Origin of the sequence: Streptomyces sp. SPB162 (assembly GCF_029504575.1) — a bacterium.
In the GTDB taxonomy this organism is placed as follows: Bacteria; Actinomycetota; Actinomycetes; order Streptomycetales; family Streptomycetaceae; genus Actinacidiphila.
In genome coordinates, this window is the sequence record NZ_JAQFII010000001.1 from 2,288,195 (window position 1) to 2,345,022 (window position 56,828).

The 56,828-nt window shown below is 71.6% G+C and carries 51 protein-coding genes, 1 tRNA gene and 1 pseudogene (2 of these 53 running past the window's edge); 30 read left to right on the plus strand and 23 right to left on the minus strand.

The genetic code is table 11. The features are described 5' to 3' along the window. Window positions 1-899 carry the 3' portion of an LLM class F420-dependent oxidoreductase gene (locus tag M2266_RS10535; RefSeq protein ID WP_277437944.1) on the plus strand. 112 nt of this gene lie to the left of the window's left edge, so the window shows 899 of its 1,011 coding nt (coding positions 113-1,011); its start codon lies off the left edge, out of view; it ends in the stop codon at window positions 897-899. Between the two features lie 31 nt (window positions 900-930). Here M2266_RS10535 and M2266_RS10540 read toward each other — a convergent pair whose 3' ends face one another. Beyond that, window positions 931-1,476 carry a hypothetical protein gene (locus M2266_RS10540; RefSeq protein WP_277437945.1) on the minus strand — a complete coding sequence of 182 codons (546 nt, stop codon included), beginning with the start codon at window positions 1,474-1,476 and terminating at the stop codon, window positions 931-933. A 106-nt stretch (window positions 1,477-1,582) separates the two neighbouring features. Then, on the minus strand, window positions 1,583-2,362 hold the full coding sequence (locus M2266_RS10545) for a maleylpyruvate isomerase family mycothiol-dependent enzyme (protein WP_277437946.1): 780 nt from the start codon (window positions 2,360-2,362) through the stop codon (window positions 1,583-1,585). A gap of 84 nt (window positions 2,363-2,446) precedes the next feature. Between M2266_RS10545 and M2266_RS10550 the strand changes: the two genes are divergently transcribed. Next, a complete protein-coding gene (locus M2266_RS10550) occupies window positions 2,447-2,734 on the plus strand; it encodes a hypothetical protein (RefSeq protein ID WP_277437947.1) in 288 nt (95 codons plus the stop codon). Window positions 2,735-3,117: 383 nt separating this feature from the next. Here M2266_RS10550 and M2266_RS10555 read toward each other — a convergent pair whose 3' ends face one another. From M2266_RS10555 to M2266_RS10565, 3 genes are read right to left on the minus strand one after another with little or no spacing between them, the layout of a single operon-like run. Beyond that, the gene (locus tag M2266_RS10555) at window positions 3,118-4,227 is read right to left on the minus strand and encodes a prenyltransferase/squalene oxidase repeat-containing protein (RefSeq protein ID WP_277437948.1); all 1,110 of its coding nucleotides are present in this window, start codon (window positions 4,225-4,227) and stop codon (window positions 3,118-3,120) included. Continuing rightward, entirely contained in the window at window positions 4,224-4,967 is a 744-nt protein-coding gene (locus M2266_RS10560) for a class I SAM-dependent methyltransferase (protein ID WP_269273791.1), read from the minus strand. Before M2266_RS10560 ends, M2266_RS10555 begins: the two co-directional genes overlap by 4 nt. Next, window positions 4,961-6,250: a glycosyltransferase family 4 protein gene (locus M2266_RS10565; RefSeq protein WP_277441150.1), complete on the minus strand. Its 1,290-nt coding sequence runs from the start codon at window positions 6,248-6,250 to the stop codon at window positions 4,961-4,963. Before M2266_RS10565 ends, M2266_RS10560 begins: the two co-directional genes overlap by 7 nt. Window positions 6,251-6,484: 234 nt before the next feature. On the opposite strand from M2266_RS10565, the gene M2266_RS10570 reads away from it, so the two are divergent. Both M2266_RS10570 and M2266_RS10575 read left to right on the plus strand, forming a co-directional pair. Then, entirely contained in the window at window positions 6,485-7,108 is a 624-nt protein-coding gene (locus tag M2266_RS10570; RefSeq protein ID WP_277437949.1) for a TetR family transcriptional regulator, read from the plus strand. A gap of 628 nt (window positions 7,109-7,736) precedes the next feature. Then, window positions 7,737-7,901 (plus strand): annotated as a pseudogene (locus M2266_RS10575) (helix-turn-helix transcriptional regulator); the annotation flags it as partial. Here M2266_RS10575 and M2266_RS10580 read toward each other — a convergent pair. The 6 genes from M2266_RS10580 to M2266_RS10605 all read right to left on the minus strand — a co-directional run bounded on the left by M2266_RS10580 (window position 7,827) and on the right by M2266_RS10605 (window position 16,313). Further along, window positions 7,827-9,728, minus strand: a complete 1,902-nt coding sequence (locus M2266_RS10580) for an ABC transporter ATP-binding protein (protein WP_277437950.1) — start codon at window positions 9,726-9,728, stop codon at window positions 7,827-7,829. The pseudogene M2266_RS10575 and the gene M2266_RS10580 overlap by 75 nt on opposite strands. Next, the gene (locus M2266_RS10585; protein ID WP_277437951.1) at window positions 9,725-11,533 is read right to left on the minus strand and encodes an ABC transporter ATP-binding protein; all 1,809 of its coding nucleotides are present in this window, start codon (window positions 11,531-11,533) and stop codon (window positions 9,725-9,727) included. Before M2266_RS10585 ends, M2266_RS10580 begins: the two co-directional genes overlap by 4 nt. Before the next feature lie 103 nt (window positions 11,534-11,636). Continuing rightward, the gene (locus tag M2266_RS10590) at window positions 11,637-11,774 is read right to left on the minus strand and encodes a SapB/AmfS family lanthipeptide (protein WP_277437952.1); all 138 of its coding nucleotides are present in this window, start codon (window positions 11,772-11,774) and stop codon (window positions 11,637-11,639) included. 16 nt (window positions 11,775-11,790) lie between these two features. Then, window positions 11,791-14,415, minus strand: coding sequence for a class III lanthionine synthetase LanKC (gene lanKC, locus M2266_RS10595; RefSeq protein ID WP_277437953.1), 2,625 nt, complete (start codon window positions 14,413-14,415; stop codon window positions 11,791-11,793). Window positions 14,416-14,580: 165 nt separating this feature from the next. Further along, on the minus strand, window positions 14,581-14,814 hold the full coding sequence (locus M2266_RS10600; RefSeq protein ID WP_277437954.1) for a ferredoxin: 234 nt from the start codon (window positions 14,812-14,814) through the stop codon (window positions 14,581-14,583). Further along, a complete protein-coding gene (locus M2266_RS10605; RefSeq protein WP_277437955.1) occupies window positions 14,814-16,313 on the minus strand; it encodes an aldehyde dehydrogenase in 1,500 nt (499 codons plus the stop codon). The genes M2266_RS10600 and M2266_RS10605 overlap by 1 nt, the downstream gene beginning before the upstream one ends. Window positions 16,314-16,415: 102 nt before the next feature. On the opposite strand from M2266_RS10605, the gene M2266_RS10610 reads away from it, so the two are divergent. The 6 genes from M2266_RS10610 (at window position 16,416) to M2266_RS10635 (ending at window position 23,073) form a co-directional block, all read left to right on the plus strand. Then, a complete protein-coding gene (locus M2266_RS10610; RefSeq protein WP_277437956.1) occupies window positions 16,416-17,432 on the plus strand; it encodes an MBL fold metallo-hydrolase in 1,017 nt (338 codons plus the stop codon). A gap of 185 nt (window positions 17,433-17,617) precedes the next feature. Beyond that, entirely contained in the window at window positions 17,618-18,823 is a 1,206-nt protein-coding gene (locus tag M2266_RS10615; protein ID WP_277437957.1) for a prenyltransferase/squalene oxidase repeat-containing protein, read from the plus strand. Continuing rightward, on the plus strand, window positions 18,823-19,509 hold the full coding sequence (locus tag M2266_RS10620) for an SCO2322 family protein (protein WP_277437958.1): 687 nt from the start codon (window positions 18,823-18,825) through the stop codon (window positions 19,507-19,509). Before M2266_RS10615 ends, M2266_RS10620 begins: the two co-directional genes overlap by 1 nt. Beyond that, window positions 19,506-20,642, plus strand: a complete 1,137-nt coding sequence (locus tag M2266_RS10625; protein WP_277437959.1) for a CbiQ family ECF transporter T component — start codon at window positions 19,506-19,508, stop codon at window positions 20,640-20,642. Before M2266_RS10620 ends, M2266_RS10625 begins: the two co-directional genes overlap by 4 nt. After that, the gene (locus M2266_RS10630; RefSeq protein WP_277437960.1) at window positions 20,639-22,252 is read left to right on the plus strand and encodes an ABC transporter ATP-binding protein; all 1,614 of its coding nucleotides are present in this window, start codon (window positions 20,639-20,641) and stop codon (window positions 22,250-22,252) included. Before M2266_RS10625 ends, M2266_RS10630 begins: the two co-directional genes overlap by 4 nt. Beyond that, window positions 22,249-23,073 (plus strand): ECF transporter S component, encoded by an 825-nt coding sequence (locus tag M2266_RS10635; RefSeq protein ID WP_277437961.1) that lies wholly within the window; start codon window positions 22,249-22,251, stop codon window positions 23,071-23,073. Before M2266_RS10630 ends, M2266_RS10635 begins: the two co-directional genes overlap by 4 nt. A gap of 41 nt (window positions 23,074-23,114) precedes the next feature. Here the strand turns inward: M2266_RS10635 and M2266_RS10640 are convergent, their stop codons facing one another. Next, complete coding sequence (locus M2266_RS10640; protein ID WP_277437962.1) at window positions 23,115-24,284, minus strand: steroid 3-ketoacyl-CoA thiolase; 1,170 nt, start codon at window positions 24,282-24,284, stop codon at window positions 23,115-23,117. Between the two features lie 228 nt (window positions 24,285-24,512). On the opposite strand from M2266_RS10640, the gene M2266_RS10645 reads away from it, so the two are divergent. Continuing rightward, a complete protein-coding gene (locus M2266_RS10645) occupies window positions 24,513-25,748 on the plus strand; it encodes a cytochrome P450 (protein ID WP_277437963.1) in 1,236 nt (411 codons plus the stop codon). A 42-nt stretch (window positions 25,749-25,790) separates the two neighbouring features. Further along, complete coding sequence (locus M2266_RS10650; RefSeq protein ID WP_277437964.1) at window positions 25,791-26,171, plus strand: antibiotic biosynthesis monooxygenase; 381 nt, start codon at window positions 25,791-25,793, stop codon at window positions 26,169-26,171. A 28-nt stretch (window positions 26,172-26,199) separates the two neighbouring features. Here the strand turns inward: M2266_RS10650 and M2266_RS10655 are convergent, their stop codons facing one another. The 3 genes from M2266_RS10655 to M2266_RS10665 all read right to left on the minus strand — a co-directional run bounded on the left by M2266_RS10655 (window position 26,200) and on the right by M2266_RS10665 (window position 29,945). Beyond that, a complete protein-coding gene (locus M2266_RS10655; RefSeq protein ID WP_277437965.1) occupies window positions 26,200-26,943 on the minus strand; it encodes a hypothetical protein in 744 nt (247 codons plus the stop codon). A 71-nt stretch (window positions 26,944-27,014) separates the two neighbouring features. Then, window positions 27,015-27,689 (minus strand): hypothetical protein, encoded by a 675-nt coding sequence (locus M2266_RS10660; protein ID WP_277437966.1) that lies wholly within the window; start codon window positions 27,687-27,689, stop codon window positions 27,015-27,017. A 207-nt stretch (window positions 27,690-27,896) separates the two neighbouring features. Next, complete coding sequence (locus tag M2266_RS10665; RefSeq protein ID WP_277437967.1) at window positions 27,897-29,945, minus strand: MFS transporter; 2,049 nt, start codon at window positions 29,943-29,945, stop codon at window positions 27,897-27,899. A gap of 175 nt (window positions 29,946-30,120) precedes the next feature. Between M2266_RS10665 and M2266_RS10670 the strand changes: the two genes are divergently transcribed. The 5 genes from M2266_RS10670 (at window position 30,121) to M2266_RS10690 (ending at window position 37,026) form a co-directional block, all read left to right on the plus strand. Then, window positions 30,121-30,687: a hypothetical protein gene (locus M2266_RS10670; protein WP_277437968.1), complete on the plus strand. Its 567-nt coding sequence runs from the start codon at window positions 30,121-30,123 to the stop codon at window positions 30,685-30,687. Next, a complete protein-coding gene (locus M2266_RS10675; RefSeq protein ID WP_277437969.1) occupies window positions 30,668-31,153 on the plus strand; it encodes a peptidoglycan-binding protein in 486 nt (161 codons plus the stop codon). Before M2266_RS10670 ends, M2266_RS10675 begins: the two co-directional genes overlap by 20 nt. Before the next feature lie 40 nt (window positions 31,154-31,193). After that, on the plus strand, window positions 31,194-31,754 hold the full coding sequence (locus M2266_RS10680) for a hypothetical protein (RefSeq protein WP_277441151.1): 561 nt from the start codon (window positions 31,194-31,196) through the stop codon (window positions 31,752-31,754). A 624-nt stretch (window positions 31,755-32,378) separates the two neighbouring features. Then, window positions 32,379-34,946: a matrixin family metalloprotease gene (locus tag M2266_RS10685; protein ID WP_277437970.1), complete on the plus strand. Its 2,568-nt coding sequence runs from the start codon at window positions 32,379-32,381 to the stop codon at window positions 34,944-34,946. Between the two features lie 1,417 nt (window positions 34,947-36,363). Then, on the plus strand, window positions 36,364-37,026 hold the full coding sequence (locus tag M2266_RS10690; RefSeq protein ID WP_277437971.1) for an HAD-IA family hydrolase: 663 nt from the start codon (window positions 36,364-36,366) through the stop codon (window positions 37,024-37,026). Between the two features lie 189 nt (window positions 37,027-37,215). Here M2266_RS10690 and M2266_RS10695 read toward each other — a convergent pair whose 3' ends face one another. Together M2266_RS10695 and M2266_RS10700 are read right to left on the minus strand one after the other, a co-directional pair. Next, window positions 37,216-37,797, minus strand: a complete 582-nt coding sequence (locus tag M2266_RS10695; protein WP_277437972.1) for a TMEM165/GDT1 family protein — start codon at window positions 37,795-37,797, stop codon at window positions 37,216-37,218. Window positions 37,798-38,000: 203 nt separating this feature from the next. Continuing rightward, window positions 38,001-38,753: an ABC transporter permease gene (locus M2266_RS10700; RefSeq protein ID WP_277441152.1), complete on the minus strand. Its 753-nt coding sequence runs from the start codon at window positions 38,751-38,753 to the stop codon at window positions 38,001-38,003. A 303-nt stretch (window positions 38,754-39,056) separates the two neighbouring features. On the opposite strand from M2266_RS10700, the gene M2266_RS10705 reads away from it, so the two are divergent. The 4 genes from M2266_RS10705 (at window position 39,057) to M2266_RS10720 (ending at window position 44,100) form a co-directional block, all read left to right on the plus strand. Beyond that, window positions 39,057-39,707: an HNH endonuclease family protein gene (locus M2266_RS10705; protein ID WP_277441153.1), complete on the plus strand. Its 651-nt coding sequence runs from the start codon at window positions 39,057-39,059 to the stop codon at window positions 39,705-39,707. Between the two features lie 74 nt (window positions 39,708-39,781). Further along, entirely contained in the window at window positions 39,782-41,401 is a 1,620-nt protein-coding gene (locus M2266_RS10710; protein ID WP_277437973.1) for an alkaline phosphatase D family protein, read from the plus strand. Between the two features lie 230 nt (window positions 41,402-41,631). Beyond that, window positions 41,632-42,312, plus strand: coding sequence for a VTT domain-containing protein (locus M2266_RS10715; RefSeq protein WP_277437974.1), 681 nt, complete (start codon window positions 41,632-41,634; stop codon window positions 42,310-42,312). A gap of 354 nt (window positions 42,313-42,666) precedes the next feature. Continuing rightward, a complete protein-coding gene (locus M2266_RS10720; protein ID WP_277437975.1) occupies window positions 42,667-44,100 on the plus strand; it encodes a family 2B encapsulin nanocompartment shell protein in 1,434 nt (477 codons plus the stop codon). Between the two features lie 78 nt (window positions 44,101-44,178). Here M2266_RS10720 and M2266_RS10725 read toward each other — a convergent pair whose 3' ends face one another. From M2266_RS10725 to M2266_RS10735, 3 genes are all read right to left on the minus strand, one after another. Next, window positions 44,179-44,940, minus strand: coding sequence for a DUF4239 domain-containing protein (locus M2266_RS10725; protein WP_277437976.1), 762 nt, complete (start codon window positions 44,938-44,940; stop codon window positions 44,179-44,181). 61 nt (window positions 44,941-45,001) lie between these two features. Then, complete coding sequence (locus tag M2266_RS10730; RefSeq protein WP_277437977.1) at window positions 45,002-45,733, minus strand: hypothetical protein; 732 nt, start codon at window positions 45,731-45,733, stop codon at window positions 45,002-45,004. A 190-nt stretch (window positions 45,734-45,923) separates the two neighbouring features. Then, window positions 45,924-45,995, minus strand: a tRNA-Val gene (locus M2266_RS10735). Window positions 45,996-46,185: 190 nt separating this feature from the next. Here M2266_RS10735 and M2266_RS10740 point away from each other — a divergent pair. Both M2266_RS10740 and M2266_RS10745 read left to right on the plus strand, forming a co-directional pair. Continuing rightward, window positions 46,186-47,427: a hypothetical protein gene (locus tag M2266_RS10740; RefSeq protein ID WP_277437978.1), complete on the plus strand. Its 1,242-nt coding sequence runs from the start codon at window positions 46,186-46,188 to the stop codon at window positions 47,425-47,427. Window positions 47,428-47,470: 43 nt separating this feature from the next. Next, window positions 47,471-47,686 carry a zinc ribbon domain-containing protein gene (locus M2266_RS10745; RefSeq protein WP_277437979.1) on the plus strand — a complete coding sequence of 72 codons (216 nt, stop codon included), beginning with the start codon at window positions 47,471-47,473 and terminating at the stop codon, window positions 47,684-47,686. 76 nt (window positions 47,687-47,762) lie between these two features. On the opposite strand, the gene M2266_RS10750 is transcribed toward M2266_RS10745, so the two are convergent. After that, window positions 47,763-49,706 carry a phospholipase C, phosphocholine-specific gene (locus M2266_RS10750; protein WP_277437980.1) on the minus strand — a complete coding sequence of 648 codons (1,944 nt, stop codon included), beginning with the start codon at window positions 49,704-49,706 and terminating at the stop codon, window positions 47,763-47,765. A gap of 105 nt (window positions 49,707-49,811) precedes the next feature. Then, window positions 49,812-50,540 carry a GntR family transcriptional regulator gene (locus tag M2266_RS10755; protein WP_277437981.1) on the minus strand — a complete coding sequence of 243 codons (729 nt, stop codon included), beginning with the start codon at window positions 50,538-50,540 and terminating at the stop codon, window positions 49,812-49,814. 209 nt (window positions 50,541-50,749) lie between these two features. Between M2266_RS10755 and M2266_RS10760 the strand changes: the two genes are divergently transcribed. Genes M2266_RS10760 through M2266_RS10785 form a run of 6 tightly spaced genes read left to right on the plus strand, consistent with a single transcriptional unit; the run spans window position 50,750 to window position 56,063 of the window. Next, window positions 50,750-51,913: an ABC transporter substrate-binding protein gene (locus M2266_RS10760; protein ID WP_277437982.1), complete on the plus strand. Its 1,164-nt coding sequence runs from the start codon at window positions 50,750-50,752 to the stop codon at window positions 51,911-51,913. Beyond that, entirely contained in the window at window positions 51,913-52,767 is an 855-nt protein-coding gene (locus M2266_RS10765) for an ABC transporter permease subunit (protein ID WP_277437983.1), read from the plus strand. Before M2266_RS10760 ends, M2266_RS10765 begins: the two co-directional genes overlap by 1 nt. Beyond that, window positions 52,755-53,651 carry an ABC transporter permease subunit gene (locus tag M2266_RS10770; RefSeq protein ID WP_277437984.1) on the plus strand — a complete coding sequence of 299 codons (897 nt, stop codon included), beginning with the start codon at window positions 52,755-52,757 and terminating at the stop codon, window positions 53,649-53,651. The genes M2266_RS10765 and M2266_RS10770 overlap by 13 nt, the downstream gene beginning before the upstream one ends. Continuing rightward, the gene (locus M2266_RS10775) at window positions 53,648-54,730 is read left to right on the plus strand and encodes an ABC transporter ATP-binding protein (RefSeq protein ID WP_277437985.1); all 1,083 of its coding nucleotides are present in this window, start codon (window positions 53,648-53,650) and stop codon (window positions 54,728-54,730) included. The genes M2266_RS10770 and M2266_RS10775 overlap by 4 nt, the downstream gene beginning before the upstream one ends. After that, entirely contained in the window at window positions 54,727-55,428 is a 702-nt protein-coding gene (locus M2266_RS10780) for an HAD family phosphatase (protein WP_277437986.1), read from the plus strand. The genes M2266_RS10775 and M2266_RS10780 overlap by 4 nt, the downstream gene beginning before the upstream one ends. 53 nt (window positions 55,429-55,481) lie before the next feature. Then, entirely contained in the window at window positions 55,482-56,063 is a 582-nt protein-coding gene (locus M2266_RS10785) for a DUF4383 domain-containing protein (RefSeq protein WP_277437987.1), read from the plus strand. Here M2266_RS10785 and M2266_RS10790 read toward each other — a convergent pair. Next, window positions 56,041-56,700, minus strand: a complete 660-nt coding sequence (locus tag M2266_RS10790) for an O-methyltransferase (protein WP_277437988.1) — start codon at window positions 56,698-56,700, stop codon at window positions 56,041-56,043. The two genes, M2266_RS10785 and M2266_RS10790, sit on opposite strands and share 23 nt — an antisense overlap. A gap of 52 nt (window positions 56,701-56,752) precedes the next feature. Here M2266_RS10790 and M2266_RS10795 point away from each other — a divergent pair, with 52 nt between their 5' ends. Beyond that, on the plus strand, window positions 56,753-56,828 hold the 5' end (the start) of the coding sequence (locus M2266_RS10795) for a nucleoside/nucleotide kinase family protein (RefSeq protein ID WP_277437989.1). 551 nt of this gene lie beyond the right edge of the window; only the first 76 of its 627 coding nucleotides appear in the window; its start codon is at window positions 56,753-56,755; the stop codon falls past the right edge of the window.

Genomic DNA, 56,828 nt, shown 5'->3' on the forward strand with positions numbered 1-56,828 from the left:
CCTGGGGCTCCGACGCGTTCACGCCGCTGACCTGGATCGCCGCGCACACCTCGCGGATCCTGCTGGGGACGGGCATCGCGCAGATGGCCGCCCGCTCCCCCACCGCCACCGCGATGCAGGCGCTCACCCTGGACCACCTGTCCGGCGGCCGGATGCTGCTGGGGCTCGGGCTGTCCGGACCGCAGGTGGTCGAGGGGTGGTACGGACGGCCGTTCCCGAAGAGCCCGTTGACCGCGACCCGCGAGTACGTCGACGTCCTGCGGCAGGTCTTCCGGCGGGAAGGCCCGGTGGAACTGGCGGGCCGCTTCCACAGCCATCCGTACTCCGGCGAGGACGGTACGGGGCTCGGCAGAGCGCTGAAGCCGATCACCCACCCGCTGCGGGCGGACCTGCCGATCCTGCTCGGCGCCGAGGGTCCGAAGAACATCGCCCAGACGACCCGCATCGCGGACGGCTGGATGCCGCTGTACTGGTCGCCGGCGCGCACCGACGTCTACGAGCTGTCGCTGGCCGAGGCTCCCGAGGACTTCATGGTCGCGCCCCTGGTGCGGGCGAAGGTGTGCGACGACGTGGCCGAGGGGCTGCTGCCGGTCAAGGCCATGCTCGGTTTCTACATCGGCGGGATGGGCGCGCAGACGAAGAACTTCCACGCCGACCTGATGGCCCGGATGGGGTACGCGGAGGAGGCGCGGCACATCCAGCGGCTCTTCCTGGACGGGCGAAGGGAGGAGGCGGTGCTGGCCGTTCCGGACGCGTTCGCCGACGAGATCTCGCTGGTCGGGCCGCGGGAGCGGATCGCCGAGCGGCTGCAGCTGTGGCGGGCGGGCCCGGTCACCGACCTCCTGGTGACCGCGCCCGACCCGGACACGCTGCGGGTGCTCGCCGAGCTGAACGGCTAGAGCACCAGGCCCGCAGAGACCGGATCCCGGCTCAGCCGCCGAGTTCGCTCGTGGACGGGATCTTCTCCTTCACGTCGGCGCCGGCCTGCTTCCCCGCTTCCTTGACGCCGTCGATCGTCTTCTGGAAGGAGCTGACCACGTCGTCCGTCGAATCGCCCTTCCGCAGCTTGTCGGGCAGCTCCTTGAGGGCGTCGATCCCGCTGGTCAGCGGGGCCATCAGTCGGGAGAGCGTCGGGTCGCCCTTGGCGTTGTCGGACGCCGCCTTGAGCCGGTTGTAGGCGAACGCCCCGGCCAGACCGCCCTTGACCAGCGCGAACGTCCGGCCGTCCGCACCCTTCTTGAACTTCCCCGCACGGGCCGGCTTGATGATCCACTGGTAGGTGGCGCCCGCCGCGAGCCCGGCGTTCGCGACGAAACGGGTCTTGGCGAGCTTCTGCTGCTCCACCGTGGTCGAGGGGGTCGGGCTCCCGGACACGTCGTTCTTCGCCTTGTCGTTGCACGCGGTCGTCGCGGCGAGGAGGGCGCCGGAGAGCAGCAGCGCGGTCAGCAGGCGGCGCAGGGGGATGCCATTCGGCACGGTCGGACCTCCGGGTACGGACGAGGCGCAGGACGGGGCACACGTCCTCGCAGCATCACCCGGACGGCACACCCCCGCCACTCGGGCCCCACCCGTACGGAGCGGTTCAGAACGCCGTGCGCGCCAGCCAGTGGTCCAGCAGTTCGCGGTCGCCGAGCACCTGTACGCGCTCGCTGTCCAGCGGCAGCCGCCGGTAGAAGGCGAGCAGCAGGTCGGTGAGGGGAGCCCGCAGCGCCACGTCGCCCTTGGCGTGCTCGCGCCGCCAGGTGACGGACTCCGGGCCGCGCTCGATCACCCATTCGGCGACCAGTCCGTCCGGGCTGTCGGTGGCGTGCAGGTGCAGGGTCTGCCCGTGGCCGCGCAGTTCCGCCAGTTCCGGGGTCTGCTCGACGGCGAACGGATCGGTGACGATTTCCAGCCACTCGTCGATCGCGTCCGCGGCCAGTTCGGCCGGCGCGTGGTAGTCGCTCCAGGTGGCCAGTGCGGCGTCCGCCCGGTGCACCAGGGTCTCCAGGACCATCCGGCGGGCCCAGAAGCCCGCCTGCTGCGGCCGTGCCCAGGTCCACACGGGCAGTTCGGGACCGGCCTCGCGCAGAGTGGCCGCGAACCGCTCGGCGCCCTCGGCCAGCCAGCCGTCCAGCCCCGCGCCGGAGGGGGCCTCGTAGTCCGGCACCTGGTTCTCGGGGAGGTACTTCTCCGCTCTGGTGCCGACGATGGTCTCCGCCCAGCGGTGCGCCTGCCCGACATGGGCCGCCAGTTCGTGCAGGGTCCAGCCCGGACACGTCGGCACCTTGGCGCCGGGGTCGGAACCGCGGAGTGTGTCACGCAGCCGGGCGGTCTCCTCGACGATCGCCGTGCAGTACGCCTCGTGCTCCAACCAGGCCATGCGCCGCCATCCCTCCCCCTACTTCAGACCGAAAGGATTTTCCACCAGCAGTTTCAACCAGCCTATCGGGGCAATGCGAGGGGCATGTCCAGACGCTACCGAGGCAATCCCGCAGCGGCGATCATCCTGATCGTCGCAGATGTCGCGGCCTTGATACTGATCCTGTGGATACTCATGTATCTGCTGGACGCCAACAAGGCCAATGACCTGGTCAATTGGGTCCACCATTCGGCGAATTGGCTCGCGGGCTGGTCCCTCGACCTCTTCACCATGCAATCGGACAACCTCCGCACCGTGCTGAACTACGGCCTGCCGGCCGTGGTTTACCTGGTCATCGGCCATGCCGTGGCCGGCCGCGTCAATCGGGCCTGACGCGGGCAGCCCGGAGCAGCACGCTCAAGGAGCAGCAGAACCGGCTGTGATCGCCGCCAGGGCCGAACCGGCCCTGGCGGCAGCACCGGCCGGACACGACCTGGTGCTCTGGCCGGAAAGGTTCACCGGTTCGCGACGCGCGGCGCGGCACTTCTCCCCCAGCTACCGCTGGGGGTGCCCCCAGTGGTCGGAGTCGTCCGAGTACGTCCGGTACGAGGACGATCCTCCGCCGTGCGACGCACCGCGCCGGACGCCGCGCACCAGGCAAACCCTTCCGGCCGGAGCTCTAGGCCGTGTCTGACACATCCCGCCTGGCCCGGGACGCCTGGCACGCGCGCTCTCCCCCGCCCTCCGGGCGGACGCCGGTATGTGTCAGACACGGCCTAGCAGCAGCCGGCGTCGTCCGGAGCCAGGCCGATCGGGAGCCGCTCTCCCCCGAACACCGCGGTGGTCGCCTCGTCCCCCCCGAGCGCGGCCACCGCGAGCAGTAGTGCGCCCGCCGTCCAGGACGTACGTTCCTCCGGCCAGACGGCGTCGTCGTCGAAGACGTAGCCCGTCCAGTACATCCCGTCGTCCCCGGCACGCAGGTGCTGGATGTCGGCGAGGATCTCCACGGCGCGGTCCGACTCGCCCATCGCCCACAGCGCGAGGGCAAGTTCCGCGCTCTCCCCGCCGGTGACCCAGGGCCGGTCCGAGACGCAGCGGACCCCGAGGCCCGGCACCACGAACGTCTCCCAGTGCGCCTCGATGCGCTCCTTGGCGGCCGGGCCGCGCAGCGCGGTGCCGAGCACCGGGTAGTACCAGTCCATGGAGAAGCGCCCCTTGTCGAGGAAGCGCTCGGGGTGGTGCTGCACCGCGTGGCCGAGCAGCCCGGTCGCCAGCTCCCAGTCGGGCTGCGGCTCCTCGCGGTAGTCCGCGACGGCCAGCGCGCAGCGCAGCGCCTGGTAGATCGAGGACGAGCCGGTGAGCAGCGCCTCCTCGGGGAAGCCGCCGTCGTCGTCCCGCTTCCACGCGATGTGACCGCCGGGCAGCTGGAGCGCGAGCACGAACTCCACGGCGGAGTAGAGCGTCGGCCACAGGCGCTCCAGGAACGCGTCGTCGCCCGTGGACAGGTAGTGGTGCCAGATGCCGACGGCCACGTAGGCGACGAAGTTGGTCTCGCGGGTGCGGTCGGTGGGCTCGCCGGCGGCGACAGCCGCCTCCGCGCCCGGGACGTCCGCCGCGTACGAGTACGAGGCGTACCAGGAGCCGTCGGCGTTCTGCCGGTCGGCGAGCCAGCGGTACGCGGCCTCCGCGCGGCCGTGCTCGCCCGCCGCGTCCAGCGCCATGGCCGCCTCGACGTGGTCCCACGGGTCGAGGTGCCCGCCGGTGAACCACGGTATGGCGCCGTCGGCCCGCTGGATGGCGGCGATGCCCGCCACGGTCAGCTCGGCCTGCTCCGCCGTGAGGACGCCGGGCAGGACGAGGTGTTCGGTGCGCCCCGGACTCGTCACGCGTCCACCCGAGCGTCCAGCACGGGGGTGTGCGGCTTGGTGGCGTAGGCCACGAAGCTCTTGCCGATCAGCGGGTTGAGGGCCTGCTCGGCGACCTTGGTGGCCAGCGGCTTCTTCATGATGTCCCAGACCAGGAGCTTGTGGTACAGCTTCACCGGCAGGGCCTTGTCGTTGTCGACGCCGACCGCGCACTTGATCCACCAGTACGGGGAGTGCAGCCCGTGCGCGTGGTGGGTGCCGTACGGCCGCAGGCCCGCCTCGCGCATCTTGCCGAGCAGCTCGTCGCCGCGGTAGATGCGGATGTGGCCGCCCTCGACCTCGTGGTAGGCGTCGGAGAGCGCCCAGCAGATCTTCTCGGGTCCGTAGCGCGGCACGGTGATCGCGATCCGGCCGCCGGGGCGCAGCACGCGCACCATCTCGGCGAGCACGCCCTTGTCGTCGGGGATGTGTTCCATGACCTCGGAGATGATCACGACGTCGAAACTGTCGTCGGGGAACGGCAGCTGGAGCGCGTCCCCCTCCATCGCGACGGCGGACGCGCCGGCCGGGGCCTCGCCCTCCGCCTTCATCGCCGCGAACCATTTGGCGACCTCGCGGATCTCGTCGCCGTTGCGGTCCAGGGCGACGACGTTGGCGCCGCGCCGGTAGCACTCGAAGGCGTGCCTTCCGGCGCCGCAGCCCAGGTCGAGGACCCGGTCGCCTGGGGCGAGCGGGAAACGGGAGAAGTCGACGGTCAGCACGGAGCCTCTGCTTTCGTCCGGTGGGTCGGGGCGGGGGCGGCGGACTGGGCGGCGATCGCCGCTCGGTAGTGCTCGGCGGTGCCGATGGCGGCCTGTTCCCAGGTGAAGTGGCGCAGTACGCGCTCCCGGCCGGCCGCCCCGAGGCGGCGGCGCAGGTCCGCGTCCCCGAGCAGTCGGCCCAGGGCGGTGGCGAGCGCGCCGGCGTCGCCGGGGGGCACGGCCAGACAGGTCTCGCCGTCGGTCCCGGCGACCTCGGGGATCGCGCCTCCGGTGGTGGCGACCAGCGGGGTGCCGGTGGCCATCGCCTCGGCGGCGGGCAGCGAGAAGCCTTCGTAGAGGGAGGGCACGCAGGCGACCTCGGCGCCGCGGATGAGGTCGACGAGTTCGGCGTCGGTGATGCCCTTGACGAAGTCGATGGCGCCTTCGAGGCCGAACCGGGTGATGGCCGCGGCGACCGGTCCGTCCTCGGCGCGCCGGCCGACGACGACGAGATGCGCGTCGGGACGCTCCACGCGGAGCTTGGCGAGCGCTTCGACGAGGTGGATCAGGCCCTTGAGCGGCACGTCGGCGCTGGAAGTGGTGACGATCCGGCCGGGGATCTCGCGCACCGTGGCGTCCGGTGAGAAGAGCGTGGTGTCGGCGCCGATGTGGACGACGTGGACGCGCTCCTCCGCCACCCCCAGGTCCTCCACGATCTCGGCGCGGGAGGAGCCGGAGACGGTCAGCACGGACGGCAGCCGGCGCGCGACGCGCTTCTGCATCTGCGTGAAGCCGTACCAGCGGCGTACGGACAGCCGGCGCTTCCAGTTGGGCGCGGCGGCCAGGTCGAGGCGGCGGTCGACGGTGATGGGGTGATGGATCGTGGTGACCAGCGGGGTGCCCAGGCCGAGCAGTCCGTAGCCGAGCGTCTGGTTGTCGTGGATCACGTCGAACTGGCCGCGCCGGGCCGCCAGGTGCCGCCGGGCGCGCAGCGAGAAGGTCAGCGGCTCGGGGAAGCCGCCGGTCCACATCGTGCCGACCTCGACCGCGTCGATCCAGTCGCGGTACTCGCCGAGCCGGGGATTGCGGAACGGGTCGGGCTGCCGGTACAGATCCAGGCTGGGCAGCTCGGTGAGGGTCACACCGGCACCGACGGCGTCGAGCACCGGGTAGGGCTGGGCACCGATCACCTCGACGGTGTGGCCGAGCCGGGCGAGCTCACGGGAGAGGTGGCGTACGTAGACGCCCTGGCCCCCGCAGAAGGGGTTCCCCTTGTAGGTGAGCAGCGCGATCCGTAGTGGCATGGCCTCAACGGTCACTCCCGGCCCCCTTCTCACTCACTTCCGCCGGAGCGTAACCGGTCGCGCTAATCTAGAACAAGTTTCAGACTCGAACGTCCAGAACCGAATCTACCGGCAGCGGCACGGCCCCGAATGAGGCGGACCAGGTGATTCGCACCACGACACCGGTCCTGCCATCATGCAACGCAGTGCCACGGTGACCGCGGATTACGGATGGAATGTCACGGAATGGGACATATGACAACAGAACCCAAGCCGCCGACTCCGTCGTCGCCCCTGCTGACCGAGCGTCAGGAGGCTCGCCGCCGCCGCATCCTGCACGCCAGCGCGCAGCTGGCCTGCCGCGGCGGTTTCGACGCGGTGCAGATGCGCGAGGTCGCCGAGAACTCGGGCGTCGCCCTCGGCACCCTCTACCGCTACTTCCCCTCCAAGATCCATCTGCTGGTCGCCACCATGCAGGACCAGCTCAGCCAGATGCACGAGACGCTGCGCAAGCGTCCGCCGATTACCGCCGAGCCGGCCGAACGGGTCGCCGAGACGCTGATGCGCGCCTTCCGCGCGATGCAGCGCGAGCCCCATCTGGCCGACGCCATGGTGCGCGCCCTGACGTTCGCCGACCGTTCGGTGAGCCCCGAGGTCGACACCGTCTCCCGGCTCACCACCGCGATCATCCTGGACGCGATGGGCCTGGACGGCCCGCCCACCGCCGACCAGCTCTCCGCGGTGCGGGTGATCGAGCACACCTGGCACTCGGCCCTGGTGACCTGGCTCTCCGGCCGCGCCTCCATCGCCCAGGTGAAAATAGACATGGAAACCGTATGCCGCCTGATCGACCTGACGGCGCCGGAGCGCAGCGCCTGAGGAGACGGCTCACTCGCCGTGTGCGGGAAAGCATTCGCCGACCTCTGCCGGGACCTGCCGTTGCGGGCCGGTGGAATGTGCCAATGGCACCGCCGTGCGGTCCCTGTCGCACGCACATTCCCAGCGTGCGGGGGGCACATGGGCGCAACGAATGCGCCTGCGTGCATCTCCTTGGCCGGATTAAGGGGCCATCCTCGGCCATATCGCGGGTACGAATGGGTTTGCTCACACGGTCCGGTCCACGGGTTTCTCGAAGGGGCTTAATGTGATCCGGGTTTTACTGGTACATGACACATGGCTGATGCGATCCGCGCTCGCAGCGCTGCTGAGCAGGGAACACGACATCGAAGTGGTGGCCACGCCCTGGCGCAACGCACCAAGACGCGCTCGGTCGTTACAGCCTCAAGTCTGTGTGGTCGACGTGGACTGTCCCGGCGCCAACGCCGGCGACGTCTCCCAACTGACAGAGTTACAGGACTATGCAGTCGGCCAGAAATGCGCGTTGCTCGTGCTGGCCACCGCGAGCCGTCCGGGCCTGCTGCGCCGCGCGTCGCAGGCCCGTGCGCTGGGTTTCGTCAACAAGGACGCACCGCCGGAAGAGCTGGTCCGCGGAATTCGCCGAGTCGCCATGGGGGAACGTTTCGTCGACAATTCACTCGCTTTCGATTTTCTGCAGGCGGCCGACATCCCGCTGACGCCCCGCGAGTTGAGCGTGCTGTCACTCGCCGCCGAGGGCGCGTCCATCGGCGAGATCGCCCGCGTCCTGCACCTGTGCAACGGCACCGTGCGCAACTACATGGCCGCGATCACCCGCAAGACGGGCGCCCGCAACCGGGTCGACGCGATACGAATATCCCGGGTGGCCGGTTGGCTCTGACCAGTTCCCCACCAGGTCCCGGTAGAGCGCGGACCGCTCCAGCAGCTCCTCGTGCGTGCCGCAGAGTGTGTGCGTGCCATCCATGACCAGCACCCGGTCCGCGCGCCGCGCCGAGCTGATGCGGTGCGCGATCACGATCAGCGCCCCGCCGCCCGGGCGCAGCGCGAAGGCCCGCTCCGCACGCGCCTCCGCCGCCGGGTCGAGGTAGCAGGTCGCCTCGTCGAGCAGCACCAGGGGCGCGGGCGACAGATAGGCGCGGGTCAGCGCCAGCAGCTGCCGCTCCCCCTGGGACAGGGTGCCCGGTTCCGCGACGGCGTCCAGTCCGCCCATCCGGCCGAGCAGTTCCGTCATGCCGACGGTCTCGGCCGCGGCCCGCAGCCGGCTGTCGGGGACGGGCTCAGGACCCGGGCACAGGTAGGCGAGGTTGTCCCGCACGCTTCCCGCGAAGACGTACGCCTCCTGCGGGATCAGCACCCGCATCCCCGGCAGCTCGGTGGCCGGCCGCTCCCGCAGCGGCCGGCCACCGAGCTCCACCGTGCCCCCGCCCGGGCGCAGCAGCCCCGAAATGAGTCCGGCGAGGGTCGACTTGCCGATCCCGCTCGGCCCCACGACCGCCAGATGGCAGCCGCGCGGCACCACCAGGTCCAGCTCCCGGACCACGGGCTCGGCCAGTTCCCCGTACGCGAAGGTGACGCCGCGCAACTCCACGGCGGGGGCGGCGGGCCGGGGCGCGGGCACCTCGATACGCGACGCCTCCGCGGCCCGGAGGCTCCCCGCGTCCGGCACGTCGGCCCGGGGCATGAGGCGTCCGAGGACGACGACGAACCGTGAGCCGGCCGTGCCCAGTCCCTGGGTCAGGCTCTGGAGGGCGGGCAGCAGCGACTGCGTGAGGTAGGCGAGGGCGCCGACCAGCGCACCCGCGGTCACCCCTCTGCGCAGCAGCCACGGCGCCGAGGCGAGCAGCAGGACGACGGGGAGCCGGCCGCCGACGCCCAGGGCCAGCGCGCGCAGCACTCCCCAGTGGGCCAGGACCCGGGACGCCCGGAACTCGGTGTCGATCCGCCGCTCGGCCTCCGCCGTCATCCGCTCCTCGGCGCCGCAGGCGGCGATGTCGCGCAGCCCGGCGGCCATCGCGCCCACGCTCTCGGCCACGTCCTCGTTCGCGGCGAGGAAGGCCGCCTGGCGCCGGTTCATCGGCCGCAGCGTCAGGCAGAAGAGCCCGAGCCCCACGAAGAGTGGTGGCACGACGACGAGCAGCAGGACGGGAGCCAGCGAGAGCAGCCCGATGAGGGCGCCCGCGACGGTGAACAGGAAGGACCGCGACACCATCACGAGCCCGGCGAACGTGTCACGGGCGATCTCGACCTGCTGGGTCAGCCGGGAGACGACCGCGGTGTCCGCGCCGCCGTGCGGATCGCCCACGGCGTCCGCGAGGCCCCGGGTCACCACCCGTCGCACCAGGCCGTCGCGCAGCGGTTCCACCAGGGCAGCCACCGCGCGGTAGACCCGGCCGGTGCCGAACGCACCCGCCGCCACGGCCAGCGCGGCGAGGCCCAGCCAGCCGAGACCCACCGCGGCGCGGCCCGCGAGGAACCCGTCGTCCAGGGCTCGCGCCAGGGCGAATCCGGTCAGGAACGTCTCGACGGCTTCGAGCACCGACCACCCGAGGAGGGCACCCACCACCCGCGGCCGATGCCGCAGGAAGCGGATCCCCTCGGCCCACAGGCCGGACCGTCGCTTCACGATCCCTCCTCTCCTTCCACAGCCGCACCCGGATCGGCCGGGGCGTGGAAGACCGCCCGGTACTCCGGCAGCCGCCACAGGTGGTCGTGCGGGGCGACGGCCCGGACGCGGCCGGCGTCGAGCCAGGCGACGAGGTCGGCGCGGGCGGCGGTGGAGGCGCGGTGCGCCACGATCAGCCGGGAGCGGTCGGGGGTGGGGCTCAGCAGTGCGGCCGTGACACGGAACTCGGTGACCGTGTCCAGGCTGGACGTCGCGTCGTCGAGGATCAGCAGCCGGCCCGGGTGGGCGAAGGCGCGGGCGAGCCCGAGCCGCTGCGACTCGCCACCGGAAAGGAAGGCGTCACCGCAGGGCGTGGCGTACTTCTCCGGCAGGAGCTGGATGAAGGAGTCGGCGCAGGCGGTGCCCGCGGCCTCGGTGACCGTCTCCGCTGCCGGCTCGGGGATGCCGAAGGCGATGGTGCCGCCGATGGTTCCACCCAGCAGCGCGGGGCGTTCGAAGGCGTAGCCGACGGCGCCGCGCAGTTCGTCGTGGGAGAGCGTGCGGAGCGCGACGCCGTCGAGCGCCACGGTTCCCCGGTCCGGGTCGGCGAGCCGCCCGGCGATCGCGGCCAGTACGGACTTGCCGGTGCCGGACCGTCCGACGAGGGCCACGGACGTGCCGCCGGGCACCGTCAGGTCGAGGCCGTCCAGGACGGCGCGGCCGCCGCGCACGGCGGTGATGCCGCGCAGTTCGAGCCGTCCCGTGCCGCCGGCCGGGAGGTGGTCGTGCCCGTATGCGGTGGCCGGTTCGGCGAGCACTTCGGCGAGGCGCCGGGCGGCGGTGCGGCTGCGGACCAGGCCGTTGATCTGCCCGACGGCCATCCCCAGCGCGGTGGCGAGCACGGCGTACCGCGAGGCCGCCAGCAGGTCGCCGACGCTCAGGTGCCCCTGCGCGACGCGCAGGCCGCCGACCGCGAGGACGGCGATCTGCAGCAGCGGGACGATGACGGCGGCCTGGGCGTTGGAACGGCCCTGGACCTGCCACATCCGCAGCCCTTGGCGGCGCAGTTCGGGCAGCGGCTCCAGGACGCGGGCGACCTCCCGTTCGGTGGTCGCGGCGGCGGCGATGGTGCGGGCGCCGCCGAGCGCTTCGACCAGCCGGCCGGCGATCTCGCCTTGCGCGCTCTGGTAGCGCGCGACGCTGTCGGTGGCGCGCCGGACGAAGGCCCGCAGGGTCAGGGCCAGGACCGGCAGTCCGGCGAGGAACGCGACGGCCGGCCAGGGGTCGATGAGGGCGAGTGCGACGAGCCCGCCGACCGGGGTGATCACGGTGGCGAGCAGGGTGGCGAGCGCGGCCGGGGCGGTACCGGCGTGGGCCGCGTTGCCGATGAGCCGGGCGACCAGGTCGCCGGGCGGGAAGCGGGAGGTGGCGCGCGGTCCCGTGGCCAGGACGTGGCGCAGCAGCCTGCCACGTACCCAGGCGGTGCCGCGGGCGTTGGTGACGCCGGTGATCAGCCCGTCGACGGCGTCGAGCAGGACGATCACGCAGGTGAGGGCGGTGCAGAGCAGAATCCAGTGCGTCGCCTGCGGTCCGCTGTCGCGGGCGAGCAGCAGGTCCAGGGTCCTGCCGAGGGCGGCCGGGAGGGCCAGGCCGATGACCGCGGAGGCGGTGGTGCACAGGCAGAGCGCGGTGCCGCGGGCCGCGCTGTGCCGGACCGCCGCGCGCAGCAGCCGGTCGGCCTCTGCCGCGACGGGCCCCACGGATCCGGTGGCGGCGGTGGATGTGCCGGCGGTCCCGCTGGTCTCCGTACCGGTGGAGGGCGCCATGGGGTGGAGGTCCTCACCTCGTGGGGACGGGTACGGTCCCGGGCGGTGTGAGGCCGCCCGGGACCGTTTCCGTGCTCAGTTGCCTGGTGGTGTCACCAACAGGTCAGAGGCAGAGCAGAACGCTGCCGTGGCTGTTCGTGTCGCAGAGGAGGAGGCTCGCGCTGCTGACGTCGCCGCCGCCGCCGCCACCGCCGGAGTGGCCCTTGGGGGTTTCCATGCTCTGAAGGTCGAGAAGTGCCATGGTGTGTTCCTTTCCATCATGGGGACGGGGTTGTTGTTTCGGACCCGGTGAAGGGACCGTTCTGGGGCCGCTTGAGCGGCGGGAGGAACGGGAGGGCCGCGGGCTGTGCGCCCAGTGCCGCGCCGAGCGCGAGCAGGCAGCCGGCCGTTCCGGTGTTGAGGTCCATGGAGAGCCGCATCATCTGGTCGCCAGGGAAGGCGAGATGCCCCTGGTAGGGCATGGCGTACCAGTCGAGTGCGGCGATCTGGGCGGCGAGGTGGCCGGGGGCTGCGTCCGGGGCCGTGGTGCGGGCGAGGTGCAGGACCATGCCCGCCCGTCCGTTGAACAGCCCCGGCTGCGCGTAGTAGCGCGACGTCGCGGCCGGCAGGATCCCGGCCCGCGCCCGTTCGAACTCCTCATCCGGGCGGTGCGCGAGGTAGTCGTCGAGGACCATGCCGATGCCGACGCTGCCCGCGCCCAGATAGGGCATGGTGCGGAAGCCCTCGTCGACGACCAGGGTGCCCTCACGGTCCTCGCGGCAGTTGGCGAGGTCCTGACGGAGCGCGGTCGCGGCGACGTCGAGCAGGGCGGGCGCGCCCGTCTGCTCGTACAGGCGCAGGAAGAGCAGGGCGGAACCGGTGGCGCCGCGCAACAGCCCGGTGTGGCTGCCGGGCTCGCCGCCCAGCCGGTCGGCGAGCAACTGGGCCGCTTCGACGGCCTTCTCGCGCAGCACGCTCTCGCCGGTGGTCCGGGACAGGTGCTCGAGGGCCAGGCCCACACCGGCGAGACCGCCGTACAGGTCGGGCACCAGGCGCTGCCACTTCTCGCCCAGCACGCGTTCGGTCAGGTCCAGGGCGCGCGGGGTGTGGCCGAGCCGGTCGAGGACGAACGCGGTGCCGAGCAGACCGTCGTAGAGGCCGAGCAGCGTGCCGGGCGGCGGCGGGTCGGTGCGGCGCAGCAGCCATTCCTCACCGGCTTCGTACCGGTCGGCGCCGGTCTCCGCGAGGGCGTACAGGACACCGGCGGCGCCGTGCGCCAGGCCGATGCCGCCGCCGTCGGAGAACTGGGCGACGTCGCCGGGGAAGAGCCGGTCGTCGCGCTCCGGGGTGGCCGAGGCGAGGATCGCGGCGACCATCGAGTCCCGGCCGCGCGGCCAGTCGGCCGCCCGCACGGGCACGTACGACGAGGTCCGGCCGCGGGTGGCGGGGCCGGTGCCGGTGATGGTCTCCACGGCCTGGTCCAGGAACTCCCTGGGCACCGGGAACTCCTCGGCGATCACGTCCGCCAGGTGCACGGCCTTGTCGCGGTCCACCACGAACAGCGTCGTCATCGGCAGGAACAGCGCGAGGCGCAGGCAGGCGAGCGCGTACCGGTCGACGTCGAAGCCCCTGCGGTCCGCCGGAGCGATGAAGCCGGGGTGGGCCAGGGCCTGGCGGGTGTGCTCGTCGATGTGCGCGGCGGCCTCGAAGTCCAGCAGCGAGACGGACCGTTCGTCGGGCCCGACCATGATGTTGAACATGTGCAGGTCGTTGAAGACCACGCCCCGGCTGTGGACGGCTTCGACGGCCTTCTCGACCGCCGCGTGGATGCCCAGCGCCCAGTCGGTGTAGTCGGCGACGGCCGCGGGGTCGGGGTCCTTGGAGATCAGCGGGTGGCGCTGGGCGAAGAACGAGTTGAGGGTGCGGCCCTCCAGGAAGTCCATCACCAGGAAGCGGTGGTCGCCCAGGACGAACCAGTCGCGGACCTCGGGGGCGACGCCCAGTCCCGACAGCCGTTCCAGGGCGGTCTTCTCGCGCTCCAGCCGGGCGACGGCGTCGGCCCCGTCGGCGGCCAGCCCGGCGTGCGGCCTGGCCTCCTTGAGGACGACCTTCTCACCGGTCCGCACGTCCTGGCCGGTGTAGACCCCGCCGCCGTTGGAGAAGTGCAGCGCGCTCTCGATGCGGTACGGCAGGTCGTTGGTGGTCGTGGCGTTGCGGACGTCCAGGTGCGGCTGCAGGAAGTCGGGCAGCGTCACCCATGACGGCACGTGGAAGGCCGGCTCGCGGCGGTCCGGTACGAGCACCCCGTCGGCGTCCTCGATCGCGGCGACCAGCGCACCCGATCCGTCGACGCAGTAGCGCGCGGCGAAGCCGCCGTAGCGGACGTAGAGCGGTCCCTGGTTCCAGCGCAGGTCGCTGAGGATGTACGGGCCGGCCTCACCGGCCAGTAACTCCTCCAGCTCCCGCAGGACGGTGTGCAGTTGATCCTCGTCCGACGGGTAGATGGTCACGCACTTGCCGCTGGAGGCCCGCGCCGCGTACTTGGAGTTGCGCAGGTGCAGGGCGTGCGGCCCGGGGACGAACTTGAACGGTATGCCGCGCGGGACGCAGTGGTCCCACACCTTCGCGATGGTCTTCTCGGCGTTCTCCAGACACGCGGAGACATGGATCTTCCACCCCTGCGGGGGCGATCCGGGTCTCGGCGCTCCAGCGGCGTCCACCGGCGTGAAGTGCAGCCAGTCGCCGGTGCGTCCGGTGCGCCAGCCGTCGGGGACGGGGCGCTGCGCCGGCTCGAAGAGCGGGGCGCCGGATCCTCGGTCGGACGCGGAGCCGGCGGACAAGCGGTCAGGGGTCTCGTAGAAATACCTGTCGACTAGGCAAAAGACCTCGTACCGCTTGTCCATGGCTCTCCCCCTCCGGCCGCGAGGTCTCGAGATTTTCACGTGGCCGAAACGGGGAACAGTCGCGTCCGTAACGAAACACCCGTGCAGAACGCATATGTGCGTAATGCACGGGTGTCCGAGCGCTGTGCGGAACCTGCGCTGACCTGCGGCGGGACGGTTCTGCCGCTACTCCTCCGGCGGGAAGACCGGTTCCCCGGTGACGAGCAGGGTGAGGGCGATCGCCTCCACCGGGCAGTTCTCGGCGGCCGCCAGCAGCACCTCCGAGGCGTCGGCCTCGGAGGTGACCGGATGGGACTGCCGGGCACCGTCGAGGGCGAAGCCGTCCGGGGCCGAGTTGACGCACATGCCGGAGCCGATGCAGACCGTGCGGTCCACCTCGATGTGCCAGCGGTCGCCCATCAGCCCTCCGCCCCCGCCGTACCGGACGCCCCGGTGCCGGCCGCCGGCTGGTACCCGGCCGGCAGGTGGATCATCTTGTGCTCCAGGTACTCGCCGAAGCCCTCGGGGCCGAACTCCCGTCCCAGACCGGAGTTCTTGTAGCCGCCGAACGGGCCGAGCATGTCGAGGCTGAAGGTGTTCACCGAGTAGGTGCCGGTACGGACCCGGCGGGCGATGTCGACGCCGTGCTCGACGTCGGCGGTCCAGACGCTGCCGGAGAGCCCGAACTCGGAGTCGTTGGCGATCCGCAGCGCCTCGGCCTCGTCCTCGTACGGGAGCAGGCAGATGACCGGGCCGAAGATCTCCTCGCGGGCGATCCGCATGGAGTTGGTGACGTCGCCGAAGAGCGTCGGCTCCACGTACCAGCCGGTGTCCAGGCCCGCCGGTCGGCCGCCGCCGGTCAGGACCTTGGCACCCTCCTCCTGGCCGATGCCGATGAAGTCGAACGAGCGCTGCTGCTGCCGCTTCGCGACCAACGGGCCGACCTCGGTGGCCGGGTCGAGCGGGTCGCCGACGACCAGCGCGGAGGCGGCCGCGGCGAAGCGCTCGGCGATCTCGTCATAGCGCGAGCGCGGCGCCAGGATTCGGGTCTGGGCCACGCACGCCTGGCCGTTGTTCATCCAGGCGGCCGAGGTGATGCCGGGGACGGCGGTGTCCAGGTCCGCGTCGGAGAGGATGACGGCGGCGGACTTGCCGCCCAGCTCCAGGGTGACGCGGGTGAGGTTGCGGGACGCGACCTCCATCACCCGCCGGCCTGCCGCGACCGAGCCGGTGAACGACACCTTGTCGACGCCGGGGTGCCCGACGAGGTACTCGCTGACCTCGCGCCCGGCCGGCACGATCGACAGCACGCCCTCGGGCAGCCCGGCCTCCCGGGTGATCTCGGCCAGCACGTACGCATCGAGCGGGGTCTCAGGCGACGGCTTCAACACGACCGTGCAGCCGGTGAGCAGCGCGGGGGCCAGCTTGGCGGCGGCGGTGAACTGCGGGACGTTCCACGGCACCACGGCCGCGACGACCCCGACGGGTTCGCGGCGGACCAGGATCGGGCCGAGGACGCCGGTGCGGTGCTCCTCGTAGGGGAAGTCGCGGGCGACGGTGATCGCCGCGTCCCACACCATCATCGCGCCGAGCGCCTGGGCGAGGATGCTCCAGGAGTAGGGGGAGCCGTTCTCCGAGCTGATGAGACGGCCGATCTCGTCATACCGGACGGCGATCGCGTCCTTGATGCGGGTGACGACGGCGATCCGCTCGTCGAGGCTCATCCGCGGCCACGGGCCCTCGTCGAACGCCTCGCGGGCCGCGGCGACCGCGCGGTCCACGTCCGCGCGGGAGGCGTGCGGCACCCGTCCGATGACCTGCTCGGTGTGCGGGGAGATGACCTCGATGGTCTCGCTGCCGAGCGGATCCACCAACTCCCCGCCGATGAACAGCTGTCCGTGTTCTATGAGGTCGGTCATTACTGGTGCCTCCTGCGGGTCGGCCCATACCTGACGCTGTTTCAGAACTGATACCAGTTCTAGTTATAGTGGGCAATGACTTCGTCGGCGAGAGGGGACCAGATGGTGCGCGTGACCGACCACGGCGGAGGGGTCTGGAGCATCCCGGTCCCGATCCCCGACAACCCCCTCGGCCACACGCTCGTCCACCTCCTGGACACCGACCGCGGTCCCGTGCTGATCGACACCGGCTGGGACGACCCGGACTCGTACGCCGCCCTGGAGGCCGGCCTCGTCGAGGCGGGCACCTCCGTCGCCGCGGTGCACGGTGTCCTCATCACCCACCACCACCCCGACCACCACGGGCTCTCCGCGCGGGTCCGCGAGGCCTCCGGCGCCTGGATCGCCATGCACGAGGCCGACGCGGCCGTGGTGCGCCGCACCCGGTCCGCCGCGCCGGCCCGCTGGCTGACCTACATGACGGCCAAACTCGCCGCGGCAGGCGCCCCCGAGGAGCACCTCGCCCCGCTGCGCGCCGCCCGCGAATCGGGCCGGATGTCCACCCTGCCGGGGCTGCGGCCCGCGCTCCCGGACCGCGACATCGTCCCCGGCGAGCTCGTGGACCTCGCCGGACGGCGGCTGCGCGCCATCTGGACACCCGGCCACACCCCCGGCCACGTCTGCCTGTTCCTGGAGGAGGGCCGGCGGCTGTTCTCCGGCGACCACCTGCTGCCGGGCATCTCCCCGCACATCGGGCTGTACGAGGACCCCGACGACGCCGTCGAGACCGATCCGCTCGGCGACTACCTCGCCTCGCTGGAGCGCATCGGCCGGCTCGACCCCGACGAGGTGCTGCCCGCCCACCAGTACGCGTTCAAGGACGCCGCGGGCCGGGTGCGGGAGCTGCTCGACCACCACGAGGAGCGGCTGAACGGGCTGCGGGCGCTCATCACGGACGCACCGCGCACGCCCTGGCAGCTCGCCGAGGTGATGGAGTGGAACCGTCCCTGGGAGCAGATCCCGTTCGGCTCCCGCAACATCGCCGTCTCCGAGGCCGAGGCGCATCTGCGGCGGCTGGTGAAGGCCGGCCGCGCGGAGGCCGTCCCCGGCTCCGACCCGGTCACCTACCAGGCGGTCTGACGGAACGGGCGGCCGGGGGCGGGCGGGCCGGGACCGGGAGCGGTGCCCGCAGGGCATACGATGTTCGGGACAATTCCATCCACGTCCGAGCGGGGGAAGCCGGCGCGAATCCGGCACTGCAGTGCGCGGGGTTGCAGCGGTTGCGCCCGGTTACGCAACCGCTCAGCGAAAGGCATCAAGCCCTCATGAACCTCCGTCGCAGCGCCGCCGCGCTCGCCGCCGCCACCGTGCTCGGCATGGCCGTGGTGCCCGCAGCCTCCGCCGACACCCCGCTGCCCCCCGGGCTCTACGGCACCGGGGACCCGACCTACGACGGGGTCTGGCGGCAGTCGTACGCGCTGCTGGCGCTGCACACCGCCGGGGTGACGCCGGCCGACAGCGCGGTGGCCTGGCTGACCGGCCAGCAGTGCGCGGACGGCGGCTTCCCCTCGTACCGGGCCGACACCGCGAAGGCCTGCGACGCCAAGACGGAGGACACCAACGCGACGGGCATCGCCGTACAGGCGCTCAGCGCGGTGGGCGGCAAGGACGCGGTGGTGAAGAAGGCCACCGACTGGCTGACGTCGGTGCGCAACAAGGACGGCGGCTGGTCGTACAACCCCGGCGGCGCCTCGGATCCGGACTCCACCGGTGTCGTGATCGGCGCGCTGGTGGCCGTCAAGCAGGACGTGCAGGCGTCGCAGGACAGCCTCAAGGCGTTCCAGTTCGGCTGCGACGCCAAACCCGCCGACCGCGGCGCCTTCGGCTACCCGATGAACGGCAAGCTCTCCGTGAGCGCCAAGGCCACCGCCGACGCGGTGCGCGGCGCCCGCGGCGCGGGCTTCGTCGTCACCGCGCCGACCGCGAACACGGCCGCGAAGGCCCCGGACTGCGCGTCGCCCGACGCCTTCAAGACGCTCGACTCGCCGGGTGCGGCCTCGGCCGGCGCCGCGTACCTGACGGCGCAGCTCACCGCCGGGGGCGGCCACCTGACCGCCGTCACCCCGGGCGCGGACAAGCCGACGCCGGACTACGGCACCACCGCGGACGCCGTGATCGCGCTGGCCGCGAACCAGCAGCTGGACACCGCGAAGACGTCGTACGCCTGGCTCGCCAAGAACTCCGCCACCTGGTCGAAGGGGAACCCCGCCGCACTGTCGCAGCTGGTCCTCGCCGCGCACGCGACGGGCAACGACCCGAAGAACGCCGGCGGCGCCAACCTCGTCCAGCAGCTCACCAACCTCGGCCCGAAGCCCGCCGCGGCGAGCGCGGGCCCGTCCGCGTCCGACAAGGCCGAGAAGAAGGACGACACGTCCGGCTCCGCCGCCACCTGGTGGATCGTCGGCGTCTTCTTCGTCGCCAGCATCGGCGTCGGCTTCCTGATCAGCGGCCGCCGGAAGAAGCAGGTCTGATGTCCCGCCTCCCGCTGCGGTCGGCCACCGTGCTGCTGGCGCTCGGCGCGCTGCTCGCCGTCTGCGCCCTGCCCGCGCAGGCCGCCTCCTACCGCTACTGGTCGTTCTGGCAGCGCTCCGGGGACGCCTGGACGTACGCGCAGACCGGGCCCGCGCTGGCGCGGCCGGCCGACGGGACCGTGGAGGGCTGGCGCTTCGCGGCCAGCGCGGAGGCGCAGGACGCGTCGAAGCCGCGTGACGTCCCCGGCGCCACCTCGTTCGGCGCGATCTGCGCAGGCACCCCGCCCAAGGGCAACACCAAGCGCGTCGCCCTCGTCCTGGACTTCGGCACCGCCGCCGACGCGGGCGGCGGCGCGCCGCCCGCGCCGCGTACCGCCTGTGCCCAGGTCCCGAGCGACGCGACGGGCGCCGATGCGCTCGCCGCCGTCGCCAAGCCGCTGCGCTACAACTCCGCCGGCATGGTGTGCGCCGTCGCGGGCTACCCGAAGACGGGCTGCGGGGAGCCGGTCGTCGGCACTTCCGGCGCCGCCAAAACCGCTGACGCGTCGAAGACGCCCGCGCCGCAGGCGTCGGGCGACTCCGGCGGCGACGGCGGGGGCCCGTCGGTCGGAGTGTTCGCGGGCATCGCCGCCGTCCTCGCCCTCGGCGGAGCGGCCTTCTGGCAGGCCCGCCGCCGGCGCGGATGAGGACCGGTATACGCCGGGAGGCCGCCGGCCGCCCCACCGCCACCCGCTCCACCGCGCTGCACGCCGGGGCGTGGTGGCTGTGGGCGCTGGGGCTGGCGACGGCGGCGTCCCGGACCACCAATCCGCTGCTGCTCCTGCTGCTGGTCGCGGTCGCGGGCTATGTGGTGGCCGCCCGCCGCACGGACGCGCCCTGGGCGAGGTCCTACGGGGCGTTCCTGAAGCTGGGGCTGGTGGTGCTCGGCATCCGGCTGGTCTTCGCGGTCCTGCTGGGCTCGCCGATCCCGGGGACGTACACGCTCTTCACGCTGCCCGAGGTCCCGCTGCCCGACTGGGCGCGGGGGGTCCGGCTGGGCGGGCGGGTGACCGCGGAGGGCCTGCTGTTCGCGCTGTACGACGGGATGAAGCTGGCCACGCTGCTGATCTGCGTGGGCGCGGCGAACGCGCTCGCCAACCCGGCCCGGCTGCTCAAGTCGCTACCGGGCGCCCTGTACGAGGCGGGGGTCGCGGTCGTCGTGGCGATGACCTTCGCCCCAAACCTCGTCACGGACGTGCAGCGGCTGCGCGCCGCCCGCCGGCTGCGCGGCCGCGACGACCGCGGGGCGCGGTCCCTGCTCCAGGTCGGGCTGCCCGTCCTGGAGGGGGCGCTGGAGCGGTCGGTGGCGCTGGCCGCCGCGATGGACGCGCGCGGCTACGGCCGCTCCGCCGAGGTGCCGGCCGCGATACGACGGACGACGGCGGCGCTGACGCTGGGCGGGCTGCTCGGCGTGTGCGCGGGGACGTACGCGCTGTTGTCCGCGTCGGGCGCCGGGTACGGCGTGCCGGTGCTGCTGCTCGGGCTGGTCTCGGCGCTGGCGGGGCTGCGGCTCGGCGGGCGGCGGTCGATCCGCAGCCGCTACCGGCCCGACCGGTGGGGCGCGCGGGCCTGGCTGGTGTCGGGCTCCGGCGTCGCGGTGGCGGCGCTGATGATCTGGGCGGCCTCGTACGATCCGGCCGCGCTGGCCCCGCCGGCGATCCCGCTCACCGCTCCCACCCTGCCGCTGTGGCCCGCGCTCTCGATCCTGATCGGGCTGCTGCCGGCGTTCGTCGCACCCCCTCCCCTTCTCCCGCCGAACCCGAAGGAGGACCGCGCGTGATCCGCTTCGAGCAGGTCTCCGTCAGGTACGACGACGCCGCCGGGCCCGCCGTCGCCGGCGTGGACCTCACCGTCCCGGAGGGTGAGCTGTGCCTGCTCGTCGGGCCGTCCGGAGTCGGTAAGTCGACTTTGCTGGGTGCGGTCTCCGGCCTGGTGCCGCACTTCACCGGCGGTGTCCTGTCCGGCCGGGTCACCGTGGCGGGTCGCGACACCCGGACGCACAAGCCGCGCGAACTCGCCGACGTCGTCGGCACGGTCGGCCAGGACCCGCTCTCGCACTTCGTCACCGACACCGTCGAGGACGAGCTCGCCTACGGCATGGAGTCGCTGGGTCTGGCACCCGCCACGATGCGCCGCCGCGTCGAGGAGACCCTCGACCTGCTGGGGCTGGCCGAGCTGCGGGACCGGCCGATCGCCACGCTCTCCGGCGGCCAGCAGCAGCGCGTCGCCATCGGCTCGGTGCTCACCGTCCATCCCAAGGTGCTGGTGCTGGACGAGCCGACGTCCGCGCTGGACCCCGGCGCGGCCGAGGAGGTGCTGGCGGTGCTGCAGCGGCTGGTACACGACCTGGGGACCACGGTCCTGATGGCCGAGCACCGGCTGGAGCGCGTCGTGCAGTACGCGGACCAGGTGATCCTGCTGCCCGCCCCCGGCGCCGCCCCGGTGCAGGGCACGCCCGCCGACATCATGGCGCTCTCCCCCGTCCACCCCCCGGTGGTCGCGCTGGGCCGCCTCGCGGGCTGGTCGCCGCTGCCGCTGTCCGTACGCGACGCGCGCCGGAAGGCCGGACCGCTGCGGGAGCGGCTGGCGGACCGTACTCCCCCGGCGGCGCCCGCCGTTCCGGCCGCCGCACCGGTGGCGCTGCTCGACCGGCTCTCCGTCCGCCGGGGCAGGACCGAGGTGCTGCGCCGGGTATCGATGACGGTCCGGCCGGGCGAGACCGTCGCGCTGATGGGCCGCAACGGCGCCGGCAAGTCGACCTTGCTCTCCACCCTCGTCGGCCTGCACCCCGCCGCGTCCGGCACGGTGACGGTCGGCGGCCTGGTCCCGTCCAGGACGAGGCCGGGCGAGCTGATCCGCCGGGTGGGCCTGGTACCGCAGGAGCCGAGGGACCTGCTGTACGCGGACACCGTGGCCGGCGAGTGCGCGGCGGCCGACCAGGACGCGCACGCCGCGCCCGGCACCTGCCGCGCGCTGGTCACCGCGCTCCTGCCGGGCGTCCAGGACGCGACCCATCCCCGTGATCTGTCCGAGGGCCAGCGGCTCGCGCTGGCGCTGGCCGTCGTGCTGGCCGCGGCTCCCCCGCTGCTGCTGCTCGACGAGCCGACCCGCGGCCTGGACTACGCCGCCAAGGGCCGGCTGATCGAGCGGCTGCGGGCACTGGCGGCGGACGGCCACGCGATCGTGCTGGCCACGCACGACGTCGAGCTGGCCGCGGAACTCGCCCACCGGGTGGTGATCCTGGCCGACGGCGAGGTGGTCGCGGACGGCCCGACCGCCGAGGTCGTGGTCTCCTCGCCCGCCTTCGCCCCGCAGGTCTCCAAGATCCTCGCGCCACTTCCCTGGCTGACCGTCCCGCAGGTCGCGTCGGCCCTGGAGGAACCGTCATGACGCTCCCCTCGCGCCCGGACCGCCAGGTGCGTCCCATCCGGCTCGGTCCGCGCTCCGTCGTCGCGCTGGCGCTGATCTCCGCGATCGGCGTCGCGCTGTTCGGCTGGCCGCTGCTCGCCGATCCCGGCACCGGGCTCGCGCACAGCAGGGACGCCCCCTGGCTCTTCGCCGCGCTGCTGCCGATGCTGATCGCCGTGGTGATCGCGACGATCGCGGACGGCGGGATGGACGCCAAGTCGATCGCGATGCTGGGGGTGCTGGCCGCCGTCGGGGCGGCGCTGCGCCCCCTGGGCGCGGGCACGGCGGGCATCGAGCCGATGTTCTTCCTGATGGTGCTGTCGGGACGGGTGCTGGGCCCCGGGTTCGGCTTCGTGCTGGGGGCCGTGTCGATGTTCGCGTCCGCGCTGCTCACCGGCGGCGTCGGCCCGTGGATGCCGTTCCAGATGCTGTCGATGGGCTGGGTCACGATGGGCGCGGGACTGCTTCCCGGCCCGCACACCCTGCGCGGGCGCGGCGAGCCGGCGATGCTCGCGGTGTACGGGGCGGTCGCGTCCGTGCTCTACGGCACGGTCATGAACCTGCAGGGATGGGCGACGATCGGCGGGATGTCGGCGAGCGTCTCCTACGTCCCGGGCGCCCCCGTGGACGAGAACCTCGGACGCTTCGCCGTCTACTGCCTGACCACGTCGCTGGGCTGGGACCTCCCCCGCGCGGTCCTGACCGCGGTCCTCACCCTCACGCTCGGCGCGACGATCCTCAAGGCACTGCGCCGCGCGACGCGGCGCGCGGCGTTCGACGTGCCGGCCGACTTCCGGCCCTGACCCCACCCCGGAGAGGGGCGGGGCCAAGGCCTCCGCGCGGGCTACAACCGCTGGATGATCGTCCCCGTGGCCAGCGCGCCGCCCGCGCACATCGTGATGAGGGCGAACTCCTTGTCCGTGCGCTCCAACTCGTGCAACGCCGTCACGATCAGCCGTGCGCCGGTCGAGCCGACCGGGTGGCCGAGGGCGATCGCGCCCCCGTTGACGTTGACCTTCTCCAGATCCTGGTCGAAGACCTGCGCCCAGGACAGCACGACGGACGCGAACGCCTCGTTGATCTCGATGACGTCGATGTCCTTCAGGGACATCCCGGCCTTGCCGAGCACGGCCCGGGTGGCGTCGACCGGCCCGTCCAGGTGGAAGTGCGGGTCGGAACCGACGAGCGCCTGGGCGACGATCCGGGCGCGCGGGCGGAGCTTGAGCGCCCGTGCCATCCGCTTGGACGCCCACATGACGGCCGCCGCACCGTCGGAGATCTGCGAGGAGTTGCCCGCGGTGTGCACGGCGGTCGGCATGACCGGCTTCAGCTTGGCCAGGCCCTCCATGGTGGTGTCCCGCAGGCCCTGGTCCCGGTCGACCAGCCGCCACATGCCCTGCCCGGCCTGCTGCTCCTCCTCGTCGGTGGGGACCTGCACCGCGAAGGTCTCCCGCTTGTACCGCTCCTCGGCCCACGCCCGGGCGGCCCGCTCCTGCGACTGGAGCCCGAGCCGGTCGACGTCCTCGCGGGTCAGCCCGCGCCGCCGGGCGATGCGCTCGGCGGCCTCGAACTGGTTGGGCAGGTCGACGTTCCACTCGTCGGGGAACGGCTTGCCCGGGCCGTGCTTCGAACCGCTGCCCAGCGGCACCCGGGACATCGCCTCCACCCCGCAGCCGATGCCGATGTCGATCACCCCGGCGGCGACCATGTTGGCGACCATGTGGTTGGCCTGTTGCGAGGAACCGCACTGACAGTCCACGGTGGTCGCGGCGGTCTCGTACGGGAGCCCCACGGCGAGCCAGGCGTTGCGCGTGGGGTTCATGGACTGCTCGCCGGCATGGGTGACGGTGCCGCCGACGACCTGTTCGACGGCGTCCGGCTGGATCCCGGTCCTGCCGAGCAGTTCGCGGTACGTCTCACCCAGCAGGTAGGCGGGGTGGAGATTGGCGAGCGCGCCTCCGCGCTTGCCGATGGGCGTGCGTACAGCTTCGACGATGACGGGTTCAGCGGCCATGAATCTCGTCCTCTCCTCGACCGGTCGGCGTCCCGGCGCCTCCGGCAGAACTAGAACGCGTACTAGTTCCGCCTGCAGTCTTATTACCCATGGAGCACAGCGCGCAAGACTCGTGCACGAGGCTCCATCGAGCCGCACGACATCCACACGGTCATTCCCCTTGCCACTTGTAGAACTGGTTACTACCTTCGAGCCATATCTGATGGACCGTCAGACATGGAGTGGCCGATGCCCTGCCCAGCGCTTCCCGAAGGCTTCGACTTCACAGACCCGGACGTGTACGAGCAGCGGGTACCGCTCCCCGAACTCGCGCAGCTGCGCCGGACCGCCCCCGTCTGGTGGAACGAACAGCCGCACAACACCGCCGGGTTCGAGGACGACGGGTACTGGGTCGTCACCCGGCACGCCGATGTCAAAGAGGTCTCGCTCAACCCCGACGTCTACTCGTCGTTCCTCAACACCGCGGTCATCCGCTTCAACGAGCACATCACCCGTGAGCAGATCGAGATGCAGCGGCTGATCATGCTCAACATGGATCCGCCGGAGCTGACCCGCGTCCGGCAGATCGTCCAGCGCGGCTTCACCCCGCGCGCCATACGCCAGATGGAACAGACGCTGCGCGACCGCGCCCACCGCATCGTCGCCGAGGCGCGCGGCCGGCGGACGGGCAACTTCGTCACCGAGGTCGCCTCGGAACTGCCGCTCCAGGCCATCGCCGAGCTGATCGGCATCCCGCAGGACGACCGCAGCAAACTGTTCGACTGGTCCAACAAGATGATCGCCTACGACGACCCCGAGCTGGCCATCACCGAGGAGGTGGGCGCCGAGTCGGCCATGGAGCTGATCTCGTACGCCATGAACCTCGCCGCCGCCCGCAAGGAGTGCCCGGTCAAGGACATCGTCAGCCAACTCGTCGCCGCCGAGGACGAGGGCAACCTCAGCACGGACGAGTTCGGCTTCTTCGTCCTCGTGCTGTCCGTCGCCGGGAACGAGACGACGCGCAACGCGATCACGCACGGCATGCACGCCTTCCTCACCCACCCCGAGCAGTGGGAGCTCTACAAGGAGACGCGCCCGAGCACCGCCGCCGAGGAGATCGTCCGCTGGGCGACCCCCGTGACGTCCTTCCAGCGCACCGCCACCCGGGACACCGTGCTGGGCGGCCAGGAGATCAAGAAGGGCCAGCGCGTCGGCATGTTCTACGCCTCCGCCAACCACGACCCCGAGGTCTTCGACCACCCCGATCGCTTCGACATCACCCGCGACCCCAATCTGCACCTGGGGTTCGGCGGCGGCGGCCCGCACTACTGCATGGGCAAGAACCTGGCGATCATGGAGATCGACCTCATGTTCAACGCCATCGCCGACGCGATGCCCGACATCAAGCTGACCGGCGACCCCCGCCGGCTGCGCTCGGCCTGGATCAACGGCGTCAAGGAGATGCGGGTCAGCTACGAGGGCTGAACGGACCGGGACCGGACGGGGCGAGTAGGGCAGGATGAGGCCATGAGCATCGTCAAGATCAATGCCCTGACCGTGTCACCGGAGATGCGCGAGACGCTGGAGAAGCGGTTCGCGGCGCGCGCCGGCTCCGTTGAGAACTCCGACGGCTTCGAGTGGTTCGAACTGCTGCGCCCGGTCGACGGCACCGACCAGTACCTCGTGTACACGCGGTGGCGCAGCGAGGAGGACTTCACGAAGTGGATGGCCACCTCGATGCGCGGTCCCGGCGCGCACGGGGCGGGCCAGGGCGGTCAGGGTGCGGGTGGCAGTGCCGGCGGTGGTGCGGGCGCGAGCGAGGGCGGAGCCGAGCGGCCCAAACCGGCCGCTTCGGACTCCGCCCTGTGGTCGTTCGAGGTCATCCAGCAGACGGCCCCCAAGAGCTGACCCGCGGCGCTGACCCCGCCGAGCCGACTCAGAAGCTGAGGAGCTGCTGCGTCAGGTCGCGGTAGTGCGTCAGCGCCACCCGCAGTTCCTCCGTGTCGGCCTTGGCGTCGTCGTTCTGCCAGGTCGAGCGGAGGGTACGGCGGCGCTCCGCGAGCTTCTCGGTGAGCTGCTTCGCGGCCTGTTCGAGAACGGCGTCGGCCTCCTCGACGGACTTGCGCGGCTCGTCCACGAACGTGCCCATCGCATGCTGCAGCCGCTCCTCCAGTCCGTCATGGGCGCCCGCGGGGCCGCCGTGGCGAGCGCCGTGGGTCTCGGCCTTGCGGGCCTCGGCGGTACGGGTCTCGGCCGTGCGCGGCCCGGTGCCCTCAACGGTGCGCGCGGCTTCACCCGTGCGCGTCGCGTCGGGGGTGCGGGTCGCGTCGGGGGTGCGGGTCGCGTCGGGGGTGCGGGTCGCGTCGGGGGTGCGGGTCTCGGCCGTGCGCGGCCCGGTGCCCTCAACGGTGCGCGCGGCTTCACCCGTGCGCGTCGCGTCGGGGGTGCGCGTCGGCTCGGTCACGTGCCGGCCCTCGCTCGGACGGACCGCCGTGGTCTCGTCCTTGCGCGGATCGGTCATCGGCGGAACGTCCATGCGCGGTGGGCGGGGCGGCTCGTCGGCGTTCTGGGTGGGGTTCTGGGTGGGCACCCGGCCGTCGTTCCGGTCGGGCACGATGGCACCGCGGTCCTGGTCCTGACGGATCTGGTCCTGGCGCGTCCGGTCCTGGTTCTCAGTCATCGTCTCTGCACTCCTGACATGTCGATGATGGCTCACGGCTAGGGCTGCCGACGGATACCGGCTGCGGCCGGTCAGTTCTGACGACGGCCGAGCGCGCCGAGGCGCGAACCGCCGTGCCGCTTCTCCGCGTCGGCGTCCGCGTCGGCGTCGGTGTCGTCGGAACGGTCGAGGTCGCGGTCCGCGTCGCGGTTCGACGGGGCGCGGTGGCCGTCGGCCTTGATGAGCTCCTCGAACATCGCGCGGGCCCGGACGAGCGCCTCCCGCATCTCCTCGGTGGAGGTGGCGTCGTCGCCCCGCCCGACGATCTCGTGGGCGTCGCGGTAGCCGTGCAGATGACGGGCGTGGTGCACGGAGAGCGCGTCGAAGTGCTCACCGGACTTGGCGTCCGGGAAGCCGCGGTCGCGGGCCAGGTTCTCGATCAGCGCGTCGGCCTCGGCGAGCGCCTTGCGAGGCGAGTCGATGAAGTGCTCCTGCACTGCGGCCCAGTTGGCCGTGTACTCCTCGCGGGCCTGCGTCGACAGGGGGCGGGTGGTGAGGTCCCCGTGCCGCTGCAGCCGCTCGGAGAGTTCCTTCTCGGTGGCCTTGGTATCGCCGTCATGACTGCGCAGGACCCGGTCGTACTCGGGCCCGAAGCGGCGGTGCAGGCTCCTGCCGCCGACCCCGCCCGGCCGGAGCAGCACGGTCGTGAGAGCGGCGGCCAGAACGATGACGACCACGACGATGGCGATGATGACGCCAGTGGACATGGGAGTGCCTCTCGTTTCTACGGGTCGACGGACAGGGGGTGTTTCGTTGCCGGCTCATCAATCGGCTTGCCGGAAAGCGGATGCCCAAACGTCGAACGCCCGTCCGGCAGGGGCCGGACGGGCGTTTTGGGGGCTTGGAGGAGATGCCACCGGGACGGATGCTGTTGGAGTGTCGGATGGTGCGCCTCCGACGGCGAACCGAGGACGTCAGCCGCGGGTGCTGCCCGTCGCCGGGCGCCCCCTCTCCAGCCGGTCGGTGTCGCCACCGCACAGCTCTCCGCTGAGCTTGGTGAGCAGTGCCGCGAGATCCGCGTGCCGCTCCGGATCCCAGTCGCCGAGCAGCTCGCCCAGGACCGTCCGCCGGGCCACACCGAGCTGTGCGGCCGTCGCCCGGCCGCTGTCGGTGAGCATCAGCGGGTTGCCGTCCCGCTCGGCCAGCCCGCGGGTCTCGATCTCGACGGCCGCCTCCTCGATGACGTCGGCGGGCACGGTGCTGCGCCGGGCCAGCTCGACGGGGTCGGTCTCCCCGCCCTTGGCGATCCGCAGCAGCAGCCAGCTGGACGCGGGCTGGATGTCGAGGCCGGCCAGTTTCGTGATCCGCACGTACAGGTCGCGGCGAGCCTCGCGGCTGCCGAGCACCGAAAGCCCGCGGGCGATCTCGTCGAGCGAGGACCGTTCCACCGGGTTGGTGCCGATGGTCTCGCTGGCGTCGGGCACCGTGACGGAACCGCGCAGCGGCTGCTCCTTGAGGAACCAGGCCAGCACGAACGCGATCAGCGTGACGGGCACCGCCCACAGGAACACGGTGGTGATCGAGGTCGAGTACGCGTGCAGCACCGGCTGCAGGATCGACGGCGGCAGCGACTGCACGGCCCGCGGGTCGGAGGAGATCACCGAGGGGTCGAATCCGGGCGGCAGCGGCTTGCCCGCGATGGCCGAGGTGATCTTTCCTTCCAGCTGGTTGGAGAAGACCGTGCCGAAGATCGAGACACCGAACGAGGCACCGATCGAGCGGAAGAACGTCGCGCCCGAGGTGGCCGCGCCCAGGTCCTCGTAGCCGACGCTGTTCTGCACGGCCAGGATCAGCACCTGCATGACCAGTCCGAGGCCGAGGCCGAAGACCAGGAAGTACAGGCTCATCACCCAGGTGCTGGTGAACTCGTCGAGCTGGTGCAGCAGCAGGAGGCCGATGGCCGTGACGCCGGTGCCGAGGATCGGGAAGACCTTGTAATGGCCGGTGCGGCTGACGATCTGTCCGGAGCCGGTGGAGGACACCAGCAGGCCGATCACCATCGGGATCATGTGCACGCCGGACATCGTCGGCGAGAGACCGTGCACGACCTGCAGGAACGTCGGCAGGTACGTCATCGCGCCGAACATCGCGAACCCGATGACGAAGGAGATCACCGAGACCAGCCAGAAGGTGCGGATCCGGAACAGCCGCAGCGGCAGCACCGGTTCCACCGCTCGGCGTTCCACGACGATGAACACGGCCACGAGGACCAGGCCGAGCACCGCCAGCCCGATGATCTTCGGTGAGCTCCAGGGCCAGGTCGTGCCGCCGAGCGAGGTCACCAGCACCAGGCTGGTCGCCGCCGCGGCGACCAGCGCCATGCCCAGGTAGTCGATGCGGTGCGTGGTGCGGCGTACCGGGATGTGCAGGACGGCCGCGATGACCGCCAGCGCGATGATGCCGATGGGGAGGTTGATGTAGAACACCCAGCGCCAGGAGAGCTGCTCGGTGAACACCCCGCCCAGCAGCGGTCCCAGGACGCTGCTCGCGCCGAACACCGCACCGAACACGCCCTGGTAGCGGCCGCGGTCACGGGGCGGCACGATGTCGCCGACGATCGCCATCGACAGCACCATCAGGCCGCCGCCGCCCAGCCCCTGCAGCGCACGGAAGGCGATCAGCTGCGGCATGTTCTGCGCGATGCCGCACAGCGCGGAGCCGATCAGGAAGATCACGATGACGGTCTGGAAGAGCTTCTTCCGGCCGTACATGTCGCCGAGCTTGCCCCACAGCGGAGTGGCCGCCGTCGAGGCGAGCAGGTACGCGGTGACGACCCAGGACAGGTGCTCGATGCCGCCGAGGTCGCTGACGATGGTCGGCAGGGCCGTGGACACGATCGTCTGGTCCAGCGCGGCCAGCAGCATGCCGAGCGCGAGCGCGCCGATGGCGAGGCGCACCGAGCGCCGGTCATGGTCGGAAAGGGCGGCCGGCGGTCCGGTCGGGGCCGTGGTGTCCTGCGCCATGCCGTGCTCCTCGCGTCGCGCCGGTTGATCGCGAATCAATATTCACACTATTCGCGCCGGTTTCGCGCTCTATGGACCCCCGGTAGGGCTGGGCGGACCTGGGCACGGCCTTCCCGCGGCGGCATAATCACTGCGTCTTGAGGTATTCGAGGACCGTTCGTGGGAGGGGAGCCCGGTGGAGCCGGAGGGGGAACTGGGACAGGAACCGGGTGTGGTCACGGCCGCGGCCCGGTCGGCCGAACGGCAGATCGCGCTCGCGGCGACGGAAGGCTTCCACCCGCTGCGCGTTCGGCCATACGTGGCGGAGCCCGGCACCGAGGGCGCCGAGTCGACCGTCAAGCCGCTGATCGGTCCGGGCGTGGCTCGCCCGGCCGCCACCGACGTGGGCATGTTCCCGGCCGACAACCTCGAGTACCCGGCGGACGACGACGCCGGACTCCCCGCGGACGACGGCCGCACCGAGCCGGCGGACCCCCACGACTCCGGGCTGCTGCTGGCCCGTACCGGCGGCTCCGACTGGGACGATGCCGACGGCCCCGGCCCGCACCGCGGCGGCCGGCGCCGCCGGCCCCGCCGCCGCGGGCGGGGCATGGTCGTCGCGGCCGCCACCGTGGCCGCGACGGCGATGGCCGCCGGTGCGGTCGCCCGTCGCCAACCAGCTGCTGAGCTCGCCGGAACGGCCGGAGCGGGCCCTGCCGGACAACAGCAGCAGCGTGCCGGACGTGGTGCTGCCCACGAGTGACGCGACGGCGGCCGCCGCGCCGAGCAGCGCCCGCGGCAGGGCCCCCAAGGCCTCCCCGACGACGACCCACCGCGCGCCGACCACCCCGGTGACCACCCCCACGGCCACCGTCCCGCCGGTGTCGGCGACCCCGTCCCCGCCACCCGCCACCGTGGGCTCCCCGGCGGCGGACCCGGCGGTGCCCGGCCCCGACGCGAGCCCGAGCGCCACCCCCTCCGCCCCCGTCACCCACCCGACGATCACCGTCCCCGCGCTGCGGCTGGGTGACACCGGCGCCGCGGTCAAGGACCTCCAGCAGCGGCTGCGCCGGGCCTACGTCTACATGGGCAGCCTGGACGGCGTCTTCGACTCGGATGTCAAGGACGCCGTCGCGACGTTCCAGTTCTGGAACGCGATCACCGGCGATCCCGAGGGCGTCTACGGCCCGGCAACGCGGACCGCGCTGGAGCGCCAGACGTCCTGGTAGCCGACCTTCTGGCCCCGTCTGCGAGGATCGCCCCGTGGCGATGGAGGCATTCGGGGCCGATCAGTTCCAACTCGTCCTGCTGCGGCGGATGGCGGATCACCGGCCCGAGCTGGTCGAGGAGGCGCTCCGTACGCTCGGCGCGTCCCGTGCGGAGCTGCGCGAGGCGAACCGCCGCTGGCAGGCGCGGCTGCACGGGCGGCACTCCCCCGGCGGTGAGCGCCGCTACCGCGCCGTGCTCGGACCGCCGCAGAGCACGGTGGTCCGCCGCATCGGCGATCTGAGCTGCGAGGCCCTGCTGTGGCCCGTGCCGCTCTGGCCCGAGCTGCGCTTCGAGGTGCTGTGCGCGCCCGGCGGCGGCGCGGTCTGGAACGAGTGGCTCATCCGCGCCCCAGGCGCCCCCTCCCCGGTCCTCGGCGGCCCGGACGACCTCGTCCCCTGGTCCTGCACCGTCGACGAGGTCGCGCGCGCGTTCCGCCCCGCGACACCGCTCGAAGGCAGCGCCCCCACCCGCTGGCGCCTGGCCTTCGGCGACGCGACGACCGGCACCCGCCACATCGCCCACTTCACCTGGGGCCTGCTCCAGTACGTCGAGGAGGCGTAGCCGGCCTGACACATTCTAGGATCCGCGACTTCGTTAGCAACGAAGGAGGTTCGTTAGCAATGGATTAGCAAATCCGCGATCCTGTTGACAATGACCACGCTCAGCAGTGATCCCTGTTCGGACTCTTCCGGTCTTCTCTGCGTGCACGCAGACCGTCCTCCGTACCGTTCCCAGCATGGCAGTACGGAGGGCCTTGAGGGGAAGCGGCTCCGTAGCATCCCAGGTTGCGGAGCCCTGGAGGCCAGGGGACGCTCAGAAGACGGAGTCTTCTGAATTCAGATCCGTCGCAAAGCGAGGCCCCGCTTTGTGGTCGCAAGCTTCCAATTGAGCGAGTTACTCGGCGAAATTCGCCTACCTGCAGATTTGCGGCTCTGAGCCTGCGAGAGTCCCGCGTTGAGTCCGTCGAATTTCCCGGGATAGAGGTGATTTAAAAGAACGTCGTCGGATGCGTCACTGTCCGCAGGCCGTCGACCGGGTCGCGGCTCCTGGCAGCGAAGAATTCGTCCAAACACACTGTTCGGTGGGGTCCGTGCGGATCGTTCCGTTCGACGTGAGTGGGCGTGACCCGAACCGTCGGTGTCGGCGGTCCTTTCCACCCGGGGACATAGAGAGAGGTGCATCACCGTGGCTGACGTTCCCGTGCCCGGAGACTTTGACGGAGACGGCACCCTGGACACGGCTTTCTGGCGCTCCTCGGAAGGAACCTGGTTCATCCAGCCAAGTTCCGGTGGCCAGCAGCGCGTGGTTCAGTTCGGGCAGGATGGCGATATTCCGGTGCCGAATGACTATGACCACGACGGCAAGGTCGACCTCGCGGTCTGGCGCCCCGGCGGACATACCTTGCATGTGCGCCCGTCCTCCGGTGTACCGGACTGGTCTCTGCTAATTCCGTATGATGGTGAGGTTCCCGGGACCGAGAACCATGACGCGCTCACCTTGTTCGCCTACGCGCTGTATTCGCTGACCCTGCGACTGCAAGCAGCCGGCCGACCGGACGAGGCAGCCACGGCTGCCCGCGAGGGCATTCGGGTGTTCCTTGGATTGGCGAAGAGCCCGGGGAAGCTGGATCCCGCCCCGTTTCTCGCCCGCTTGGTGGAGCTGCCGGATCATCTCCCGGCGTCGGAGGCAGTGGCGCCGACCCAGGATGCGGTCGCCCTCCTGCGGACTCTGGTCGCCACCGACCCCGCCAACCTCGACCACCAGAGCATGTTCGCCTACGCGCTGCATTCGCTGACCCTGCGACTGCAAGCAGCCGGCCGACCGGACGAGGCAGCCACGGCTGCCCGCGAGGGCATTCGGGTGTTCCTTGGATTGGCGAAGAGCCCGGGGAAGCTGGATCCCGCCCCGTTTCTCGCCCGCTTGGTGGAGCTGCCGGATCATCTCCCGGCGTCGGAGGCAGTGGCGCCGACCCAGGATGCGGTCGCCCTCCTGCGGACTCTGGTCGCCACCGACCCCGCCAACCTCGACCACCAGAGCATGTTCGCCTACGCGCTGCATTCGCTGACCCTGCGACTGCAAGCAGCCGGCCGACCGGACGAGGCAGCTGCTGCCGGGGCTCAGGCAATGGCGACCGATCACCAAGTCGCTGCGCTCCGGACGGCGCTGTCCGCCCTGGATAGTCTCGGGTATACAGGCGCGGGCGGCACGACCATCACGGACGTGCTGCACGTGTATGCAACCGTATGGAGCCTTTCGCTCGGCGGGCGCACCTTCAATGAGCAGCTCGCTGCGGTCACGGACCACCTGGAGGGTCGATTCTGCACGGTTTCTGACGCCGTGGACGAGCACGGCGGTCTGCGTCCCCTGACTTATGGAGCCCCGGGCGGCAGCTGGCTCCGCACGGCACTGACCTTTTCCATCAATCCGAACAACGCGGGCCCTCTCCAGCCAGGCGACGTGGGCCTAGCCATCAGTGCGGCCCTCAGCGCGTGGCAGACGGCAAGCGGGTTTTTGTTCTCCTTTCAACCCGTGACAGCAGGCGGCAACATCCAGGTCTCCTTTGGCGACTCCGGGTTGAACCCCAAGTTCGGCAAGGCAGGCGGGGTCGCGGGCTCGGGCGGGTACCCGGAGACCTCGCAGAGCGGTCAGGTCTATTTCGACAGCAAGGAACTCTGGACCCGTGACTTCCTCACGTCTGTCGCGATCCACGAAATCGGTCACGCCCTCGGTTTGTCGCACTCCACCAACCCAAAATCGGTCATGTACCCGTACTCGCCACCCGCACTGATGGTGGATGCGGAGTCTAGAGACGCGCTGAAAAACCTCTACGGGTGGAGCCCGCAAGTGCTCCTGGCTGACCGCGGCACCAGCGACCGGCCAGCCCTCGCGGGCGCCGGCCAGGTGGGTCTCACATTCTCCAACGAGAAGCTGCGCATGGTGTGGAGAGGAATTTCGGATGACGACTCCCTCTTCGAATCGGAGCTTGTGGGGAATGGGTGGACCCCGCAGCAATCGATTCAAGGCGCCTTCGGCTCAAAGTACAGTCCGGCGCTCACCGCGGCACCGGTCGGCGACGCACCGTCGACCGGGCTGCTCATGGCCTGGCGGGGCATTCCGGACGACGACGGCCTGTACTGGTCCATGGACGACGGGACGGGCTGGACAGCGCCGACCAATATTCCGGACGTCGGCTCGAATGACCGCCCAAGCCTGGCGACCTTCGATGTTCCGCACATGGCCTGGCGAGGCATACCCGGCGACGATGGGATCTACTGGTCGCGGTTCACCGCGGGGGAGTGGCAGCCACAACAGAAGGTTCGTGGTGTGGGAACCTCCAGTGGACCCAGCCTTGTGGCGTTCCAGGACAGGCTGTACATCTTCTGGAAGGGCATCGAAGGCGACTCAAATATCTACTACTCGTGGTTCGACAACGCCAACCCCATCTGGCGCCCGCAGCAGGCCGTTTGGTATGCCGACACGGAGGTCGAGGGCGGTGTGCCCGTAAATGTCGGTACGAGCCATGGCCCCTCTGCCACCGTGCACGGAGACCGGATCCTGCTGGCGTGGAAGGGCATCGAAGGCGACGCGGGAATCTACTTCAGTTTCTTTGATGGGAAGGAGTTCACCGGGCAGATTAGGGTGCGTGGCGTGGGGACATCTCGGGGACCCGCTGTCTGCACCTTCAATGGGACCGCGCACATGGCCTGGCGGGGCGTGGAAGGAGACGACGGTATTTACTGGTCGAGACTGTGAAACCACTGCCCCGTGCCGCCGTCACAGGGAACCACCCGTCACGCATGTATCAAGGCTCCGGCTGCAGGGGTGACCTTGCGAAGTCGCCCTGCACGGGAGCCTCGATGTGCCGCCACTCTGCCACCGTCTGCCTCGCCAAGCCGCCAACTCTCCTCTCGTGTCGGCTTGGTGGAGAGGCTGGGCATGCTGTCCGATCCCCCACGCGGTCCGGCCGGGCTTGCCGCTGACCTACGACGGCGAGCAGTTCACCATCGCGGAGATCGAAGGCCGCCGCATTCTCCTGCAGCAGATCTCCGCGGAAGGCCGTCGCACGTGGCGGCAGATCGACCTGTCGGTGCTGATGGCCCACCTCTCCACCGAGTTCCTGGTGGAAACTCCGCCAGCACAGCCGGGGGCCACGGCGACTCTGGGTGAACTCAGTATCGCGGAGGACGATGCGCTCACCACCCGGTCCGGCACGTCCAGGAGGTCCGCTTCAGCTACCAGTTGGGCTCTGCTGAGATGGCGTTGGAGGGCGAACCACGGCCCGACTACGCGCCGGGAGTGCCCTTGATGCACCGGTACAAGGCGAAGGAGGCCGAACTCGGCGTCAGTGTGACCACGGTGCGCCGGTGGGTGGCACTGGTGGAAGAGTCGGGGCCAGCGGGGGGCCTGGTGAGCAAGCGCGAGCCCACGAGCGGGTTGGACCGTGTGGATTCGCGCTGGCTGGAGATGGCACGCTCGGTGATCAAGAGGCTTGAGAAGTCCAGTGGGCCGGTTCGTGGTCTGGTGCTGATGGAGATCGAAGAACGTGTGGTCAAGGAGTACGGCCCCGGTGTGGTGAGCATCCCGAAACAGACAAAGGGGTACGCGCTCCTGAAGGAGCTCAGCCGGGGGACGAACGCGTTCGACGGCAGGACGAAGGGGAAGCGGTCCATCGCGAACCGTCCCCAGGGGGTCTTCGGCAGACTGCGTGCGACGCGGCCGGGTGAGTACGTCGCGCTGGACACCAACAGTCTGGATGTCTTCGCGATGGAGCCGGTGACGTGCCGATGGGTGCAGTGCGAGCCAACGGTCACGATGGACCTTTACAGCAAGTCCCGCTCCCGGCTACCACCGCCCGGGAGCAGACCCCGGTCGGCGATCGATCGCACCCACCGGACGCCGCCGGCCCCCGGAGGACGCCGTTGTCCGTGCACCCCGCCGTCAGGGAGCACGCTCCGGTCCCCGATCGCGCGCACCGAGCGCCGCGGGCTCCCCCGGCGGGGGCGCCGCCCTCCTCATCCGTCGGCTCCGGCTGCCGCCGAACCCCGGCATCCCGGCCGGAGGCCGACTGGCCAAAAGGGGTCCCGGTTTTGTACCGTGGAGAAACAAAGTGGCCCCGCCCGTTTCCCCTGACCGGCGGGCGGGGCCACTGAGTACCTCTTAAGGAGCACCTATGCCGTCCGCCCCGTCCGTCCTGCCCGCCCGCGCGCTGCTCCTCGACATGGACGGCACCCTGGTGAACTCCGACGCGGTCGTGGAACGCTGCTGGACCCGCTGGGCCGTGGCGCAGGGGCTGGACCCGAAGGCCGTACTGCGGGTCGTGCACGGACGGCAGGGCCACGCCACCATGGCGGTGTTGCTCCCGGAGCGCCCGGCGGAGGAGAACTTCGCGGACAACCGGCGGATGCTCGCCGAGGAGACCGCGGACCTCGACGGCGTCGTGCCCGTCGCGGGCGCGCCCGCCTTCCTGGCGTCGCTCGCCGGCCGGCCGCACGCGCTGGTGACGTCCGCGGACGAGGCGCTGGCCCGCGCCAGGATGGGCGCCGCCGCGCTGCCGATGCCGGGGGTCATCGTGACCGCCGAGCGCGTGAGCGCGAGCAAGCCCGACCCGGAGGGCTTCCTCAAGGGCGCCGCCGAGCTGGGCTTCGCCCCCGAGGACTGCATCGTGTTCGAGGACGCCGAGGTCGGCATAGCCGCGGCGAAGGCCGCCGGGATGCGCGTCGTCGGCGTCGGCCCGCGGGCCGCTGTCCACGCACCCACCGCGCACGTCGACTCGCTGGAGCAGGTGCGGGTGGAGGCCACCGCCGACGGCGGCCTCCTGGTCCACATCAGCTGAGAGCCGCGCCCGCGACTAGGCGTATTGACCCGTAGCGTTGTTGACTCGGCTGATGGGTACGCGGCGTCCGGTGCGGGCGACCGCACGGCGGAGGGCCGTCCTCGTACCGGACGTACCTGGACGAGCCCGACAACGCAGCAGGCGTGCGTGCCGGGCGTCGCGGGCCAGCCGGGACTTTCGCCACGCCCTTTAGCCGGTGATCGCCTCGTAGAGGCTGAAGACGGCGAGCACCACCATCACGGCGGCGGCGATCTTGGTGATCAGCGCCAGCGGCACCCGCTTCATCAGCAGGCGCCCGCCGAAGATCCCCAGCCCGGCGACCGCCCACAGCGCGAGGACCGCGCCGAGGCCGACGGCCACCGGATCGTCGTAGCGGGCGGCGAGGTTGGCGGTCATGATCTGCGTCAGGTCGCCGAACTCCGCGACCAGGATGAGCGTGAAGCCGGTGCCCGCGACCTTCCAGAAGCTCTGGTCGGCGGGTTCCGGCACGTCCTCCTCCTCGTCGTCCTTCTGGAACAGCAGCATGGCCGCGCCCGCGAGGAAGAGCACTCCGACGACACCCTGCACCCAGCGGTGCGGGAGCAGCGTCAGGACGCTGCCCGCCGCGATGGCGAGGCCGACATGGACGACGAAGGCCGCGGCGACGCCGCAGAAGACGTACGACGCGCGGTAGCGGGTGCCGAGCATAAGGCCGGCGAGCGCGGTCTTGTCCGGCAGTTCTGCCAGGAAGACGACGCCGAAGACGACGGCTGCGACGGTGAAGCTGAACACGGGGGCGAATCCTCATCGGTCGGGCTGCCGCACCGAGAGCGCCGGTAAAAGGGGTCGCTTCGGCACGGCAGCGTCAAAACAGAACGCTGCGGCCGAAGGTCTCGCTGGCCCGATGGGAGACCCACCGTGCCTCCGGGCGCCGGCTCAAGGATCTGAGCAGTATGTCGACGGTCCGGCGAAGAGCTACTCCCCTTCTGCGCCGCCTAGTCTACGCGACGGGTCAGCCGGCCCCTGGCCACCAGCTCCAGGACCGACGAGACCGCCACCGCCTGCACCACCAGCAGCGCGACCAGCACGAAGAGCTGGACGGCCGCCGCCATCACCGGTGACGCGCCGCCGAGCAGCATGCCGACGAAGGCACCCGGCAGCGTGACCAGGCCCACGGTCCGCGTCTGGTCGAGCCCCGGTACCAGCGCGCCCGACGCGGCGGGCCTGGCGATCTCCAGCCGGGCCTCGCGGTCCTCGAACCCCAGCGCCATGGCGGCCTCCACCTCGCCGTGCCGGCCGTGCAACTCCTCCAGCGCGCGGCGCCCGCCGAGGACCGTCGCGCTGAGCGCGCCGCCGATGAGGATGCCCGCGACCGGGATCAGCGCGATGCCGTCGAGGGGCACCAGGCCGGTCAGCACCAGGAGCGCGACGACCGGCAGCGCGCTGACCCCGATCGGCACGGCCGCCCACCGCCAGCTGCGGTCGGCGGTGATCCGGCGTCCCGCGGTCCACACCGCGACCGCGTACATGACGCCGACGAAGGCGAGCAGTGCCGGCAGGTAGTGGACGACCCAGCCGATGACGAGCGACACGGCCGCGAGCTGCAGCGCCGCGCGCAGCCCCGCGACGGCGATCCCACGCGCGTAGTTCTCCCGCTCGTCGGCGAGGTGGGCGTAGGCGGCCACGCCGGTGGCCACCACGAGCAGGACGGCCAGCACGACGCCGAGGGTGCGGTTGACGGGCAGCAGCGAGGAGCCGCCTGCGGACGTCAGGGCCGGAAGAGTGGCGCCGGCCGCGGCACCGGCGGAGGACGTGGTGGCGGCGGTCACGACGGCGAGCACGGGGCCACTGTAGGCGGGTGCGGGTGCGACCGAGGGGAACTGACGACGCGCCACCCCTCGACATGACGTGCCCATGTCGCCAATCTGTAACCTGCCGCACCTCGGCGGGTCATGTGGCTCCGGCACGCTTGCCGGGCCGCCGCCCTTGCCGGGGTCCGGTCGGACACGCCCGCAACCGCCCCCACCCCACAGGGAGTTCGCATGTCCCGGATACGTAGTGTCTACGCGCGTCGACGCGTGAGCGTGCTCACCGCGTTCGCCGCCGTCGCCGCGGCCCTCGGTCTGCTTGTCACCCCCACCACCGCGCAGGCCGCACCCCCCACGCCGCCCAGCGCCGCGACCGCCCGCACTGAACTGGCCGCGCTGACCGTACAGGCCGAGGGATCGTCCACCGGCTACAGCCGCGACAAGTTCCCGCACTGGATCACCCAGAGCGGCGCCTGCAACACCCGCGAGGTCGTCCTCAAGCGCGACGGCACCGGCGTCGTCCAGGACTCCTCCTGTGCCGCCGTCAGCGGCACCTGGCACTCCCCGTACGACGGCGCCACCTGGACCGCCGCCTCCGACGTCGACATCGACCACATGGTCCCGCTCGCCCAGGCCTGGCGCTCCGGCGCCTCCAGTTGGACCACCGCCCAGCGGCAGGCGTTCGCCAACGACCTGACCCACTCCCAGCTGCTCGCCGTCACCGACAACGTCAACCAGGCCAAGGGCGACAAGGACCCCGCCCAGTGGCTGCCGCCGCTGGCCTCGTACCACTGCACCTACGCCCGCATGTGGGTCTGGGTGAAGTACTCCTACTCGCTGACCGTCGACTCCGCGGAGAAGAGCGCCCTGAGCGCCATCCTCAACGGATGCTGATGGCCTGACCGGTGACTCCCGCCTCCCTTCCGGCGTCCGTACCCTGGGGGTCGTCGGAAGGGAGGCAGGTCACCTTGGCCGAGCTTCGTTTGGGACCACTGTTGCGGTACGTGGGCGAGGACAGCGCGACCGTGTGGATCGAGGCTGACCGCCCGTGCGAGGCGGTCGTCGCCTGCGACGGGGGCGGCGCCGGAAGCGCCGCCGGGACCGCGAGGACATGGCAGGTCGCCGGCCACCACTACGCGCTGGTCACCGTCACCGGGCTGCGTCCCGGGGCCGAGACCCCGTACGCCGTGCACCTCGACGGCCGCCAGGTGTGGCCGCCGGCCGCCTCCCCGTACCCGCCCAGCACGATCCGCACCGCCGCGGGCGGCAGCGCCCCGCTGCGCGTCGCCTTCGGTTCCTGCCGGTGGGCCGCGCCCGCGCAACACTCCCGTGATCCGGTCGGCCCCGACGCCCTCGACACCCTGGCCCAGGAGATCGTGCGGGACGGCACCGCCCGCCCTGACGTGCTGCTCCTGCTCGGCGACCAGGTCTACGCGGACGAGACCTCGAAGGCCACCCGCCGCTGGCTCTCGCGCCGCCGCGACCTCGCCGACCCGCCCTGGGACCAGGTCGCGGACTACGAGGAGTACACCCACCTCTACTACGAGTCCTGGCTCGACCCCGCGGTGCGCTGGCTGCTGTCCACCATCCCCAGCTGCATGATCTTCGACGACCACGACGTGATCGACGACTGGAACACCTCGGAGGCCTGGCTCCGTGAGATCCGCGGCACCGCCTGGTGGCAGGAGCGCATCCTCGGCGGGCTGATGTCGTACTGGGTCCACCAGCACCTGGGCAACCTCTCCCCGGACGAGCTGGCCGCCGACGAGCTGTTCGCCACCGTGCGGGCCGCCGCCGACGGCACCGAGGCCGTCCGCGCCTTCGCCACCCGCGCCGACGCCGACGCCGAATCGGTGCGCTGGAGCTACCGGCGCGACTTCGGCCGGGTCCGGCTGCTGATGGTCGACTCCCGGGCCGCCCGCGTCCTGGAGGAGGACCGGCGCTCGATGCTCGACGCCGCCGAATGGGACTGGTTGCGCGACCAGGCGCTGTCCGACGGCTCGTACGACCACCTGCTGGTCGGCACGTCGCTGCCCTGGCTGCTGCCGCACGCCGTGCACGCCGCCGAGGAGTGGGACGCGGCGCTCTGCCGGGGCGTGCGGGGCCCGCGGTGGGCGGAGCGCGGCGAGAAGCTGCGCCAGGCGGCCGACCTGGAGCACTGGGCGGCGTTCCGCACCTCCTTCGACGCGCTCGCCGGACTCTTCGCCGAGGTGGGCAGCGGGCCGCGGGCGCCCGCGACCATCTGCGTCCTGTCCGGCGACGTGCACCACGCGTACGTCGCCGAGGCGCACTGGCCGCGCCCGGTCGGCAGCCGGGTGCTCCAGCTCACCTGCTCGCCCCTCCACAACAGCGTCCCCGCGGCGATTCGGTGGGGATTTCGCCTCGGCTGGAGCCGCCCGGGCCGCTGGATCGGCCGCGCCCTCGTCCACCACGGTCGGCTCCCGGCGTCCGTCATCCGCTGGACGCGCCTGGGCGGCCCGTGGTTCGGCAACCAGCTGATGACGCTGACCCTGCGCGGCCGCCTGCTCGACCTCCGGGTGGCCGGCCCCAAGGGCTCGTTCACGCCGTCGACACTCCGGCGGAAATGAGCGGCGCGACGCCGTGTCCGCCGGCTCGCGGCCGGCCGCGGCGCCCACCGCCATCAGCCGGTTCTCCGACTGTCCGGCCAGGGGTGTCCGGGATATTCCCCACGCCGTGTCTACAACATCACGTACCCCTCGCCCGTACCGGCCACCCCCTCTGGCGTACGCTGTACGGCTGGGAGCGGATGTAGATCCGCCCATACGCCAACAGGCAATACGTCGGACGGGGAGGCACGGTGCTCGAGGGTCTGGGCTCCTTGTTCGACTGGCCATGGATCTACGTGCTCGTAGCGCTGTCGGTGCTGCTGGACGTGTTCGTCCCGATCCTGCCCAGTGGGGTGCTGGTGATCAGCGCCGCGACGGCCGGTACCACCGGCGCGGGCGGCGACATGCTCGACGTGGTGGCGCTCCTGGTGTGCGCGGCCATCGCCTCCTGCCTCGGCGACATCGCCGCCTACCGGCTGGCCTGGCGCGGCGGCGACTGGTTCGACCGCCGTATGGCGCAGTCCCGCCGACTGACCACCGCGCAGGAGCGACTGGGAGAGGTGCTGACCAAGGGCGGCGGCTCGCTCGTCGTCCTCGCCCGCTTCGCACCGGCCGGCCGCTCCGTGGTGAGCCTGGGCGCGGGCGTGGCGCACCGTCGGCCCAAGGAGTTCCTGCCCTGGTCGGCAGTGGCGGGCGTGGCCTGGGCGACGTACAGCGTGGGTCTCGGCTATGTCGGCGGGGAGTGGCTGGGTGCGAGCTGGCTCGGCACGGTCATGTCGCTGATCGCCCTGGTCGGAACGGGCGCGCTGGCCGCGTACGTGTTCCGCCGCGGCCGCCGGACGGCGATGGCGGCGGCCCTGGCCACCGTGCCGCTGGTGATCCCCCCGCAGCCCGCGGCGACCGACCGCGCAACGGTCGTCGAAGCGCTCTGAACCGGCTCGGCGCCGGTTCGGAATTCGGCGGGAAATAACTCGGCGGATCTGCTAGACCACCAAAAACGTCAAGGGTGTGCGGCGAAGCAACCTTTTCGATCGCGCTCCGATCACTTTCTTTCCTCAACGGACAGAACCGTAACTCCCGCTCCGCGGCGGGCAGTTGGCGCCGCAAGAGCCCTCCGCACCGTAACGCGTCATATGCGGACACTGTCCCCTTCGAGCAAACGTTCCTATTACCTGACTCTGGCGTTTTCGGGGTTCATTCTCACTCGATTCAGCGATAGCCAGCGTGGCGGGTGACGAAAAAGAATGGGCGCGCATACCCCAATCCCTGACGCGAAGGACATACGCATGTCGGTTGACGCGGGCCAGGACGCCGCTCTCAGCACCTCGGGCGCTCCGGACAACAACTCGGCGCATACGAGCCTCGATACGGCTGCCGCCCGGAATCTGGCGACCACGACCAAGTCCGCACCGCAGATGGCCGGGATCTCCTCCCGGTGGCTGCTGCGCATGCTGCCCTGGGTCGAGGTCACCGCAGGCACCTACCGGGTCAACCGGCGGCTGACCTACTCCGTCGGCGACGGCAAGGTCACCTTCGTCAAAACCGGCTCCCAGGTCCGGGTCATCCCCGCCGAACTGGGCGAACTGTCACTCCTGCGCTCCTACCAGGACACCGACGTCCTCACCGCCCTCGCCGAACGCTTCACCCAACACGAATTCGCCCCCGGCGACCTCCTCGCCGAAGCCGGCCAACCCGCCGACACCCTCTACCTCCTCGCCCACGGCAAGGTCGAGCAACTCAGCGAAGGCGAGTTCGGCGAGCAGAATCGTCTCGGCGTCCTGGCCGACGGCGCCCACTTCGGCGAACAAGGCCTCCTGGACCCCGACGCCTCCTGGGACTTCACCGCCCGCGCCGCCACCACCACCACCGTCCTCGCCCTGCCCCGCCAGGACTTCCACACCCTCGCCGACCAGTCCCCCACCCTGCGGGCCCACCTCGAGGCCTACCGCGCCATCCCCCGCCAACGCGTCAACAAGCGCGGCGAAGCAGCCATCGAACTCGCCTCCGGCCACAAGGGCGAAACGAACCTGCCCTCCACCTTCGTGGACTACGAACTCGCCCCGCGCGAATACGAACTGAGCGTCGCCCAAACCGTCCTGCGCGTCCACAGCCGCGTCGCGGACCTCTACAACGAACCGATGAACCAGATCGAGGAACAGCTCAAACTCACCATCGAGGCGCTACGCGAGCGCCAGGAACACGAACTGATCAACAACCCCGACTTCGGCCTGCTGCACGCCGCCGAATACGACCAGCGCATCCAGCCCCACGCCGGCCCCCCGCTCCCCGACGACCTCGACGAACTCATCAGCCGCCGCCGCGGCACCCGCTTCCTGCTCGCCCACCCCCGCACCATCGCCGCCATCGGCCGCGAATGGACCCGCAAAGGCCTCTACCCCAACACCGTCGACGTCAACGGCAGCACCGTTCCCGCCTGGCGCGACATCCCGATCCTGAGCTGCAACAAGATCCCGATCAGTCCGGCGCGGACCAGCTCGATCATCGCGGTGCGTACCGGGCAGGACAACCAGGGCGTCATCGGCCTGCGCCAGACCGGCATCCCCGACGAATACGAACCCGGCCTGAACGTACGCTTCATGGGCCTGAGCGAGAAGGCCATCATCAGCTACCTCGTCAGCGCCTACTACTCCGCCGCCGTACTCGTCCCCGACGCCCTGGGCATCCTGGAGAACGTCAACATCGCCAACTGGCGCGACTGAAGCAGCACGGTGGGAAAGGGCGGTGGCCGGGGATTTTTCCCCGGCCACCGCCCTTTCCGTCCGCCGCGCGGCACCCCGCTACTGGAGCGCGGGGAACAGGTCCAGGAATACGTCGGGATCCACCGAGATGCCCTGGCCGAACGGAGCGTCCAGGTCCCAGATCAGGAACAACAGGAACGCGATCAGCGCGCTGAACAGGCCGGCCAGCAGCAACTCCCGCCCCGAGCGCCGGATCTGCAGAGTGAAGATCAACCCCACCGTCACCAGGGCGCCCGCGATGAGACCGAACCAGACCATCCCCGGCATGGTCGCGCCCGCGTTCTGGCCGCGTGCCGTGCGCGCCTCGTCGGCGGCCGCGACCTGGTCCACCACCGGCTGGTAGGCCTGCGCGTCCAGGTCGCCCTTGGGGGCGTAGTTCGACACGTCCCGGCGCAGCACCGACAGCAGTTCCGTCCCCTTCGGGGAGAGGGTGCCGTGGTCGGCCATGTACGGCCACTCCTTGTGGACGACGTAACTGACGTACGCGTCGACGTCCGCACGGATCCGGTCCCGCACCTCGGGCGGATACACCTGCACGCGCGTACTGACCTCGTGCAGGGCCTGTGCCTCCCGCATCACGCCGTCCTGCGCCGCGCCCTGGCCCTCCCACACGCCCGCGATGGCCAGGCCCAGGACGATCGCGTAGATCACCCCGATCATCATCGTCATGTACTCGATGACATCCGGCGTCTCGGAGGGGTCGTCGTCCGCCGGGACGCGCCGCTGTCTGAGCACCACGACGGTGATGACGACCACGCAGGCCGCGGCCATCGCGATCACCAGAGCAATCCACTGCGACATGAGGAACTCCTAGCTGACGGAACTGACAGCGGGTCTACGGGTCACCGGTCGTCCGAGGACGTCAACGGCCCCTGCGGTACACGTGCGATCCCGGCTTGAGCACGGCCGCCGCGAGCAGTCCCGGCACCGTCGTGAGCAGCATCGTCATCATCAGCGGCTGCCGGTGGCGCTTGGGCGGCGCCGGGGCCGCGACCGGGGCCGGCCAGTGGACGGCCGGGCGCGCCGGCGGGGCGGGCCGCGGGGTCGGGGTCGGCGAGGGCGCGGAGGTGACGACGGGCGCCGGCTCGCGCGGCGGCGCCGGGGCCGGCGAGGGCCTGACGCGGGGCGGCGGCGTGATCCGCGGGGGCGGGACGACCACGTGCGTCGGCGAGGGTGTCGGAACAGGCGTGGGGGTGGGGCTCGGGGTCGGCGTCGGCGTGGGGGTCGGCGTGGGAGTGGGGGTGGGTGTGGGGGTGGGCGTCGGCGTGGGGGTCGGTTCAGGGCAGGACGGATGGCCGTGGTGCCAGTGCCAGTAGCAGTGGCAGTGGTGGTGCCAGTGGTGGTGCCAGTGGCCGCCGCCGTGACCGTGGCTCTGGCCGTCCTCGCCTTCGTCCTCGTCCTCGTCACCGAGCCCCTGGGGGTCCGGCGCCTGGACGCAGACGTGCACCGAGCCCTGCTCCACGTCGACCACGACCGGTCCCGGACACCCCTCGTCGGCGATCGCCGCCGGGACCAGCAACCCCGAACCGCACAGCACGGCTCCTGCCGCCACCACTGCCGCACGCAGGGCGGCCCTTCCCCACCTGTTTCTCACAGGACAGAGTTTGCGGCTCACCCTCCCACTGATATGCCCCCGTTCGGCACCGTTCCCCCGAACGAATCAATGCAAGATCGTTAAACCTCGCACCAGTTCGCCTATCGGCCGTCCATGCGGGCCTTCGACCCCCGGAACGCCGGGAGCCCCCGGCCATTGCTGGCCGGGGGCTCCCGGATGGATCGAGCGGTGGGCGTGGACGGTTTCGAACCGCCGACCAGCGCCGTGTAAAGGCGCTGCTCTACCACTGAGCTACACGCCCTCGGAACGTGAAGTGACAGGTTACCCCGCCGGACCGGGTGCTCCCCAACCGGATACCAAGGGCGGGTAAAGCATCCCTCCCGCGTTCGGTCAGGTGTCCGTGCAACCGGCCCGGGCCGTGTATTCGTCTTGGTCAGGTGGGAGACTGGAGCCGACAGACACCAGCGGCGGACCTGCGGGAGAGAGTCACTGTGACGACGGCACGCTCGTGGTGGCGGCGCGGCGACAATCTGCGCGCCGATGCCCAGGCCGCTAAGGATGCCGCCTCCCAGGCCTTCTACGAGCTGGACACCGCGCAACGGGATCTGGATCTGTCCATAGAGACCATCAGCGCCGTCGACAACTCGCCGGCCGCGCAGCGCGCGCTGGCCGGGTTCCGGGCGCTCGGGGAGCAGATCGACCAGGTCAGCGGGGCGTATATCGCCACCGTCGACGCCCATGACCTGGATCACGACGAGCTGGACGCGGCGGCCGCGGGCCGGGCTCGCAACGAGCTGACGAAGGCGAAGGAAGACCTCGACCGGGCCAGGGCGGACCTGGACCGGTTCGCCGCGAGCCTCGCGCCCCTGCTGGGGAAGGCCGAGACACAGCTGGCGCGGCTGGCGCCGGCGGTGGAGCGGGCGCGGCAGGGGCTGTTGGCGGCGAGCAACGCGCTGGACGCGGTGCGGGCCGCCGGGCTCAAGGGCGACGAGTTGGCCTCGCGGCTGGCGGCGCTCTCGCCGGAACTGACGAAGCTGAACCAGGGGGCCGGCACGCACGGCGTGCCGGAGACGCTGGCGCGCGCGGAGGACGTGCAGCGCCGTGCGGAGGCGATCCGGGCGGAGGCGTCGCGGCTGCCGGAGCAGGCGAAGGAGATCGACAAGCGGCTGGTCAGCCTGCGCACCCGGGTCGAGGCGCTGGCCACCCGGGCCGGCGGCGTCGAGCCGATCCTCAGTGAGCTGCGGCGGCGCTTCTCGCTGGCGTGCTGGCAGGACCTGCAGCAGGTGCCGGCGCAGGCGGAGACCGCCGTGGCGCAGGCGGGCGCCAAGCTCGCGGAGGCCGCCAAGGCGCGCGACGAGCAGCGCTGGGCCGACGCGACCTCGCGGCTGAGTACGGTGCGGGCGCTGCTGGACGACGTGGACGGGTCGGTCTCCGCCGCCGGTGACCGGCTGCGCCGGCTGAACGAGGTCAGCAAGGATCCGAAGGCCGAGGTCGAGAAGACCCGGTTCGCCATCCGTGACGCGCAGCGGCTCGCGATGCAGGGCCGTACGACTCCCGAGCCCCGGCACGCCCGGCCGCTGGACGACGCGGTGGCACGGCTGGACCGGGCGCTGGCCGCGCTGGAGGGCCGGCACCCGGACTACTGGGCCTTCCTGACGGAGACGGCGTCCGTCCGGGAGACCGTGAACCGGGTGGTCGCGAACATTCGCGAGGACCGCGCGCAAGGTCGCTGACGCTCTTCTCGGGACGACCGGCCCGCGGGGCTATTCTTCGGGCATGCCCCGATACGAGTTTCGCTGCCGGTCCTGCGGTACCACCTTCGAGCTGAACCGGCCGATGGCCCAGTCCTCCGACCCCGCGAGCTGCCCCGAAGGGCACGACGACACGGTGAAGCTGCTGTCGGCCGTCGCCGTGGGCGGCAGCGCCGCTCCCGCGCCGGGTGGCGGCGGTGGCGGTGGCGGCGGATGCTGCGGAGGCGGCTGCTGCAGCTGACCGCCTCCTGTAGTTGGCTGCACAACTCACGGATGTGGGGCCGCCCGAGCGGCAGCGACCCCGCACCCGGTTGCCGTTACGGCTGGAGCCGGCCCGCGAAGCGCCGTTCGAAGCCGTCGCCGTTGTCCGCCGTCACCGTGAAGTCGTAGCGGCCCGCCGCCGTGGACGGGACGACGGCGGTCGCCGAACCGCCGGCGGCGACCGTCACGTGAGTGCCGGCGAAGGTGAACACGGCGGGCCTTCCGCCGGCGTTGGTGAGCGTGAGGTGGACGCCCTCCGGCGTCTCGGCCGCCGCCACCTCGGGGTGCGCCTTCGCCGGGTCGGTCCAGGTGCGGACGTCGCCCTTGTAGCCGCGCAGGAACCCGTCCGGGCCGTGCGCGTCGATGTCGTACGGCCCGCCGCTGACGGCCTGGGCGCTGAAGTAGTCGGTGACGCTGCCGTCCACCGGCAGGGTGTAGCGCCAGGCGCCGAACTTGCGGTGGTTGACGGTGTACATCGACAGGCCGGCGCCGAGGGTGCCGAGGTTGTCGACGGTGATCCAGATAAGGCCCTTGGCGGCGTCGGTCCGCGAGGACGAGCCGAAGCGGTAGCCGGTGGGCAGCGCCGGGCGGTCGCCGGGCTCGACCTCGGGGAAGTGCTGGACGACCGGCGGGAAGAGCGGCGGCAGGACCTTCTTGTGCTGCTCGGCCAGGTCCGCGAGCAGCTTCTTCGTGTCGGGCAGGGCGGGGAACACCGTGCTGGACGTCCGGAAGTCGAACGCCGACATCAGGTCGCCGCAGATGGTGCGGCGCCAGGCGGAGATGTTGGGTTCGCGCACCCCCGTCCAGTTCTCCAGGAACCGCAGGACCGAGGTGTGGTCGAAGACCTCGGAGTTGATGCGGCCGCCCCGGCTCCAGGGGGAGATGACGATCATCGGGACGCGCGGACCGAGCCCGATGGGCGCGCCGTTGATGAACTCGTCGGGGGTGCCGTCGGGGGCGGTCGGCGGGATGACGTGGTCGAAGAAGCCGTCGTTCTCGTCGTAGTTGAGCAGGACGACGGTCTTGGCCCACACCTCGGGATGGGCCGCGAGGGCCTCCAGCACGTAGGACGAGGTGAAGTCCGCGCCCCGGGCCGGCGGGTGGTTGGGGTGCTCCGACTGGTCGGTGGGCGCCACCACCCAACTGACGGCGGGCAGCCTCCCGTTGGCGACGTCCTGGGCGAAGTCGTCGGCGCCCCGCTTGACCATGCCGTTGACGTGCAGCGGTGAGTCCTTGGAGGCGTTCTGGTACTGCCGGAACCAGGCCAGCGCGTTGTCGTCGTAGTTGTCCTCCTGCTGGTAGACCTTCCAGGAGATGCCCGCGGCCTGCAGGCGCTCCGGGTACGTCGTCCAGGTGTAGCCCTTCTCGCTGTTGTCGACGACCGGGCCACCGGCGGTGCCGCGCGGGTCGACCGTGCCCGACCACAGGTAGAGGCGGTTGGGGTTGGTGGACGCCATGGTGGAGCAGAAGTACTGGTCGCAGAGGGTGAAGGCGTCGGCGAGCGCGTACTGGAAGGGGATGTCCTGACGCCGGTAGTAGCCCATCGTGTACCAGGTCTTGGCGGGGATCCAGTTGTTGTACTGGCCGTTGGCCCAGGCGCTGTGGGTGCCGTCCCAGGAGTGGTCCAGGTCGAAGATCCGCTGGGCGTCGGACGTGCCGGTGTCCAGGTGCCAGGGCAGCAGGCTGGTGCCCCCGACGGAGCCGAGCAGCCGCTGGTGCAGGACGTCGGAACCCTTCGGGAAGCGCAGCAGCGAGCTGTCGCCATAGCCGCGGGCACCGTTCAGGGTGCCGAAGTAGTGGTCGAAGGAACGGTTCTCCTGCATCAGGACCACAACGTGTTCGACATCGTCCAGCGTGCCCTGCCGGGCGGGCTCGGCCAGCGCCTGCTGCAGCCCCGCGGGCAGCACGCCGGCGCCGATGGCCGCACCCGTGGCGACCGCCGAACCCAGCAGTGTGCGGCGGGAGATACCGGATCTGGGCAGGCGGGAGAGGTCGGACACGGTGCCTCCTGGTCAGAGAGGTGCGAGGGCGCTACTCGGGGTTACTGACGAGTAGCGATGATGGCAGCCGCGCATGAACAGAGGAAGACCGGGGACGAACGTTCGTCAGATTCCCGCGCGGCGGGAGAGCGAGGTGACCGCCGTCGAGTTGTGGACGGTGAAGGCCACCGTTCCCGGCAGATAGCGGTCCTGCGACCACTCCACCGGGAAACCCGCCGGATCGGTGGTGTGCCGCCGCTCGCGCAGCAGCGGATCGCCCACCGCGCAGCCCAGCAGCCGGGCGTCGTCGGCGTCGGCGAGGGCCAGGTCGATGGTGTGGTGGGCGTCGGCGAACAGCACGCCCTGCTCCTGGAGCGGCACGGTGTGCGAGACCGCGTGCGGATCGAACGCCTCGACCAGGACGCCCACGCGCTCGGGGTAGACGGACCGCTCCACCATCACCGGGACGCCGGACAGGGTGCGCACCCGCAGCACCCGGTAGACGTCGTCGCCCGGTTCCAGCCGCAGCCGCTCGCGTTCGACCTCGTCGGCGGGGCCGCGGACGATCTCCACCACCCGGCCACCGGGCTCCTCGCCGATGGAGCGGGCCCAGCGCGTGAAGCTGAGCAGCTCGGCGAAGCTCTGGACCCGGGTGGTGCCCAGCACGACGCGGCGGGTGCCGCGCCGGGAGGTGACCAGACCGTCGGCGCGCAGTACGGCCAGTGCTTGGCGCACGGTGCCGCGCGAGACGCCGTAGCGGGTGGCGAGTTCGCTCTCGGCGGGCAGCCGGCCGCCGGACCCGTAGGCGCCGTCGGCGATGCCCTGCCGGAGGTCGGCGGCCACCTTCCGATACATCGACTGCCGGCCATCCGCCACGCTGCTCCCCCACGTCGATCCACGTCGATCCCTGCTCCGGCGACCGAGCCTAACCGCCGTTCCCGGGGGAACCAGGGCGTTCCCCTGACCGACGCCGCGACTCGGCGGTCCGTTCACCTTCCGGCCACCGCCCTCCGGCGTACTGGGGTCGCGTTGTTCAAGTTGTACAGCCAACCCTGGCCATGCCCATGGAGAGTCCCGTGTTTCTGCCCCGCCCCCGGGCCGCCGGCCTCGCAGGTGTCCTCGCCATAGCGGCGCTCGGCCTCAGTGCCTGTGGCGCCGCACCCACCGAGTCCACCGCGGCCGACGGCAAGAAGAGCGCCGCCACCGCCACCTCCGCCGCCGAACTGGGCGGGATGGACGCCCTGGTCGCCGCCGCGAAGAAGGAGGGCACGCTCAACGCGATCGCCCTGCCGCGCGACTGGGCCAACTACGGCGCGATCATCGACGGCTTCGGCAAGAAGTACGGCATCAAGGTCGCCGTCGAGAACCCGGACGCCTCCAGCCAGATCGAGATCAGCGCGATCAGCACCCGCAAGGGCCAGGACCGCGCCCCCGACGTCGTCGACCTCGGCAGCGCCTTCGCGCTGAGCGGCGCCGCGCAGGGCCTGTTCGCCTCGTACAAGGTCGCCGACTACGAGAAGATCCCGGCCGCCCAGAAGGACGCACAGGCGCGCTGGTACTACGACTACGGCGGCTACGTCTCGATCGGCTGCGACGCCAAGCGCGTCAAGGAGTGCCCCTCGACCTTCGCGGACCTCCTCAAGCCGCAGTACAAGGGCCAGGTGGCGCTGAACGGCAACCCGACGAAGTCCGGTTCCGCCTTCGGCGGCGTGTACGCGGCGGCCCTCGCCAACAAGGGCTCCTTCGACGACATCCAGCCCGGTCTGGACTTCTTCGGGCAGCTGAAGAAGTCGGGCAACTACAACCCGGTGGAGTCGACGCCGGCGACCGTCCAGAAGGGCGAGACGCCGATCAGCATCGACTGGGACTACCTCAACGCCGGCTACACCGACGAGTTCAAGAGCAAGAACGTGGACTGGAAGGTCTCCATCCCGAGCGACGGCGTCTACGCCCAGTACTACGCGCAGGCCGTGAACAAGGACGCGCCGCACCCGGCCGCCGCCCGCCTGTGGCAGGAGTACCTGTACAGCGCCGAGGGCCAGAACCTGTGGCTCAAGGGGTACGCCCGCCCGGTACTGATGGACTCCCTCAAGCAGGCCGGCACGCTCGACGCGGCCGCCGCCGCCAAGCTGCCCGCCGTCGCCGGCACCCCGGCCTTCCCGACGCCCGCGCAGGTGGACGCGGCCAAGAAGGCCGTCACCCAGGGTTGGGCCAAGGCCGTCTCCTGATGACCTCGAAGACCAAGGCGCCGGCCGGCCTGCTGGCGGCGCTGCCCCTCGTGCTGTTCATGCTGGTGGCGTTCGGCCTGCCCGCCGCCGCCATGCTGACCGGTGCCTTCAGTACGTCGAGCGACGCGCCGGGCGGCGCGCGGTGGACGACGGCGAACCTCACGGACTCGCTCCAGGGCGCCTACCTCACCGGGCTGGTCAGCAGCGTCAAACTGTCGGCGCTCTCCGCGCTGCTGGCCGCCGTGCTCGGACTCCCCCTCGCGCAGGCCGTGGTGACCTCGCGGCACCGCGCCCTGCGTGAGGGCGTCCTCGCGGCGTCCGGCGTGCTCGCCAACTTCGGCGGGGTGCCGCTCGCGTTCGCCTTCATCGCCACCCTCGGCAACGCGGGCGTCCTCACCGAGCACCTCGGCCTGACCGGTGCCGGCTGGAGCCTCTACTCGTTCTGGGGCCTGGTCACCGTCTACCTGTACTTCCTGCTGCCGCTGATGGTCCTGGCCATCACCCCGGCGCTGGAGGGGCTGCGCACCCAGTGGCGCGAGGCCGCGCAGAACAACGGCGCCACCGGCTTCCAATACTGGCGGCACGTCGCGCTGCCGGTGCTGGCCCCATCCCTGCTCGGCGGTTATGTGCTGCTCTTCGGCAGCGCCTTCGCCGCCTACGCCACGGCCGCCGCGCTGGGCAGCGGCTCGGTGCCGCTGATCACCGTGCAGATCGCCGACGCGCTGTCCGGCAACGTCCTGGTCGGCCAGGGCAACATCGCGCTCGCGCTCAGTCTGGACATGGTCGTGGTCGCCGGGCTCGTCATGGCGGTCTACGTCCCCCTCCAGCGAAGGAGCGCACGATGGCTCGACTGACCCGCAAGCCGCTGTGGCGCGGCGCCGTCGGCCTGGTGGCAGGCCTGTACTTCCTGGTCCCGGTGGCCGCCTCGGTGATCTTCACCGTGGATGTCCCCGGCCAGGGTTACACCCTCGACGCGTACAGCGGCATCCTCGGCGCGGACGGCTTCGCCGACAGCCTGCTGCTCACCCTGGAACTGGCCGCCGCGACCATCGTCCTGGTGATGCTGCTGCTCGTCCCCGCGCTGGTCGCGGTGCGGCTCGGCGCCCCGCGGCTGCGGCCGGTGCTGGAGGTCATCTGCTCGCTGCCCCTGGTGGTCCCGTCGGTGGCGCTGGTCTCCGGCTACAGCAGCGTGCTGCGCTGGGGCCCTGAACACCTGTCGCGCACCCCGCTGTTCCAGACGTTCACCGCCGTGCAGGACAAGCGGTTCCCGTTCGTCCTGGTCCTCGCCTACACGGTGATGGCGCTGCCGCTCGCCTACCGGGCGCTGGACGCCGGGCTGCGCGCGGTCGACGTCCGCGTCCTGGTGGAGGCCGCGCGCAGCTGCGGCGCGAGCGCTCCGCGCGCCGTCCTGCAGGTGGTGCTGCCCAACCTCCGTGGCGCGCTGCTGAACGCGTCCTTCCTCACCCTCGCGCTGGTCCTGGGCGAGTACACCGTCGGCGCACTGCTCGGCTACCAGCCGTTCGCGGTGTGGATCGTCAACACCGGCGGCGACCAGGCGCAGCTGTCGGTGGCCGTCTCGGTGCTGAGCCTGGTCGTCACCTGGCTGCTGCTGCTGGTGTTCGCCGCGCTCGGCCGGCCCCGCGACCGGTCCCGTTCCCTCTCCCGCACCTCCCGCCCATCCCGCCGGGACCGCCCTGACACGGCCGCTCCCGTACCCCTCGCACAGGAGGTGGCATGACCGCCGCTACGGCCGAGCGGGCCACGTCGCCCGCCCCATCGGCCACGACCGTCGAGTTCCGCGCGCTGCGTAAGTCCTTCGGCGCCACCACCGCCCTCGACGGACTGGACCTGACCGCCCGCCCCGGTGAACTGCTCGCGCTGCTCGGCCCGTCCGGCTGCGGCAAGACCACGGCGCTGCGCATGCTGGCCGGCTTCGAACGGCCCGACTCCGGCCAGGTCCTGGTCGACGGCCAGGACATCAGCGGTGTGCCGGCGCACCGCCGGGACGCCGGGATGGTCTTCCAGTCCTACAGCCTCTTCCCGCACCTGACGGCCGCCGACAACGTCGCGTTCGGTCTGAAGATGCGGCGGACCGGCGCCGCCGAGCGGCGCTCGCGCGCCCGTGAGCTGCTGGAGCTGGTCGGGCTGCCGCAGCACGCCGACCGCTACCCGCACCAGCTCTCCGGCGGGCAGCAGCAGCGGGTGGCGCTCGCCCGCGCGCTGGCGCTGCGGCCCAAAGTTCTGCTGCTGGACGAACCGCTGTCAGCGCTGGACGCCAAGGTCCGGGTGACGCTGCGCGAGGAGATCAGGCGGCTGCAGCGGGAGCTGCGGATCACCACCGTCTTCGTCACGCACGACCAGGAGGAGGCGCTGTCGACGGCCGACCGGGTCGCGGTGATGCGCGACGGCCGCCTCGAGCAGGTCGCCACCCCGTCCGAGCTGTACGACACGCCCGCGACCGCGTTCGTCGCCGAGTTCGTCGGCACCATGAACCGGCTGCCGGGTGTCATGGCCGACGGTGAGGTGGAGGTGCTCGGACAGCGACTGCCGGTGCGCGGCACCGCCCCCGCGCACGGCCCGGTGGACGTCCTGGTCCGGCCGGAGGCCCTGGAGGCCGCCGCGGACGCCGGCGGCCGCTCCCGGGTGCTGACCGCGGCCTTCCACGGCGCGGTCACCCGCCTCACCCTGTCGCTGCCGGACGGCGCGACGGTCAAGGCGGACGTGCCCAGCCACCGCGCGGCCACCCTGCCGGCCGGCGCGAACGTCACCGTGACCCTTCCGCGGCGCCCGGTGCTCGTCGACGGCCCTGCCGCGTGACGCTGCAGGCGGTGCTCTTCGATATGGACGGCACGCTCGTCGACACCGAGGGGGTGTGGTGGGACGCGGTCGCCGAGACCGCCTCCGCGCTCGGCCACCCGCTGACCGAGGCGGACGTCCCCGACGTGTTGGGCCGGTCGGTCGACCACACCACCGGCCATCTGCGCACGGTCACCGGGACCGGGCGTACCCATGAGCACCTGGCGGCGGAGCTGGACGCCCGCTTCGCCGAGCTGGTGGCCCGCGGGGTACGGCCGCGCCCCGGCGCGACGGCGCTGCTGGCCGGGCTGCGCGCGGAGGGGGTGGTGACGGCGCTGGTCTCGGCCTCGCCGCGGCGGGTGGTGGACCTGGTGCTCGACGTGCTCGGCCGGGAGAACTTCGCGGTCTCCGTCACCGCCGACGACACCGCCCGCACCAAGCCCGCGCCCGACCCGTACCTGGAGGCGGCCCGGCTGCTCGGCGCTTCGCCGGCCCGCTGCGTCGCCGTGGAGGACACCCCCACCGGAGTGGCCTCCGCCGAGGCCGCCGGCTGCCGGGTGCTGGCCGTCCCGTCCGTCGTGCCGATCCCGGCCGCCCCGGGCAGGACGGTGCTGAGCAGCCTGGAGGAGGTGGGGCCGGCCCTGCTGCGCTCCCTCGTCGCAGGCGGGGCAGCCGCGGCCGGAGCGGTTGAGGAACCTGCTCGCAGGGGGGAGGCTTGAGATAAGCGGGGTATCCGGTTCCGTTTACCCGCGCTCCGTCGAGGAGGCCGCTCATGAACGTCGCGCTGGATGATCACCTGCCCGCCGACCACCGGCTGAACCAGGTCTACCGGATCGGCGCGGGGCTCATGGGGCTCATCCTGCTGATCTTCGGCATCCTCGGGCTGCTCGACCAGATCCCGCTCTTCGACACCCACGGCGACACGGTGGCGGGCCTCAACACCAACGGCACCCTCAGCGTCCTGTCGATCGCCGTCGGGGTGCTGCTCTTCGCGGGCATGGTCATCGGCGGGAACGCCGCCTCGACGCTGAACATGGTCCTGGGCATCCTGTTCATCCTCAGCGGCTTCGTCAATCTCGCCCTGCTGGACAGCAGCCACAACTTCCTGGCCTTCCGGATGCCCAACGTGATCTTCAGCTTCGTGGTCGGGCTGATGCTGCTCGTCTTCGGCATGTACGGCCGCGTCTCCGGCGGCCTCCCGCACGACAACCCGAACTGGAAGCGGCGCCACCCCGAGGCGGCAGCGCGCGAGGCGGCGGCCCGCGAGGCGGCGGCCGCCCGCCGGACCCCGCCTCGCGGGCTGCCTCAGGACTGGACGTGGTCGCCCGGGGCTACCGGCGGCGGGCGACGGTGAGCCCGTCCGCGACCGTGAGCAGCACGTCGTCCATCCGCTCGTCTTCCCGCACCCGGTCGTTGAAGGCCCGGATCGCCGCCGCCGGCCCTTCCGCGGCCGGGTCGGCGACCGCACCGTGGTAGAGGGTGTTGTCGGCGACGATCAAGCCGCCGGGGTTCATCCGCGGCACCAGCTCCTCCCAGTACGCGAGGTAGCTCACCTTGTCCGCGTCGAGGAAGACGAAGTCGATCCACGGCCCCTCCGGCAGCGCCCGCAGCGTGTCCAGCGCCGGGGCGATCCGCAGGTCGATCCGGTCCGCGACACCCGCCTTCGCCCAGGCCTCGCGGCCGACGGCCGTCCACTCCTCGGAGACGTCGCAGGCGATGAGCTGTCCGTCCGCGGGCATCGCCTGGGCCATCGACAGCGTGGAGAACCCGGTGAACGTGCCGACCTCGACGATGCGGCGGGCCCCGATCAGCCGCACCAGGAAGGCGAGCAGCGGGCCCTGCTCCTCAGCGGTCTGCAGCCCCGACACGTCGGCGAGCCGGGTGTGGGTGAGCTCGACCAGTTCCCGCTGGACCGGGTCCAGCGGCGGGTTGTGCGCCAGTACATACGCGTACAGCTCGGGGGTGAGCTGCGGATTCTTCGTCTCGTACAAGGTTTCTCCTCGAATGGACGTGCCGTCCTGACCTGGCCGTAAGGTGACGGGCATGCTCGTCGATGACACCGTCGCCCTGGTGCCCAGCATTCCAGGCCGCAGGGCCCTGCTGGGAATGGCGGGCGCGC

Excerpts from the sequence above, each read along its gene's own strand:
- M2266_RS10775 (WP_277437985.1), top strand. The coding sequence starts at position 53,648 with ATGACCGCCGCTACGGCCGAGCGGGCCACGTCGCCCGCCCCATCGGCC.
- M2266_RS10625 (WP_277437959.1), top strand. The coding sequence starts at position 19,506 with ATGAGGACCGGTATACGCCGGGAGGCCGCCGGCCGCCCCACCGCCACC.
- M2266_RS10665 (WP_277437967.1), bottom strand. The coding sequence starts at position 29,945 with ATGGCGCAGGACACCACGGCCCCGACCGGACCGCCGGCCGCCCTTTCC.
- M2266_RS10610 (WP_277437956.1), top strand. The coding sequence starts at position 16,416 with ATGGTGCGCGTGACCGACCACGGCGGAGGGGTCTGGAGCATCCCGGTC.
- M2266_RS10640 (WP_277437962.1), bottom strand. The coding sequence starts at position 24,284 with ATGGCCGCTGAACCCGTCATCGTCGAAGCTGTACGCACGCCCATCGGC.
- M2266_RS10635 (WP_277437961.1), top strand. The coding sequence starts at position 22,249 with ATGACGCTCCCCTCGCGCCCGGACCGCCAGGTGCGTCCCATCCGGCTC.
- M2266_RS10755 (WP_277437981.1), bottom strand. The coding sequence starts at position 50,540 with ATGTATCGGAAGGTGGCCGCCGACCTCCGGCAGGGCATCGCCGACGGC.
- M2266_RS10765 (WP_277437983.1), top strand. The coding sequence starts at position 51,913 with ATGACCTCGAAGACCAAGGCGCCGGCCGGCCTGCTGGCGGCGCTGCCC.
- M2266_RS10620 (WP_277437958.1), top strand. The coding sequence starts at position 18,823 with ATGTCCCGCCTCCCGCTGCGGTCGGCCACCGTGCTGCTGGCGCTCGGC.
- M2266_RS10720 (WP_277437975.1), top strand. The coding sequence starts at position 42,667 with ATGTCGGTTGACGCGGGCCAGGACGCCGCTCTCAGCACCTCGGGCGCT.
- lanKC (WP_277437953.1), bottom strand. The coding sequence starts at position 14,415 with ATGGACAAGCGGTACGAGGTCTTTTGCCTAGTCGACAGGTATTTCTAC.
- M2266_RS10600 (WP_277437954.1), bottom strand. The coding sequence starts at position 14,814 with ATGGGCGACCGCTGGCACATCGAGGTGGACCGCACGGTCTGCATCGGC.
- M2266_RS10785 (WP_277437987.1), top strand. The coding sequence starts at position 55,482 with ATGAACGTCGCGCTGGATGATCACCTGCCCGCCGACCACCGGCTGAAC.
- M2266_RS10655 (WP_277437965.1), bottom strand. The coding sequence starts at position 26,943 with ATGACTGAGAACCAGGACCGGACGCGCCAGGACCAGATCCGTCAGGAC.
- M2266_RS10680 (WP_277441151.1), top strand. The coding sequence starts at position 31,194 with ATGGAGGCATTCGGGGCCGATCAGTTCCAACTCGTCCTGCTGCGGCGG.
- M2266_RS10770 (WP_277437984.1), top strand. The coding sequence starts at position 52,755 with ATGGCTCGACTGACCCGCAAGCCGCTGTGGCGCGGCGCCGTCGGCCTG.
- M2266_RS10760 (WP_277437982.1), top strand. The coding sequence starts at position 50,750 with ATGGAGAGTCCCGTGTTTCTGCCCCGCCCCCGGGCCGCCGGCCTCGCA.
- M2266_RS10660 (WP_277437966.1), bottom strand. The coding sequence starts at position 27,689 with ATGTCCACTGGCGTCATCATCGCCATCGTCGTGGTCGTCATCGTTCTG.
- M2266_RS10650 (WP_277437964.1), top strand. The coding sequence starts at position 25,791 with ATGAGCATCGTCAAGATCAATGCCCTGACCGTGTCACCGGAGATGCGC.
- M2266_RS10690 (WP_277437971.1), top strand. The coding sequence starts at position 36,364 with ATGCCGTCCGCCCCGTCCGTCCTGCCCGCCCGCGCGCTGCTCCTCGAC.
- M2266_RS10745 (WP_277437979.1), top strand. The coding sequence starts at position 47,471 with ATGCCCCGATACGAGTTTCGCTGCCGGTCCTGCGGTACCACCTTCGAG.
- M2266_RS10585 (WP_277437951.1), bottom strand. The coding sequence starts at position 11,533 with ATGGCGCCCTCCACCGGTACGGAGACCAGCGGGACCGCCGGCACATCC.
- M2266_RS10645 (WP_277437963.1), top strand. The coding sequence starts at position 24,513 with ATGCCCTGCCCAGCGCTTCCCGAAGGCTTCGACTTCACAGACCCGGAC.
- M2266_RS10550 (WP_277437947.1), top strand. The coding sequence starts at position 2,447 with ATGTCCAGACGCTACCGAGGCAATCCCGCAGCGGCGATCATCCTGATC.
- M2266_RS10615 (WP_277437957.1), top strand. The coding sequence starts at position 17,618 with ATGAACCTCCGTCGCAGCGCCGCCGCGCTCGCCGCCGCCACCGTGCTC.
- M2266_RS10590 (WP_277437952.1), bottom strand. The coding sequence starts at position 11,774 with ATGGCACTTCTCGACCTTCAGAGCATGGAAACCCCCAAGGGCCACTCC.
- M2266_RS10725 (WP_277437976.1), bottom strand. The coding sequence starts at position 44,940 with ATGTCGCAGTGGATTGCTCTGGTGATCGCGATGGCCGCGGCCTGCGTG.
- M2266_RS10565 (WP_277441150.1), bottom strand. The coding sequence starts at position 6,250 with ATGCCACTACGGATCGCGCTGCTCACCTACAAGGGGAACCCCTTCTGC.
- M2266_RS10570 (WP_277437949.1), top strand. The coding sequence starts at position 6,485 with ATGACAACAGAACCCAAGCCGCCGACTCCGTCGTCGCCCCTGCTGACC.
- M2266_RS10545 (WP_277437946.1), bottom strand. The coding sequence starts at position 2,362 with ATGGCCTGGTTGGAGCACGAGGCGTACTGCACGGCGATCGTCGAGGAG.
- M2266_RS10605 (WP_277437955.1), bottom strand. The coding sequence starts at position 16,313 with ATGACCGACCTCATAGAACACGGACAGCTGTTCATCGGCGGGGAGTTG.